Below are 57,671 nucleotides of genomic sequence, written 5' to 3' on the forward strand. Positions count from 1 at the left end.
ATCAATATACCATAACATCTGGTGGAAACAAACTTAATGACCTTTCATAAGAAATAATAGCTTCTTCTTTTGCTATCCTACCACTAACAAGATTTCTGTATAACATATATAACTTCAAATGAAGATCTGGACTAGAATTTTTAACTTCTACCATTTTTTCAAATATTATATCTTCAATAGAAGATTTACTATCTAAATTAAGAAGGTTAGAAACAAATTTCTGTAATTCTTCAATTTTAATTTTTAAATGTGGCTCTGCAGAAAGAATGCTTATTTCGTTTAACTCTTTAATAATTTTTTCTATTGATTCTACTTTAATTGAAACTTGATTATCGATACCCATATAATCTAACCTCTTTTTTAAATAATTTGTCTATACTATTTTGCATAATCAGTAATAAAATTAAAAAATCTTTAGCTTTTCTTTTCTTTTACTTAATACATCGTTTAAAAATTTAATAACTTTATAAAATTTTTATAATTATTCTTTAGCTAAAACAAAACATGCACCAACAGCTAAATAACTAGCCACTGATGCTCATTCTAATTTTCCCATCCTTAATTCTTTTACTGTTACTATCTATTTCACTAACCTATGCTACTAAAGTATCTAGCCTGTCATTTAATTTAATCTATTTTATTCTTTTAGTTTAAGACTATTACTCTTATTATTAGCTTATTTTAATAATGCAAGAACTTGTTGTGGCTGTTGGTTAGCTTGAACCAGCATAGCTTGAGCAGCTTGCGTAAGAATATTATTCTTTGAGAATGTGGACATTGCTTCTGCCATGTCTACATCTTCAATTCTTGATTCAGCATCCGTCAAGTTAGTAGAAGTATTTTGTAAATTACTAACTACATGTTCAAAGGAGTTCTGAAATGCACCAATACTAGTTCTTTCACTAGATACTTTATTAATTGCTTCATCAATAATAGTAATAGCATCAGAGGCTTTTTGTGAAGTAGTAACATCTAGGTATTTAATTCCTAAAGCCCCAGCTCTTACACTTCCAATTTTAATTATAACATTTTGATTACTATTAGCACCTACTTGAATATCCATTTTTCCTGTACCATCTTTACCCACGTGTCTATTATAATCAAATCCTGTAATTGTCAAAAAATTATTAAGCAATTCATCCATACTTGTGTTAATTGGTGATTGATTACCTGGATTACTAGCATTAGCTGGAACTACAAATCTAACAGAACTATTTGATCCGTCCTGCTGTGGCGTAACAATATTTAAAGACCCTGTTTTACTATCAACCGTTACTATAACATCATTACCTAATTGGTCAGTACTAGTATTTATTGCAGCTTGAAGTATCTTTACAAATTCCTCTTTAGTATAATTATCTGTTTGTAAAGTTATTTGTTTTGTCTCACCTGTGCCTTGAACTTTAGTGTATTGAATAAAATCATAAGGGTTTAATGGATCTTGAATAATGTACCCATTAGATGTATATACTGTTTTATTATCTAAGAGTTTTTGTCTATCACCTACACTTAACTCCGAATCATCTACTTCTCTCTCAGTATATTTAGCATTAACTTCAATTGCAAAAGTATCTGTCTTATCTTGTCCCGATGCTATACTGGAATTTAAACTTAATATGCTAAACATATTGCTTCCTTTAGCACCATTAACATCCTGTAATTGTAAACTTGCGTCACCACCCTGATTAATAGTCGTAAATCCTATTTGTCTATTTTCAGTTAAAGGATAATAACTCGGATCATAATTAGATTTTACCTTATCAGCATATCCTGCCCCAGATATTGCAATATTAATTTGATTACAGAAATTACTTGCCGTAGTATAAATTTGATTTGCAATATTTATCTGAAAAGTTTTTTGGGTCCATTGAGGATCTGATACAGTGAACCCATTATCTTTATTAAATTTTGTGGAAGAAGCAACTGTCTTATCGTTAAAAGTAAATTGCAACTGATCATTCCTTGTAATTCCCAATTGTACATTTGCATTAATTGACCCATTTTGTACGCTATTACTGGCAAATATAGTTGTATATACATCTGAAGGATTAGTATCATCTTGAATAATATTAACTCTAGCCAAATATCCCTTATCTGTACTTTCTAATTTAAGCATACCATTACTATCAATACTGACAGACACTTTTGTATCAAGTGGCGCAACTATTTTGCTTTGTATCATATCAACCAAATCTTGAGGATTATCAATAGCTGAATTGTACGCATCTAAGTGTAAAGTCTGCAAATTTTTATTTCCAACTGAGTCTGTATATTCTAATTTCAACGTAGAACTGCTACTAATTGTTATTGGATTATTTAATGTCCCTATCATAATAGAAGTTGTACCTGTCATCTCATTTGCTGCTGGAGAACTATTTATATTTATTTTAACATTTGAATTTGGCTGAGGACTCGCACTTGTAAATATAATATTATTAGTGCTTGTATTATATGCAACGTTTATCTTACCATTTAAATCAATATCACTATTTATTACATTTTGAATTGAAACCGCTAACTCGTCAATCGTACCAGAAGGTATACTAGTGTTAGGTAGGTTCATCGATTTAGTATATGGAGTATTATTTTCATCCACATATGTAAGAATTAGTTTATTATTTTCTGGATCACTAATATTAATAGGTGAATTTAATAACATGCCTGTAACAGCCTGCTTTCCACTATGAATTTCAATTCCACTATCAAAATGTATAGCACTACTACTCATGACATTTGCTGAAGTATCATCATGTATTGAAATAGGTGCTGTTACTGACTTACCTGCCTCTAGAGCCGTAGTCGGAGGTATATTTCTTAAAGATCCATCTATAGTTTTTATAGTATTAAACTCTGTAGTTTTAGAAACTGAATCGACTTGTTTAGATAACTGAATTATTTCCATATGTATTGTTCTTCTATCTTCACTTGTAATTGTTTCACTTGATGCTTGTACACTTAATTCTCTCATTCTTTGTAATGTTGAATGGATTTCACCCATTGCCCCATCAGATGTCTTAATAAGATCAATACCCTGTTCAGTATTTAAAGTCGCCTGTTCTAGGCCCCTAATTTGTCCCTTCATTTTTTCTGAAATAGAGAGTCCTGCTGAATCATCAGATGCTTTATTAATTCGTTTACCTGAAGATAGTTGTTCCATTGAATTTCGACCTTTTGTGTTATTTATATTCATGAGCCTATTAGCATTTATTGCTGCTGAATTTGTATTTATAATCATATGTAATCCCCCCAGAAAATATAGCTAGTAATTAAATTTTAATTTTACCATATTAATTAAAAATTCCCTTTAATTGTACCATATATCTATATATTTTATTAGGGTTTCCCCAAAAGATAATTACTTATAGCTAAATAACTACTTAATTATCTTTATTCAAATTATTTATTTTGATTTTATACTTCTACTTAGTCTTTCCATTGAACTTTCATCTTTTACTACACTTCAATATATTTAATAGGACTCCCAGTGCACTTTTCCACGCCCGCTTTGTCCTATAAAATAGTAACTTCCTTATGACAAGAAAATAAGCACCAGCAGCTAATTATATAGCCACCGATGCTCATTCTAATTTTCTCCCATCTTTAGTTCTACTACTTTCACAATCTATTGCGCTAACTTGTGCTGATAACTTGCCTAACCTATCATTTAATCTATTTAGTTCCTTTTGGTCAAGGCTAGTAAGTTGCTTACCTTGTTCTGCTATCTCTCTCATTTGTAGCAGCTTTACTTCTTTAACGTTAAGCATCTGCTGTTTGTCCTTTGCCCACTTGAGTTCTCGTTGTAGCTGTTTATTTGCTGCATCATTCTTATCCTTTTGCACACTTGCAACTACATCTAAATTCTGTCCGACATTAGGGTCTATTGCAGAATTATGTACTGTTTCTGTCATTTGCTTATCATTTTCTTTTTCTACATTAGTCAATGTTTCCTTAGCTACTATATCATCACCTTTTTGAATATTTGGCTGACCCACTGCAATTGATAATGGCGCAACGTCCATATGATTACCTCCATATTTTTTAGTATAAAAAAGAGCCATTTATTCACCATAACTATTTAATATTACTTTTATCAATATTACTTTTACCAATATTTATACCACTGGGGTAGCAAGGCGGACCATCGGGACGCCTTGCTATTATTGCTATTGCTACATATAGCTTGCTAGTTTATATAATTACAATTAATGCATAATAAAATATTAGATAAATTAGTATATAGATATTTAATGTATTCTAATTTAAAAATGATATCAATATATGAAGCAAAATGTTATCATTTTCTGATAATAAACTATTGTTTAATATTCTATTAGGTGAAAGATGCATAAATTCCAACTGTGTTTTAAATAAATTATTTTTGTTTTCATATTTAATCTGTATTACATTATAAAACTTTTGAGTTATTATGCTTATATAATTTATATTAGCGTCTATATTTAGCACACTAGGAGGATTAATCATTTTTAAATTTAAATCATTAAATTGATATTGAACTGAATTATTCTTTAATATAATGCTCTCATTTATGAATTTTGCTTTATTAAATAAACCACTAAATTCATAGCATAACTTATTTAACAAGTTTTGCATTTCCTTTTGGTCTTTAGCATTTTCCAAACATTCTTCTTCAATATAATTATCCAATGAAGCGTCTATTATATTAATCGATGCATTTGCTTTGGAAAATTTTTCTTGCAATATTTTCTCAATAATTTCTTGAGTTTTCTGATTTTCTTTAAAAACCTCATTTGTATTCATAATACGACCCCTTCTCTGAAATTAAATTATTAAAAGGAGCCAGAGTTTTCACCCTGACTCCTTTTCATTACTATTATAAATTCTTCAATTATCTTAATAATGCAAGAACTTGTTGTGGTTGTTGATTAGCTTGAACAAGCATTGCTTGAGCAGCCTGATTAAGAATATTATTCTTTGAGAATGTAGACATTTCTTTAGCCATATCCACGTCTCTAATTCTTGATTCAGCTGATGTTAAGTTTTCACTTGATGTTCCTAAGTTAGCAATTGTGTGGTCTAATCTGTTTGAGAAAGCACCAAGTTTTGCTCTTTCTCCTGATACTGTTGCTGTAGCATTATCAAGAACCTTAATAGCGGCTGAAGAACTTGCTGAAGTAGATAAATCTAGCGCATGCTCACCAATTGTTGAGACATCTGATAGATCATTAGCTGCTCCAGTAGCTACATATTTAGCTCCATAGACTGCTGTATCTGTGCCTGCGGCTCCTGCTAATCCTAAAGCAGAAGAACGCATATCGGTAAAGCTAGCAGTAAATTGTTGGCCTTTATTTGCACCAATTTGGAATGTAAATGCTGATGATGCAGCTGTTTTGTCCACTCCAGCAGTAGTCGCAGCAACTGCACCTGCACCTGTAGCAGTTGGAAGAGTAGCTGAGAAATGTCCTGCTTTCTGTGTTAGTGTTAATACTGCAACAGCACCTGATGCAGTGTATTTTGAAGCTAATTCAGCAGTGTTACCAATTAAAGTTGCTAATGTAGTCGCATCTGCAAATTTACCATTTGTTCCATCACCGCCAACACCATAAGTTAAAGTCTTTCCATCAATCACAACATCAGCAGTAGTTACTGCTGAGACTGTGAATGTACCAGCGGAACCTGTTGTAGGTCCTGTTACAACTCCTGCAGTACCATCAAGCAAATTCTGAGTATTAAACTGAGTTGTATTTCCAATTCTGCTTGTTTCTGAAGTCAATTGATTCATTTCTTTTTGTATTTGTGTTCTATCTTCAGTTGTATTAGTATCATTAGAACCTTGAACTGCAAGTTCTCTCATTCTTTGTAAAATTGATGTAGTTTCGTTTAATGCACCTTCACCAGTTCCAATCATGGATATACCATCTTGAGCATTAGCTGAAGCTTGGTCTAATCCTCTGATTTGTCCTCTCATTTTCTCGGAGATTGCAAGACCTGCTGCATCATCTCCTGCCTTGTTAATTCTAAGACCTGAAGAAAGTTTTTCCATTGATTTTGAAGCTGTTGCTGCGTTTATACCCATATTTCTAGTAGCGTTCATTGCACCTAAGTTGTGATTAATTATCATAATAAATTCCTCCTTGAAATTTTAGTAGGACATCCTTGTCCTCTATTGGTTATTTACAGTTTATCTCCTTGAGCTTATCGCATATTAGATAAAGTTAACAGATATCTCAGCTTTCAATTAGTTTTTCAATTATCTTAATAATGCAAGAACTTGTTGTGGTTGTTGATTAGCTTGAACAAGCATTGCTTGAGCAGCCTGATTAAGAATATTATTCTTTGAGAATGTAGACATTTCTTTAGCCATATCCACGTCTCTAATTCTTGATTCAGCTGATGTTAAGTTCTCGCTTGAAGTTCCTAAGTTAGCAATTGTGTGGTCTAATCTATTTGAGAAAGCACCAAGTTTTGCTCTTTCTCCTGATACTGTAGCTGTAGCTTCATCAAGAACCTTAATTGCTGCAGTAGACTTTGCTGATGTAGATAAATCAAGAGCATGTTCACCAGTTGTTGAAACATCTGATAAATCATTAGCTGTTCCAGTAGATACAAAAGTAGCTAAGGTAACATCACCATTAGCGCCAGTTGCATTAGTACCTGCTGCTCCTGCTAATCCTAAAGCAGAAGAACGCATATCGCTAAAACTTGCAGTAAATTGTTGGCCTTTATTTGCACCAATTTGGAATGTAAATGCTGAAGATGCTGCTGTAGTTGTAGCAAATCCTGCTACTGCTCCAACTGTACCAGTAGTAACTGCACCCGCACCTGTAATAGTTGGTGCAGTGGCTGATTCATGACCTGCCTTTTGTGTTAATATTAAAGCTCCAGCAGGAGCTGTTGCAGTGTATTTTGCTCCTATTGTAACATCTGCAGCAATTGAAGCTAATAAACCGGCTTTAGTTTTAAACTTGCCATCTGTTCCATCATCAGGTGATGCTGCACTATAAGCGAAAGTCTTTCCATCAATAACAACATCAGTAATACCTATAGCTGCTGCTGTGGTAACCCCAGCTACTGCTGGTGGTGCAGCTACTGCTGCGGCTGCTGTTACTGTTCCTGCTGAACCATCAAGTAAATTCTGAGTATTGAACTGAGTAGTATTACCAATTCTACTTGTTTCTGATGTCAACTGATTCATTTCTTTTTGTATTTGTGTTCTATCTTCTGTTGTATTAGTATCATTAGAACCTTGAACTGCAAGTTCTCTCATTCTTTGTAAGATTGAAGTAGTTTCGTTTAATGCGCCTTCTCCAGTTCCTATCATTGAAATACCATCTTGAGCATTAGCTGAAGCTTGATCTAATCCTCTGATTTGTCCTCTCATTTTTTCAGAGATTGCAAGACCTGCTGCATCGTCTCCAGCCTTGTTAATTCTAAGACCTGATGAAAGTTTTTCCATTGATTTTGAAGCTGTTGAAGCGTTTATCCCCATATTTCTTGTAGCGTTCATTGCACCCATGTTGTGATTGATTATCATAATAAATTCCTCCTTGAATTTTTAGTAGGACATCCTTGTCCTCTATTGGTTATTTATAGTTAAGCTCGTAGCGAGCTATACTAACTAATTTGTTGAATTTTTACCTTTTAGTTTGTCATTTTGTTGCTCCTATGTTGAATTTCATCATCTTGCGATATCAAGGCTTTCAGAGCATTGTAAACATCAAGTTGATTTTCAACAGTTAGGCAACCTTCTAACCTCCATTATTTAATTTCCTATTTGCTTTTGTTGCTTCTAATATATACTTCGTTACTATTAATACTAACTTTACACCTTTTTTAAAATATATTTTAAAAGAATGTTCTCTGTTTCTTCTTGCTATCATTTTGTTACTTTTATCTGTATTTCTAATTCTAATATATACTTCGTTGCTATTATTAATAACTTTATACTTTTTTAAAAATATATTTTAATATATTTTTACTCTATCTTAAATTTTCTTACTTAAAAAAACAGCTTTAGATGGGATTTTGTTATAACCCATCATTCCTGTCTGTCTTTTTTTGTTTTTTTTCATTTTATCTAATAAATCCCCTTTCTTAACTTTCATTCTAGATGCTAAATCCTTCTCTAAATTTTCTATTCCATACTGTAAATATAACTTTTTCAGTTCTTCTTTAGAATAATTAATTTTATTCATATCATCTATAATTAGTTGCCTCTTTTGAAAAATCTCATCTAGTTTCTCAAATTCCTCTACTTTAACCATTTCAACAATAGTCAAAGTGATATTTTTATATTTTATAAGATTTTCTTCTAAGTCCAATTTATCACCTGCTTTATATTAAATAATAATTTACAATTAGCAGTTTGCGTTTTTTTATTGTAAACTACTAATTACATTTATGATGAACTTGTTCCGAGCATAGAGCTAAGTGCACTTTGTTGCGAATTTAAAGCATTCATTGCCTTTTCTAATGCTGTAAATTTAGCATAATACCTTGTTGAAGCAGCATCAAGTTGAGCTTGAAATTTACTAACACTTAAAGTCTTATTATATACTTGATCAGGTAGTGTATTTTTACCAGCAGTACCTGAAGTACTGTAATCATATTGTTTATTTACAAATATATTCATAGATCCTGATAAAGTATAAGTACCATCTTTTCCAAGTCCTGGTGATGCAACATAATCTCTTATTATGCTATCCATTCTAGTAAATATACCATCTTCCTTATACTTCTTTGAACCTATATATGCGTCGGTAGAAGTTAAAGTACTACTTGAACTCCCAATAAATAATTTTTTAAAATCTTCCATGTTATTTTCAATAGCATCCTTTAATTTTGCTTCATCTGAAATTACAAGCTTACCACCATCTGTGGTATCTGTTGAGGTTTGTATACCTACAGCATCAGTACCATAAGCACCAAAGTTTAAAGCAGCCTTTCCAGTACTGGCATCCGTACTATCATAACTACTATATACAGGTGAATAAAGAGTTCCCCTAAGTTGAGTTAATAAACTACTTAAATAATCGTCTTTCTTAAGTATTCCTACCTTTGCTTTAGTTTCCCATGTTGTAATTTGAGTTTCACTCATACTTGTTTTTTGTGCATCAGTTAATGGAGAATAGTTTTTATCTTTTGTTTCTGTTAATTTTTTATTAATTGTTGATATTATGGTATTATAATCTTCAATAAAACTTTTAATATTAGTTACAACTGTATCTGAATTTGATGTTACAGTTACATTTGAAGTGTCAGTACCTGAATTTGCTCCTACTAGATTATAGGTAACACCATTTACTGTGAATTTATTAGAGCTTTGAGTTGTTGTTACGGCTGATTGTCCTGGAGCAGTAATAGATACTAGAGCATCTGTTCCTAATTTTGTTATTGTATTTGTAGTTACACCATCTGCAGTTGTTAAAACTGATCCAGATAAGCCAAGTTTTGTTATTATACTATTAGGTAAATCCGTTGTAGCTTTTGTCTCTGTTATTTTAAAACCTGAGGCAGAGCCGTATTCTTTTGATTGAAATAATATTTTTCCAGTTGTGTCATCTATGCTCATTGTAACTGCTCCACCAGTTGCACTATTAACTTTATCCATTAAATCCTTAATTGTCGATGTACTAGTTGCAGATATAGTTACAGGTTTTGTATTCGTAGCTGTATCATATGATAGCGAGAAGCTAGTATCCGTTGTAATTCCCAAATCAGATAATTTAGAAGTCGATGATATTCCACTATTAATAGTGCAGTCTTTTACATCCGTTATAGCATTGTCAGTATCAACCAATTTAATTGTATCTGTATTTGAAGAAGCTTTTGTAAACTTAATATATTCATTAGTACCTTCTTTATTCACCTCTTTAACATATGATGCAGTGATTTTGCCATTTAAACTTGATCCTGCAATTTTACTATTTATCGCAGTTACTATATCTTGTGGTGTACCTGAACTTAAATCTGGCATAGCCAAGGCAACTGATGTTGTAACTCCTGGTGTTGTAACTCCTAATGTAGTTACACTAGCCGTCGTTACACTAAATGTTAAATTATTAGCAGTCCAGTTTGAAGCTGATACAGCTATCATTGAGTTTTGTGACTTGCCCACTATTTTAGCTTGTTCTGCTAACTTACTTACATTCACCTTATATGTTCCAGCCGTAGCCGCTGACCCTGAGGTTGCTGTAACAACAGATGCCCCATCACTTGCAGCAGTATTAATATTCATAGAGCTTCCAGACATCATATATTTACTTGAAAGCGGATCAAAATAATCTTGCAATCCTTTTATACCTGTAATAATTCCTTTATATGCATCCTGCTGCCACGCCAATGTTTGCTTTGCCTGGTTAGCCTTATCTATCTTTGTTTGATAATTTGATACCATAGATTTAACCACTGCATCTGTGTCAATACCAGATGCCATACCTGATATCCTTAATAAATTAGAACTTGATGTAGTACTGGTAGTTGAACTAGTACTTGGATAAATACTTGACATATACTATCACCCCTTTTAATTTTCATTGGAAGTCCAATTAACAATTCTACTTGCCTGCTTTAGATTTTTTATAAGCTTCATTCCACGTATCACGAACATCCTCAATAAGAGGAATAATTTCATTCATGGTTGCTTCACTTTTTTTAATATTGGCATCCAAAAGTCTGCGTGTTATAAAATCATAAACCTTCATTAAACTTTCTGCCCATTCTCCACCTTTTGCCACGTCCAAGGTTGACATTAACTCATAAAATATATTTTGAGTTTTTACAATGTTTTCATGAGCTTTATTAATATCTTTGTCTATTATTGCTTGTCTTCCTATTTTCGAGAATTTTGCAGCCCCATCTACTAACATCAAAAGTAATTGATCCTTTGATGCGAAATTTACGCTATTGCTTTTATAAGTATTAAATGCATTACCATAAGCGTTTGTTGCCATATTCCTTCACCCCTATTTTTTGGTATCTATAAAATTCCCAATAATCTTTTGCTCTTTTTCTAAAGTTTCTTTAAAAACCTGTACGTCATATTGTGCATTTTTGTATGCCCCTACAGTTATTTTATGCTTTTTCTTATATTTTGAAATCTTGCCCTTAAATTCTTCATATGTCTCAGAATTATTTTTAGGGTTTCTATCCTTATTTACTGATATCTCACCTTTTCTATGCACTATACCTGATTTCGTTGTATCTTTAACTCTTTGTCTTATTTCAACATCTATTTTGTTTAATTTAAACTCCATAATGTTCCTCCCAACTTTATTCGAGTGGGTAATTATTTTCTACATTTAAGTTATGCCTTTTTGTCTACTAAAATACCCGCCATCTCACACATTTTTGCTACCATATCTAATATTTTTCTAGAAGGTATTTCCCTTATCACTGTATTAGTGTTATTATCAACAAGCTTTATAATCATTTGATTAAGAACATCATGTTTTTCATATTGAAGATGGGTACCTTCACCGTCTAAAAATTTATTTATCTTAATAACCGCATTTTTAACTTCTTTTTCACTATTTTCTTTATCACTTAGTTGATTATTGCTTTCAACAGCTTTTGAGACCTTAACACTTTCTGGATTTTTGTGAAAACTATTTAAATCTATGAAGTCATTTTTAATATTACCCCCGATATCCATATTTCCTCCCGATTTATTATTTAATTTTTCTAAAATCGATGCATCAAAAACCATAGCCCTTTGATTTTCATCGGTAACTTCTCTATATAGTTCTTTCCTTAATATACCAATCTCTCTCGGCGCATCTATAGCAATTTTAACAGAACCGTTTTCAATTTTAACTATTGTTATTTCAATGTCTTCGCCTATCAATAAAGATTCACTTTTTTTTCTACCTATTACTAACATTTAGACCTCCCACCTTGCTGCTTTTTGTAGAAAACAACAATAATTAATTGTTATTTTCTTTAAATAGAGGTTCCTTTATTTTGTACTTATCATTATCTAATATCAGTTGCTCACCGAGTTTTTCTTTTATATTAACAATAATAGGAGCTTTTAAATTAGTAGTCATATTCTTTATATTTGAATTTAAAGTTACTGTTGTTAACACTAATACCTCTTCTTCCTTAGCTATTACAAGTTCTTTTATACAGGTATCAGGTATTTTAAATTCATAATCCTTTATAACATTAAAAGGAGATACCATAACTAGACCCATCTCAGTATTTTCAATTGAGTGTAATATACTAAAAACTTCATTTTTCTCTAATGGGAAAATTATAAATTTTTTTAACTCTTTAAATCCTGGAAGACCCTTTTTAAACATTATAACATCTTCAGTTTTATATTCGCGAATGCCATGATGCTTAGTGATTAGCTCCATATTATACTTCACTCCTTTAGTAATAATCATTTTAATCAACTTTCAATTGTCAAATCTACTCATTAGTCGATTCTCTATATTATAGATAATCAAGTAATGAAGGCTGAAGTACCTTAGCACTAGTTTGGAGAGATGCCGTATACACAGTTTGCATGGTAGCATATTCCATAGCCTTTTCCGTAATATCTATATCTTCTATGCTCGTAAGAACTTCTGTCATATTAGTATTTTGGTCTTCATTTCTATCTAAAGCACTATCCATTCTATTTTGTTTAGCACCAACCTCTGATCTTAACTTTAGCACATTTGTCATTACAGCTTGAATTCCAGTTAAATCTGCTCCATTCAGCTCAGCGATTTGAGTTGCATCTGTAGAATCAAGATGACCAGTAATATTATTTAATAAATCACTAAGATTTGTACCCCCTCCATTGCTTATAACCTCTGTTGCCGTCACATTATACTCCATCGTTACCCCTTGAGATACTTCAACAGACAGTTTAGATCCTATCTGATTTAACTCTGCAGGTATCTCCGTTGTTAAAGTCAATGGAGTATTACTTGTAGAAGATTCAATCGCAGCAGTCGGTTTAACATCTCCTCTTGTTCCTCCAAATATATATTTACCATCAAACGTTGTATTTAGGATTTGAGAAAGTTCCCCAACCTTTTGATTTATTTCATCCTTAATTGCCCCTCTTTCATCTACTCCATGACCAGCATCGCCCGCTGATACTAAAAGTTCTTGAATTCTAGTGGCTACATTACCAACTTGCCCAAGTGCTGTATCTGTCATATCAAGCCAAGTTGTTGTATTTTTGATATTACTATTATATTGTTTATTTGCGTCTATATCTGAATATATTCTCATTATTTTAGAAGCTTTTGCTGGATCATCAGATGCCTTTCGTATTTGTTTACCCGTAGCCATTTGAGTTTGAAGCGTACTTAAATTATTTAAATTTGTTTTATTATCTCTCAAAAAATTATTTGAAAGCATCTTATTGGTTATTCTCATATCTTCACCCCTTAATTAAAACACGTATAAATTTTGTTAATTATTTTTTTAAACCATTAACAATTAAATCTAGAAGTTCATCAACTGTTGAGATAATCTTCGCATTGGCTGCATAAGCATGTTGATATTGAATTAAATTAGCCATTTCCTCATCCAATGATACCCCCGATATAGACGTTCTCGATTCCTCTAACTTTGAAAGTTGTAACTCATGGTTCGTTACATTTTGCGATGCATCTTGAACCTGTATAGCTAACCCATTCACTGTATCTGTAAAATAACTACCAATAGTCATTCCATCTGAGGCAGAATTAAAAGTTGGTAATTTTGTTTGATCTCCATCAACAAATCCATTTGCAGCAAGAAAATTCGTTCTTGTTGATGTATCCGTTATACCTTGAATTTCAAACTTAACATCTTTAAGCTTTGAAATAGCTAATGCCCTAGTTCCATCAGTTGGGCCCGGGTTACTACCTGTTCCAACTTTAATAAGCATAGGATCATCAATAATTCCTGAATTAACTGAAATATTCCCTGCTGTAATTTTTGTTTCCCCTTTAATTGAAGTGTCATCACTGTTAACAAAAAAATTATAGGGTACCTTATCTGCATCAACTTGATCACCATGAATCGCATTTACGGAAAATGCAATACTTTTAGCTAAATTATTTAATTGATTCACGTACTTATCTATATCTGCTTGCACAGACATGTATCCTTTTAATTCTCCTGTTGTTGGGTTAAATAGTTGATAAGATGTTCCAGTACCCAACGGAACATTTGTGCCAACAATATCTCCCCCAATAAATTCCTTTCCAGCAATTCTCTTACTATCTTTGTCTACAGCATAACCTTCCTTATCTGCCACAAGCACTCTGCCTTGATCTAAACTTGCATATGCACTATCACTTAACTTCATTGTCATAGTCACTTTATTATTGTCTGACGACATATCGCCATTTTTATAATAAGTTACATCATATGTTCCATCGGTCATAACAGCTCCAGTTGCATCCTTTGACGGTGTTATACTACTAACATAAGAAAATCTCTTAACATCATCCGTTGCCTCAGATTTTACAAGGGTTAAATCACCGACAGCACCATCAGTAGCCTTTAGGTCTTCTCCTCCATAAGTTTTTTTATCAATAGTAATACCAAATTTTGCACTTAACTTATCTTCTAGTAAGTCCCTTTTGTCCAATAAATCATTAGGCTCATTTTCACCAATATTTACTGCTTTAATTTGTTGATTTAACTTATCTATTTCATCAAGCATACTGTTTACATCTACTACATCCTGCTTTATTACAGCTTTACAATCATCCTTTACTGTTATTAACTGTTTATACGTACTATTTAGTTGATCAGTTAATGCTTTAGATTGCTGTGCAACTACAGTTCTTGTATTTGAAAGCTCTGGACTTAAATTAAGTGCACTCCAAGCTGAAAATACCTTTCCAATAAGAGTTGACACACCAGTATCACTGACTCCATTAAAAACTGTTTCAACTTGTGATAAAACATTCTCTCTACCCTCATTTAATCCCATAGTACCATTTTCTGCTCTTACTTGGTAATCTAAATAAGTATCTCTAATTCTTGATATAGAAGAAATCTGTACACCAGTACCTAATTGCCCTGGGTTTGCATCACTTGGTCTTGTGGTCTCCATAAGTGCCCTTTGCCTTGAATATCCCTCTGTATTAGCATTAGCTATATTATGACTTGTTACATCTATTGCTCCTTGTTGAGCAGTCAACCCTCTTACTCCTACGTTCATCGTTGAAAACAATCCTGACATTGTCTCACCTCCTACTATCTTTTTACTTTACCATATCCATTGTAAGTTTTTGCTTCTCGTACTGGATTTAGTACACTTAACATTCTATTTGTAAAACTAAGTCCTTGTCTTATAAGTAACTCGTTTGTATCCTTTTGTAGTACTACAGCTTGTAATAATTTTTTAATTGAATAAAAATTCTTTTCAAGCTCTGGATCTTTCGCTGCATCAATTATTGGTCCCATGGCTTTATTCTCGGTAATTTTTCTTCGTAGCACTTCCATGTGCGCTATGTTTTTATTAGCTTCTTTAATTTTGTTAACGCAAGCTTCCATTCCAAATATATCATTAGTAACTATGTTTTTGTGTTGATTATCAAGTTCTAATAAAAGAACTTGGAGTGCCTTCGTTTCATTTACCATAACATCATTTAGTTTTTGCATCATAACTAAATATCTCTCCCCTTCATGTTATCAATAATTCTTTTAGCTACCAATTTTGAATCCATGTTGTAGGTGCCATTATTTACTTTGTTTTTTATAGCTGCTATCTTCTCACTTGAATTAACTGATTTACCACCTAATGCTAAAGCACTTAGGCTTTTCCCTTCCGCTGACAACGAAATAGTGTCCTTTGGCGCTTTTGTAGCCTTCACCTCTGCTTTAACAGTATTTTTTTTATAAAAATTAACCACATTTGGTTTTACTCCATCTATTTTCATTTTTTTCACTCCTAGCTTTTTATATATTTAAGCCTCGATTTTCTTATCTACTTATATTATCGTATAGAATTCTTTAAAGTTTATATGATAAACAAAAAAGGAATAAATTTTATTTATTCCTTTTTAAATAATATGTTTTTCAACTTCTATTCTGTTAATGTTTTAACTCTTTCTTCTCCACTAATTATACTAGTAATTCTAACTCCAAAATTCTCGTCTACAACTACAACTTCGCCGTATGCTACTTTTTTGCCATTTACTAATATATCTACTGGCTCTTCTGCTAATTTATCAAGCTCAATTAGAGATCCAGTACCAAGATTTAAAATATCCCTTATGTTCTTTTTAGTTTTACCAAGAACTACCGAAATTTCTAATTTAACATCTAATATTAAATCAATGTTTCTAGGATTATTATAAAGTGGTGCTTTTTTTAGAGGCTGAAAAGCTGCTTTACGAACCTCTACTTGTGGCTCTTGTCTTTCAATTGGTTTTGAATAATATTCCGGTTCAGGCGCAGCTTTCGCACTATTTAATTCATATTGTGAAGTCTGAGCACTTTCCTCATGGACCTCTGGTGTTTTTATTTCAATTTGAGGTTCAACTACTTTGGGTTCCTCACTACTCACTTCGGTACCCATCATAATAGAAACTATTTTTTTCGCAGTTTCTATAGGAAGCACTTGCATTATAACACTATCAACCAATGTACCTATGGTCATTTTAAATGCTACCTGAACGACCTGCTCATTTTCACCTATGTCATCATTTAATGGCGAAGTACTCTCATCCCATATTTTAGATTGTGGAGGTGAAATATTAACTTCCCTTGCGAACATTGTTGCCATAGATGTTGCAGCAGATCCAATCATTTGATTCATGGCTTCTGATACTGCGCTAAGTTCAATTTCTGATAGCTCTGGTTTACCTTCTACATTGCCATCTCCACCCATCATTAAACTAGCTATAACCGCTGCATCAGTATTCTTAATTACTAAAAGGTTTCCACCTGAAATACCACTTGTAAATTTAACATCTAAGGCAATATTGGGAACCTCAAATGTACCTCTTAGTTCTCTAAGTGTACTTACTGTAACTACTGGTGTTGCAATATTAACTGGTTGACCTACAATAGTTGAAAGTGCTGTTGATGCTGAGCCCATAGAAATGTTTCCAACCTCACCTAACAAATCTTTCTCACTATCTGTTAATTCAAATGATTCTATAGATTTAGTACTTATGTTCTTAGTATCTACGCCCTCAGCTGAGCTCTCTGCTTTTGCAGTATCTTCTTTTGCAGTGTCTGTAGTTGGAGTCGAGTCCATACCGTCTCCGTTTAAGAGAGCGTCGATTTCTTCTTGTGAAAGAAAGCCGTTACTCATAATTTTCCACATCCTTATCTATTATATCTATTACCTCAATTCCCCTGTTTTTACCTATAGTACCAGGTTTGCCTGTATAGCATAAACGATCTTCAACAAATACACTAACTTGGCTATCACTTGAATTATCAAGAGTTATTACATCACCTTCAGTTAATTTTAGAAACTCATCCACTGTAATATTAGTACTACCTAGTACTGCAGTCATTGGAACACTTACAATATTCAATCTATTTTTCAATCTATTTCTAGATTCATTTACAACTTCTTCATCGTTTTCTCTAAACCAATATTGAACAACTAGTTTATCAAGTACTTTTTCAATACTTAAATAAGGTATACACATATTTATAAATGTTGTATTATTACTCATTTCCACCGAAAAAGTAATTAAAGCAACTGGTTCATTTGGTGCTAGCGTCTGATTAAGTGCTGGATTAGTTTCTAATGCCTCAATCTCTGGTTCTACGTCCAAAACATCTTCCCAAGCAAGTTTCAAGTTAGCTATAAGTCCTGCATTAACATTTCGTAATATGTTCTTATCTATATCAGAAAACTCTTTATTTGCAACTTTCCTATTACCCATTCCTCCTAGTAGTATATCAATTACTTGAAAAGAAAATTGAGGATTAGTTTCAAATAATATAGAGCCACTTAAAGGTGGCATCTTAAATATAGTTAAAATAGTAGGGTTAGGGATTGAATGAATAAATTCATCATAAGTTATTTGCTGAATACTTTCAATTTTAATCTTTACATTATTTCTTAGCTGTGCAGATAAATAACTTGATATTATTCTTCCATAATTATCATGAATTAACTCAAGCGTTCTCAAATGATCTTTTGAGAACTTTTGAGGACTCTTAAAATCATATAATTTAACTTTATGCTTTTCTTCTTCATTTGGGAGCTGATCTGGCTCTATTTCCCCAGAAGATAGGGCAGATAGAAGTGAATCTATTTCACTTTGTGATAATACTTCTGCCATAATTTTACCTCATTCCTCTGTAATATAAATACTATTTTATCTTTCGATAAGTTCTTATCTTTCAATAAGTTTGGTAATATCAATTAATGTGACTATTCTATCCTTAAAGTTTATTATTCCTTTAATATAGGCTTTATCTTTATCGGTTTCAATCTTTTCAATTAAATTTTGTTCAATTTCTAATACTTCATCAACTTGGTCTACAGTTACACCAACAGACTCATCTTTTAGATTTAAGATAATAATATTTTCTTGATCTACTGTTCCCTTTTCAATATCTAAAAGGAGATTAATATCTAGAAGAGATATTATATTACCCCTTAGATTAATTAATCCTTTTATGTAGGGTGCAGACTTAGGTACATTTGTGATTTCCATCATATCATTAATGCTTTGAACACTTGATGCTTCAACTGCAAACTGTTCCTCATTAACCTTAAATATAACTACTTGCATAACTCTCCCCCTCTAACCTAGAACTTTTTTTATTGCCTCAAGTACTCTATCTGATTGGAATGGCTTAACTATGAAATCTCTTGCACCAGCTCTTATTGCATCCATAACCATAGTCTGTTGGCCCATTGCGCTACACATAATTACTTTGGCTGTTGGATCAAACGCCCTAATTGCTTTAACGGCTTCTATTCCATCCATTTCAGGCATAGTAATATCCATAGTAACAATATCTGGTTTCTCCGCCTTGTATAATTCTACACCCTTTAGTCCATTACTTGCTTCTCCTACAACTTCAAATCCGTTTTTTTCCAATATATCTTTTATCATCATTCTCATAAACGCAGCGTCATCAACAATTAATACTCTAGCCATTTTATAATACCTCCAATTAATTTACACCTAGTGAATTTAATATTTTTTCAAGTGATCCGGGCATTGGTATATAATAAAAATGCCCTCTTATTTTTTCGTTCTCCTGTAAAAAGTTTGTTTCTAAATCAAGTACATACTCGTCAAATTGACCCGATTCAATAAATGTTGTTGAGAGTATTGCCGCCATCATATCTAGTGCTACTGCTGGCACCGAAGGCCTAACCTCAAGTTTTGTAAGTTCTGCTATTGCATTCATAAAAGAACTCGAAATAATATTTCCAATCTCGCATAGTGCTGAGTTTCCAAGCTCTGTTATTTGCTCCTGCTCTTCCCCTACAAGTCCTGATATAATTCTTAGAGCAACATCCTTTTCCAAAGTAAATAGTATATTACCCGGTATATCACCAATTACTCTCACAACAACGCCAATTACTACTACTTCCACGTCTATACTTGAAAAAATATCATCAAATGGAATAATATTTACTGCTGGCACGCTCATATCTACTTTCTCATTTAGTAACTCTGATAAAGCAGTAGCTGCATTTCCTGCACCAATATTTCCCACTTCTTGTAGTACATCAAGCTGCATAGTAGTAAGCTCAGAATAATCCATATTATGTCCTCCTTAAACTAAAGCAGCAACATCAAGTATCAATGTAACAAGTCCATCTCCTAAAATTGTTGCTCCTATATATTCTTTTAATCCACGTAATGTTTGCCCTAGTGGCTTTATTACAATTTCTTGTTGTCCTAGTAGTGAATCCACTAAAAGTCCTACTGTTTTCTCTCCAACTTTTACAATAACAATATACTTCTTTGTAGTTTCAATATTCTCTATTTCCATTTTTTCATTTACTCTTACAAGTGGAATTACACTATCATTGTATACAATAACTTCTTTATTATTAGTCTTCTTAATCAGTTCAATTTTATAATCTATTACTCTATCGATATATCCAAGAGAGATAGCCATAGTTTCATTACCTACTTTTACTAGTAATGCCTGGATTATTTGTAGTGTCAATGGTAATCTTATAATAAAAGATGTACCTTTGTCAATCTCACTTATAGCATCTACAGTTCCACCAAGTGCAGCAATTTTAGTTTTAACAACATCCATGCCCACTCCACGTCCAGATATATCTGTTACTTTCTCGTTAGTACTAAATCCTTGTGCAAATATCAAATTTTTTACATCGGCATCTGTCATACCTTCAGTATTAATACCAGATTCATTTGCTTTTACCTTTATTCTCTCTACATCAAGGCCTGCACCATCATCTTCAACCTTTATAATTGCTTTAGTACCCTCAGCATAAGCTATAAGCTTAATTGTACCAACAGGATTTTTTCCCTTAGCAATTCGCACGCTACTAGGCTCAACACCATGATCTGCTGCATTACGAAGCAAGTGAAGTAATGGTTCACCTATTTCATCAATAACTGTCCTATCAAGTTCTGTCTCTTGTCCCTTAATTACAAGTTCCATATCTTTATTAAGTTTTTTTGATATATCACGAATCATCCTTGGAAATCTATTAAATACTACTTCAAGTGGTAACATTCTAATCTTCATTACTAAATCTTGAAGCTCAGACGTAGCTCTAGCTACTTGTTCTAAAGTTTCATTTAAATCAGTTAGTTTATGAACGCTACTTATTTGCTCTAGTCTTGTTCTATGAATTACAAGTTCTGATACCATATTCATAAATTTATCTAATCTATCTAGTTCAACTCTCACAGATTGATGAGCTTTTTTATGAGTTACAACTTCTTTATTGTCTTTGTTTTTACCTTCTAATTTCACCTTGCTTTTCACTGCTTCTACTTTAACCTCGGGAGCTTTTTCAATTTCTTTAACTTCCCCTAATTTATCAGAAAGAATATCTTTAGTACTATTAATATCAACATCTTCAACAATAGCCTTTTCTACTTCAGATATATTCATCAAAATATCAGTAACTTCAGCTTTTTCTTTATTAGTTAGATAAATTAAATTTATTTCAAATTCAAAATTTTCATCTTCTAATTCCTCAGCTCCAGGCACAGATTTTATTATCTCTCCATATTCTTCTAAACTCTTAAAAATAAGAAATGCCCTAGCTGCTTTTAGTAGCGTATTTTCACTTATTAAAATCTTTATATCAAATGCGTTATACATTTTTTCCTTTGCTTGCTTTATAACATCAATGTCATATTCATTGAGAATAACTCTCTCACCCATATCACTGTTACTAGCCTTTTGAGGTATCTTTTCAATTTTCTTTTCCTCAACTTTTGGATTTTCACCGATTTCAGCCATTTCATGTAAATCCTTTAATATTTCATCTATTGATATATCTTCTGAAATGTCTTCAGAAATATTATTCACCATTTTTTCTAAAGTATCTAGGCACCTAAATAGAACAGTTACTACTTTTTCTGTTACTTTAAGTTTACCCTCACGGAATTCAGATAAAATATTTTCCATATTGTGAGTTAATTCAGCCATTTGACTAAAACCCATAGTAGCCGCCATTCCCTTTATAGTATGAGCTACCCTAAATATTTCATTTAACTTATCTATATCTTCTGGGTTTTGTTCGAGCTCAAGAAGCGACTCATTCAATGTTTGCAAATTTTCCATAGACTCTTCTAAGAACATTGACATATATTGTGATGTGTCCATTTTATCCCCCTCTATACTTATCATTACTAAATGCTGTGCCTTAAAAATAAGGCTGTCTTTATTTCCTAATGCTAATCAAACTTATATTTTTTTATATATAAATGTTGATGCTTTTTCAAATCCATAGTCTTTATAATTGTATATACTTTCAGTGGCACCTACAAATAGTAACCCACCTTTTTTTAAAGAATTAGCTATTTTTTCATATATTTTGTCCTTAACATCTTGATTAAAATAAATAACTACATTTCTGCACACTACTAAATCAAAATTATTATCGAAATTATCTAAAATAAGATCATGTTTCTTAAATTCAACCATTTTTTTAATTTGAGGACTAATTATATATTTATCCCCGTTAACTACAAGGTATTTATCCATAAATTGTTTTGGAACATTTTTAACTTCAGAATAAACATACTCTCCATTTTTCGCTTTTTGAAGTATTGTGCTATCAATGTCTGTAGCTATAATTTTATGATTTCCTCTAGAGTTTAAATTATCTACAATCATAGCTAATGAATAAGGCTCAGCTCCAATAGAACATGCTGCACTCCAAATTTTAAGTCCTGAATTATATGGGAGTTCTGACTTGATTTTTTTTGAAAGTTCATCAAATATTTCAGGATTTCTAAAAAATTCTGTTACATTTATTGTTATAAAATCTAAAAACTTCTGTTTTTGAGCAGGATCTTTTTTAAGCAAACTAATATACTCTTCTACAGAACTAACTCCCACTCTTGACATTAAGCTCAAAATTCGTCTGTGGAGCTGATTAGATTTATACGCTGACAAATCTATGCTATATTCTTTTAAGACCCAATGCTGAAAATCTATTAAATCCATTAGCGTTTGCTCATCTCCCCATTAAAACCTTATTTATTTCCTGCGCAATATTTTCAAGTGGTACAACTTCATCTACTTTACCAGTTTCAAAAGCGGCCTTTGGCATTCCATATATGGTACAGGTAGATTCATGTTCTGCCATAGTAATTCCACCATTGTCTTTAATCATTGCGGTGCCTTTTGCACCATCGCGTCCCATTCCAGTAAGTATAACGCTTAAAAGCCGAGGTCCATAAACCTTCGAAGCTGATATAAAGAGCTTATCTACGCAAGGTCTAACCCCCCAAACAGTAGGCTCAGTATTCAAATGTATTCTCTTATCACTGCCTACTTCCATATGATATCCACCAGGCGCAATATAAACTACATTTTTTTCAATTAGATCACCCGCGCAGGCTTCAATAACTTTTAATTTGCTATTTAAATTGAGCCTCTGCGCAAATGCTTTTGTAAAACCAGTTGGCATATGTTGCACTACTAAAACAGGTACTCCTATATTATCGGGCAATACTGTTATTACTTTATATAATGCTTTTGGACCACCCGTAGATGCTCCAATAACTACAGCCTCAATGCTTGGTACTGCTCGTTTTAACACTCTTTCTATTTTTTTTTGAGCTACTACTTTATTTATATTGATTTTTTTTTCAGAGTCTATGGTAGTTCTGCTTTCATTTTGCCTGTAAGCTAACTTTATTTTTGCTATCAATTCATCTTTAACTTTATTTATATCTAATGATATCGCTCCAGAGGGTTTTGCAATAAAATCAAAGGCTCCTAGTTCAAGGCATTGTATAGTTAACTCTGTACTAGCCTTAGAGCTACTACTAAGCATTATTACTGGTACATTCCTATTAACTGTTTTTAATCTCTTTAGCGTCGTTATACCATCCATTTTGGCCATTTCAATGTCCAATGTTATTACATCAGGTACCTGGCGTTCAATTTTTGATAATAGTTCCTCACCATTTCTTGCTGTGCCTATAACTTCCATTCCCATTTCAGCATTAATCATATCAGAAATTATTTTTCTCATTAATGCTGAATCATCTACTACAAAAACTTTTATCTTTTTAAGCATAATATATCTCCCTCTGCCGTTTACTAAATTTCTACTGTTCCCATTCCTACAGTCCTAATAGAGAGTAGACCATTAGTTGTATCGAATATCAAAGTTCTACCCTTATTACCACCAATGTCTTGTGCGATTATTGGGATAGATAGAATTTTCAGAGCACTTTTCACTGCTATACTATTTCGATTGCCAATGTCCATAATTATACTTTTATCAGAAAAATTAAACATTGACGCTCCACCTGCTATTTTAGCCCGCATATTACATAACTTTGCACCTTTACTAATCATATTAGTAACTAAAATAGGTATAGCCAAATCAGCAAACTTTATTTCATTTGTTATTTTATTAAACTGACTACTGTCTGGAAGCATTATATGTGCCAGTCCTGCAATTCCTATATATTTATCAAAAATTGCAATACCCACACAAGATCCAAGCCCAACAGTTATTAATTTATCTGGCGAAAACACTACGTTTAAATCTGCAATTCCTACCTTTATCTCATTATATTCCATAATTACACCCTATTTTATAATATTTGTATTTTTTCTTCATCAGTCAATATAGCTAAAATATTTAAATATATAATTATTTTACCATCGATTTTAATAAGTCCTTTAATGTATCTTTTAGATATTCCCGTAATTATCGATGGTGAATCTTCTATATTATCTTTACCTACATCTTTAACTTCTGACACAGAATCAACTATTATACCTATCTTACTGTCGTTTTGCTTTGTAACTATTATTTTAGAATCTTTACTAATTTCAGATGATTCCAGGTTAAATCTTTTTGTTAACGTTATAACTGGTAATATACTATCTCCATAGTTTATTACACCTTCAACAAATTGTGGTGAATCTGGAACTTTAGTTGCATTTTCATATTCGAGTATTCGCTCCACCTCTAAAATACTCGTAGCATACAGTTCACCATTTACGCTGAAAACAAGTACCTTAACATCTTCCTGCTTCATATTTACCCCCCCTAACCTTGTAATTTTTCAACTACTAACTCTCTATCCTCATCTATAAATGCATGGATGTTTTTACTGAGAACATCAAGGACGTATTCTCTTTCTCCTATAATAAATCTAGTATTAGGGTAAGCAACATCTGCCCATATATGACCATTTTTTTCTACAATAAGTTTCGTTGATACCCCACCTAGTCCTCCAACTACTTTGCATTTAATTTCTTTACCCGCTTTTATAACTCCCCCACGAGCAAGGCTTTTATCAAGCTTAAAGATTATACTATCACTTGCCACTAATTGAGAAACGTATTCACCTTTACCAGTAAAAACAATGTTACCGGAACTTTTAATTGTTGAGTCTTGAGAATAGTCTAAGACTACATCTACGGGAAGAGTTAAATTTATTTCCAATTTTTCAATTTTATTTTCTATAATTGCCACAACATCATTTAATTCCTCGAAATCAACGATATTAAGAGGTCCAAGATTTAGTATTTTATGTTTTAGTATAACCATTAATTCATCTTCCGTGTTTTCCATTCCAATTATTCTTTTAACTACTTTAATGGCAGTTTGAGGAAGTCTTTTAAATTTACTTTCAAGTAATATTTTAATAAGTTCTCCATCACTATTATTTTTTTTAATAAGGTTTATCCCTTTTACTTGCTTTATAGAATCTATTAATTTTAATATGTCTTCTTTCATGCTCTTTATATCATTTAATAATTCTAAATTTAATACATCTTCTTTTCCAGATGAAATATTTGAATGAATTACATTACCCTTAACCATAACATCACCAGACGCTGTAATCTCAGCTTCCGCTACATTATTTTTAATTAAGATAGAATTACCTGATTCTACTTTCATTCCTTCACGTACACTTCCATTTATAACTATATCCCCAACAAATTGAATATTTCCTGTTTTTAATTCTACATCACCATTTACTTCATAAGTTTTATAGACAAAAAAAGTACTTCCCCTAAGTGATGGTCTACCTTCTCTAGTTGCGGCAACTGTGAATTCATCTGTAAGTTCACAGCCTTCTCCTACCCCGAGTACTAGGATTTTAGATCTTTTACATTTTAAAACCTTTCCTTTGATATCCATTCCATCTGTTCCAATTTTACCCTTATTAAGAATAGCTAAAACCTGTCCTTTTTCTACGCCTTCAACAGTTCCTATAGCTTTGTAGTCAATAACCTCATCATTATCATAATCCTTATGACCGCCGCTATATTTTATTTCTAGTCTGTCATCTATTGCATTTATTACTTTCTTCCCCTTTGCAATAATTATCTGGGAAATTTCATCTTCTTTTGAACATTTTATAACAACCATCTTCAAAATACCATATTTAATTTTATTATTTAATAATTCATTATTAATTTCTACTCCTGTAAATTTGGGTGGCATAATTTCTTCTTTTACTTCACGTTCTATTGCTACTGAATTTTTAGGCCCGCAATCTTTTAATTTATAGATTATATTAGGCTTATATTTTATGCTAATATAAGCTTCCATATTGTCTGCGCTTGTACTTAAATTTAAATTTCGAGTAGCTTCATCTTCTGTTAGAAATACTTCTATAATATTTTCTTTTTGCACATTAGCGCGTAAAGTGACTTTTTCTCCATTCACAGTTAGTGTAATATTATTAGTATTAGTATTAGAAATTACAGCCGGTTTACCGTCCTCATAAGGATCTTTTATTATGATTTCTCCATTTTTAATTTCTATAGTTCCATCATTTCCGCTTGGAATATCTGTTTTAATCTCAGCTTTTTTAACACTGTCTAACTTAGGACTACCTTCATTGGTCAGCCCTTCTATAGAATCAATTGAAATTATAACATGCTTTTTAAATAAACCTCTTTTTTCCTCAAGTATTGAATATTTAAGCAGTTCTCTCGAAACACCCAAAGCAATACTTGCATTTTTTAAACACTCCTTAACACTCGCTCCTTCAAATTTTTGAAAGCCTAACTCACCATCCACTTATACCACCTCTTTCTATATAGAAATTATGTTATAACATTCTCTGGTATACCTAGCATCATAATGTTTTATTTATTTATCGTTCTATTCGAAATAAACTTTACAAATTTCTGTTTATTCTCTTTTAATTCTTCATCAAATCCCAACATTATTGCTTTTATTATTGAATTTTTTGATGAATTAAAAGAAAACCCATCCACGCTTTGTATTGGAAGAACCTTAGGTGATGTTCCTGAAATAAACAAACCATTATACGCTTTAAGATCTTTTTCAAAAACATCTTTCTCTATAAATTTTATATTTAATTTTTCACAAGTTTTTATAATAAATTGTCTTGTAATTCCAGGTAAAACATTCATAACTCTAGATGTTACAACTGTATTTCCTTTTACCATAAAAATATTTGATTTGCTACCCTCTGTAATATATCCAGAATTGTCAACTAAGATTGCTTCATGTACATTTTTATTCTTTATTTCCACATTTACATTTTCACGAAATTCATTATTTATAACCTTAGCATTAGGATTACTTCTCTCACCATGATAAGTAATAGTTTTTACGCCCTCTATATATTGCTCTTTTGTTGGATATGAATGCTCCACAAAATACACTATAAATTTCTCATTGAATCCATTATTAAAAAGGTTTTCACCATCTGGATTATAATTTATAACTAATTTTAAATTTCCATCTTTTACTTTATTCTGTTTTATTAATTTAATAACTCCATCTATAATTTCATTCTTTGTAATAGTTAGGCTATATTTCATAATTTGGGCAGAATTTTCAAGACGACTTAAATGTTCCATAAAAAATATTGGTATTCCATCGCTTACTCTTATAACCTCATATAGTGATTTTCCATTATCACTACTATAACTATCAAATTCTTCACTACTTTTAATTTCATCCCCAAATAAAAAATATAATTCTGTACATTTATCCATATAAATTTTCCTCCTTATTTTAAAGATATAACAATTAATATTTGTCATATCTTCCATGTTTATATTTTAATTATACGTTATATCTTATAAATAATCCTATTTCCACCTCAAAATTTCAATTTTATCATGTAATTTTTTATAATTTATTAAATATGGATGGCCTACTAAATTAAATAGTGGTAAATCAGAGAGTGAGTCAGAAAACATACATGAATTTTCAAAATCCACATCTATATTTTCTTTAAGTAAGACTTCTTTTAGTCTTTTCACCTTTTCTTCACCCTTACAATTTTCACCTAACATCTGATTTCTATGTAATCCATTCTCCTTTATAAAACGAGTTCCTATTACTTTATCTACTTCTTTTATATTATAAAATTCACTTAAATAAAATTCAGCCGATGCAGAAATCAAATAAATTTTATACCCCTGTTTTTTCATTTTTTTTATGGTGTCTATAGCATCCTTATATAATATTTTACTTAGACGTTTTTCATAAAAGTCTTTCACAATTTTTTTCATATCATTTTCCTCTATACCGTCTATGAATCTTATAAAAGTCTTTTTTGCTTTTGAAGCATCGTATATTTTAAAAACATAAAAAAGGGATGAAAATATACTTTTGGGTAGATACTTTATATACCTAGGATTCTTTTTGAGCATAAAAAAGTAAAATTCTAATAAAGTCTCTCGTTTTGTTATTGTGTAATCCACATCAAAAATAGCTAATTTTTCTTTCAAATTTATCCTCCTTTAGAAATACATTGTATTATTACCTTAATACTAATTATAATACTGCAGCGACCAAATAGATAATTTAATCTAAAAAGAGCCGCTGCATTTGCAACGGCTCCTCCTAGAATTATTTTTCTTCTTTAATTAAATTTTCATAATATGCCGTTACTTCTGCAAATTCTTCATCTTCAGGAATAACTAATTCGCCTGTTTCTTCATCTCCAACTACCTTGAAAAGGTATATTGAATCATCTTCAGGATTTTGAACTAAAGCATATTCATTTTCTTTATAAGTAAATCCATCTACTATTTCACATGGAACTATATTACCATTTTCATCTTCTAAATCTACTGTTAATGCTTCGCCTTCGCCTTCGCCACATCCGCAACCACAGCCTTCATGTTCATCATGTTCATGACCACCACATCCACAGCCTTCATTTTTTTCTTCATTTTCATGGCCACCGCAACCGCAACCTTTATTTTCATGGTCATGTTCTTGACCACCACATCCGCAAGATGTATTTTTATCTTCATTCATAATGTAGTACCTCCTAGTTTCAGTATACCTTAATTCTACCCTAAAACATAAAATATTAAAAGGGTTTTTTTGAATTATTTTTGTTAAGTTAATGTAAATGGAAAAGGAAGATGGAATTTAATCCATCTTCCTTTTTCTTTTAAATTTTAAATACTATTTTTCACTAGCAAGTTTTTTGTATCCTGCTAATCTTTCTTTAGCATCTTGTTCTGTTTTAACAAATAATTCTTCTGCTACTTCTGGGAAAGTTTTAGCAAGTGAAGAATATCTTACTTCACCCATTAAGTAATCTCTAAATGAAGTAGTAGGTTCTTTAGAATCTAATACGAAAGGATTCTTTCCTGCTTCTTTAAGATCTGGATTATATCTATAATTAGCCCAGTATCCAGATTCAACAGCTCTCTTAGTTTCTAATTGTGTACAACCCATTCCAACTTTAAGACCATGATTAATACATGGTGCATAAGCCATTATAAGTGATGGTCCTTTATATGCTTCTGCTTCTTTGATAGCTTTAAGTGTTTGAGCTTTATCAGCACCCATTGCTATTTGAGCAACATAAACATATCCGTAAGTCATTGCCATCATACCTAAATCTTTCTTCTTAGTTCTCTTACCAGTAGCAGCAAATTTTGCAACTGCAGCTGTTGGTGTAGATTTTGAAGCCTGACCACCAGTATTTGAATATACTTCAGTATCGAATACAAATACATTTACATCTTCTCCAGATGCTAATATATGATCTACTCCACCATATCCAATATCATAAGCCCAGCCATCTCCACCAAATATCCATTGAGATTTCTTAACTAAATGATCTCTCTTTGCAAATATTTCTTTCAATGCTTCATTACTATCTTTTTCAGCAGTTAATAATGGTAACAATTTAGATGTAGCAGTTTTTGATCCTTCTCCATCATTTTTGTTTTCAATCCATTCATTAATAGCTGTTTTTAATGCATCACTTGTATTCATTGTTAGAGCTTGATTAGCAAGTAATTCAACTTTATCTCTTAATTGAGTAGTTCCAAGGAACATACCAAATCCAAATTCAGCATTATCTTCGAATAATGAGTTAGCCCAAGCTGGTCCCTTACCACATTTATTAACTGTATAAGGTGAAGCTGGTGAACTTCCGCCCCAGATTGAAGTACATCCTGTAGCGTTAGCAATTAACATTCTATCTCCGAATAATTGAGTTATAAGTCTAGCATATGGAGTTTCTCCACATCCAGCACAAGCACCACTGAATTCCATTAATGGTTGCTCAAATTGGCTTCCCTTAACAGTAGCTGTTCCCATTGGATTTTCTTTTTTAGGTAAGTTTATGTTAAACTTCCAGTTTGGTAATTTAGCTTCTTGTGTTGCATATGGTTTCATTATTAAAGCTTTTTCTTTAGCTGGGCAAACTTCTGCACAGTTACCACATCCACTACAATCTGCATTACTAATACCTATTGCAAAATGTTGACCTTCAAGTCCTTTTCCAATAGCTTTCTTACTTTCGTAAGATTTTGGAGCGTTTTTAAGATCTTCATCATTAGTTAAGAAAGGTCTTATTACAGCATGAGGACATACAAATGCACATTGATTACATTGTATACAATTATCCATTTGCCATTCTGGTACGTTAACAGCAATTCCTCTCTTCTCGAAAGCTGCTGTTCCTGGCATTAATGATCCATCTTCTATTCCAGCAAATGCACTTACAGGTAAAGAATCTCCTTCTTGTCTGTTCATTACATCAGCAATATTTTTAACGAAGTCTGGTCTAGCTTCTAATTCTACTGTTGCATCTTTAACTGTTTTCCAGCTTGCTGGTACATTAACTTTAACAACTGATTGAACACCTTCATCAATTGCAGCGTTATTCATGTTAATAACCTTATCGCCTTTTTTACCGTAAGATGTAATAACAGCAGCTTTAAGATACTTAACTGCATCTTCTACTGGTATAATATTAGCTAATTTGAAGAAAGCAGCTTGCATAATCATGTTAACTCTTCCACCAAGACCTATTTTACCTGCTATTCCAACTGCATCAATAATATTGAAGTTAATGTTGTGACTAGCAATATAGTTCTTCATTGTTGATGGTAAATGTTGTTCTAATTCTTCAACACTCCATATACAATTCAATAAGAATGTTCCGCCATCTTTAATTCCTTTTAGAACATCATATTTAGTTACATAAGCTTGGTTACCACAAGCAACGTAATCTGCAGAACTTATTAAGTATGGTGATTTTATAGCTTTCTTACCAAATCTTAAGTGAGAAACTGTTATTCCACCTGATTTTTTAGAATCATATGCAAAATATGCTTGAGCATACATTTCTGTATGGTTACCTATGATTTTTATAGCACTCTTGTTAGCTCCAACAGTACCATCTGATCCAAGTCCCCAGAATTTACATTCTTTAGTTCCTTCAGGTGTAGTTGTTATTTCTTCTCCCATTGGAAGTGATAAATTAGTAACATCATCTACTATTCCTATAGTAAATCCGTTTTTAGGAGTAGTTGCTTTTAATGCTTCATATACAGCAACGATTTGAGCTGGAGTAGTATCTTTTGATCCTAGTCCATATCTTCCACCAACAATAGCTGGTCTGTTTTCTACATCAAAATAAGCATTTCTAACATCTTGGTATAATGGTTCTCCGTTAGATCCTGATTCTTTTGTTCTATCAAGTACTGATATTTTTTTAACTGTAGATGGTATGTATTTGAAGAAATGATCTAATGAGAATGGTCTATAAAGATGAACTTTAAGTACTCCAACTTTTTCTCCCTTAGCATTTAAATAATCTATTGTTTCTTCAATTGTATCACAAACTGATCCCATTGCTATTATTACTCTGTCTGCATCAGGTGCACCATAATAATTAAACAAGTGGTAGTCTGTTCCAATTAATGAGTTTATTTTTCCCATATATGTTTCAACTTTTTCAGGAAGCGCATCATAAAATTTGTTTTGAGCTTCTCTTCCTTGGAAATATATGTCTGGATTTTGTGCTGTTCCACGAGTTACTGGGTGTTCTGGGTTCATTGCATGACTTCTAAATGCTTCTACCGCTTCTTGATTTACAAGAGATCCTAGAGTTTCATAATCCCATGCTTCTATTTTTTGTATTTCATGAGAAGTTCTAAATCCGTCAAAGAAATTTACAAAAGGAATTTTTCCCTCAATTGCTGATAAATGAGCAACTGGTGATAAATCCATTACTTCTTGAACACTACCTGATGCAAGTAAAGCAAATCCTGTTTGCCTAGTTGCCATTACATCTTGATGATCTCCAAAAATATTAAGAGCATGAGTAGCAAGTGATCTGGCTGCTACATGAAGTACTCCTGGTAAAAGTTCTCCTGCAATTTTATACATATTTGGAATCATTAATAACAATCCTTGAGAAGATGTAAAAGTTGTAGTTAATGCTCCAGTTTGAAGTGAACCATGTACTGCACCAGCTGCTGCTCCTTCTGATTGCATTTCCATAAGTTTAACTTTTTGACCAAATATATTCTTTGTTCCTTTTGCTGCTAGTTCATCGCAATATTCTGCCATCGTTGATGATGGTGTTATAGGATAAATTGCTGCAACATCAGTAAATGCATAGGCAACATGTGCCGCTGCTGTATTTCCGTCCATTGTTTTCATTTTTCTCATTTAATAAGCCTTCTTTCTTAAATAATATTATAAAAATTGTTTAAACGCTTTTATTTAAATTTAAAGTAAGAGTATTGTATTAAAATATCTCTATACTTAAAAATAATAACTTTTTAATAGATTTTATGCAAAACTAGCTAACACTTCTCAGCGCTAGCTAGCCATGATGAACCCTTGTACTCTTCATATTCTTCAACTGACCTCATCATTTCATAATTCTACATATTTCTATAAGAAAACCTTATTTAACCAAGTTTTTTCCCATTTCTTCTGCTTTTACTAATTGTTCATTAGTAGGAGCTTCGTTAACTATTAAATTTTGAACTACATTAAATTCATATTCTTTCATTAAACTTACCCATTTGTTCATAAATTCTCCATTGTCCCATCCATAAGATCCAAATAAACCTGTAATTTTATTATTAACTGGAATCAACTTAAACTTATCAATAAAAGGTTGCATTTCCTTTTGATCAATATTATTATTATCCATTGATGGACTACCAAATGCTACTGCATCTGCATTAGTTACATCTTCAACTGATGCTTCGCTAACTAATTTAAGTAATACATCTGCCCCTGCATCCTTTGCACCTTTAGCAATATGATTTGCTAAAACTTCAACATTTCCGCCGTTACTCAAGTAAATTATTGTTAATTTTTTCATTACTATCACCCCATGCTTTCATATTAATAGATAGTCTTTGTTACAAGTTAATTATACATCAATATGAATAATATTCAAGTTTTTTCGTTATAAATACTACATTATATTTTAAAATATTCTTTATAAAATAATATATAAGTACAATAATTTAGTGTTATAGTACAGTTTGTCATATAATAGTCTCTAAATATAACAAAACATTGTTAATATTTTATCATATTTTATAACCCATTTATTCTCTCCTATAATATAAAAAGAGTGAAGAAATTTTAACTTTTTCATCTTTTCCTATATTTTTCTATTAATTCTACTATTAAGTCAATACTTTTTTCAGTATTGCTATTATCCATTTTTTCAATATACTTATTTCTATCATTATACAATTCTTTAATTTTAATTTCTAAATTTTCTGGTGTAAGGTCTTCATCTTGAATAACCATACTATACCCACTTTTTTCAAAAGATCTTGCATTAAGTATTTGGTCCCCACGACTAGCCTTCGCGGATAGTGGTATTAATAAATTAGGTTTTCTTAGAGCAAGTAATTCAAAAATAACATTTGCTCCTGCCCTAGATACGACAATGTCTGCACTAGCCAATAAATGAGGTAATTCATATTTTATATAATCAAATTGCTTATATCCCTCTTTGTTTTGAAGTAATTTATCAATATTGCCACTACCACAAATATGAATAACATTATACTCTAATAATAATTTATCAAGTTTTGCCCTTATAGCATCATTTATAACTTTAGATCCTAAACTACCACCTATAATCATAAGTACTGGTTTATTATTTTTAAAGCCACATATTTGGTTACCTTTAATTTTATTTCCTTCAAACAATTCACGCCTAATAGGATTACCAGTTACAACACCTTTTCCCTTTTTTAATTCTTTTAATGCTTCTGGAAAAGTTACACATACTTTTGTACAATAAGGAGATACTAATCTATTCGCAAGTCCTGGTGTAATATCACATTCATGAGCAATTACTGGTACTTTGTTGAAAAATGCAGCAAGCACAACAGGAACAGAAACAAATCCACCTTTAGAAAAAACAATATCAGGTTTTTCCATTTTAATAATCTTTTTAGCCTCAAAAATGCCTTTAATTACTTTTAAAGGATCTGTAAAATTTTTTAAATCAAAATATCTTCTAAGTTTTCCGCTAGATATAGGAAAATACTTAATATTTTCACCCTCTATTATTTCCCTTTCTATACCTTCCTTTGTGCCAATATATTCAATTTCATAACCTAACATTTTAAGTTTAGGTACAAGCGCAAGATTTGGTGTTACATGTCCTGCTGAACCTCCACCAGTCATTATTATTTTATGTTTTTCCACTTTAACACTCCTTTTGAAACATGCTTTATTCAGTTTATACTATCTTATTATATACTAATTAGAATAAGAAGTTCAGTATTTATTAAAACTTTAGTTATCCATAATTTTCTAAACAACTTATGATTTTCAAAATTATCCTTCAATCAACTAATATAAAAAAAGAATATGCGGTTAAACTACTATCATAAAGTAATCACAAAAATAAAAGGAGGCAATTATTATGGCAAACAGAACATTAGTACCAGAAGCAAGAGCAGGTCTTAACAAATTTAAAATGGAAGCAGCTCAAGAAGTTGGAGTTAATTTGACAGATGGTTACAATGGAGATCTTACTTCTAGACAAAATGGATCAGTAGGCGGACAAATGGTTAAAAAAATGGTTGAACAGTACGAGAAAAACTTATAATAAACCTTATAATTCCTTATTTACCTGAAATATTATATTATAAATTTCTAATTTATGCACAAAATATTATCATAACAAAAATATATTAAAAAGGAGTGATTAACAATGGCAAATAAAACATTAGTACCACAAGCAAAAGCAGGTCTTAACAAATTCAAAATGGAAGCTGCAAAAGAAGTTGGAGTTAATTTAACAGATGGTTACAATGGCGATCTTACTTCAAGACAGAATGGATCAGTAGGCGGACAAATGGTTAAAAAAATGGTAGAGCAATACGAGAACAACTTATAATTCAAATTTTAGTTAAGTTGTATATTAAAAAATTATCAATAATAAATTGTTTTAACAAAAATAAATTATAGAAGGAGTGATTGAAAATGTCAAATAAAACATTAGTACCACAAGCAAAAGCAGGACTTAATAAATTTAAAATGGAAGCTGCTAAAGAAGTTGGAGTTGATTTAAAAGAAGGTTACAATGGTGACCTTACTTCTAGACAAAATGGATCAGTAGGCGGACAGATGACTAAAAAAATGGTTGAACAATACGAGAAAAATTTATAATTTAAATTTTTGATATTAGTTAAGAGGTATATGCAAGTCATATACCTCTTAGCTTTTTATTTAGTTTACTTACAAATATTTATTTAAAATGATTTACTTTCCTAATTTCCCGTAAAGATTCTATTATATATTTCTTATTTCTGCACAAGCTACTATCATAACCAAAATAAAATATAGAAGGAGTGATTAAAATGTCAAACAGACAATTAGTACCTGAAGCTAGAGCTGGATTATATTCATTCAAAATGGAAACTGCAAAAGAATTAGGAGTCAACTTTTCGGATTACAATGGTGACTTAACTTCAAGACAATGTGGTTCTGTGGGTGGACAAATGGTTAAAAAAATGGTTGAACAATATGAAAGAAATTTATAATTAGAAAAATTTAATAAAGAATTAATAATAAAGACACATAGAAAATAGTCTATGTGTCTTTATTCTGTTTGTTAACAAGATGATTAACTAAGTTTAAATTCTAAAATCTTAAGTTGAATAGATTTACGCCCATTATACTCATTTATTTGAGGTGAAAAAATTAAGTCTAATTTCATTCCTCTAGGGTTTGATAGATAATTCATATGTTCTTCTCCATATCTATCTTTTAACATTTCTATAAATTCATCTACCCTATTAAAAAATATTCCATCAATCGTTTTATTTTCTCCGGTTACCACACACTTTATTTTTATTGTATTAGCGTTTTTCCCCAAAATATCTATTTTTAATATAGGAATATTTTTTTCTGCAAGTAAAGGTGACGAATTTCCTTTGCCAAATGGTTCTAACTGTTCTAACTCATTTATCATTTCGTAATTTATTTTACCTAATGGCATTCTCTGATCTATTCTTATCTTAGGTTTTATATCCTCATCTGTTAATGTACAAATATTATTTAATTTTTGCCTTAACTTTTCTATATTTTCTTCTTTTATTGAAAGTCCTGCAGCCATTGGATGTCCTCCAAACTTTTCAAGTAACTCTTTACATTTTATTAATTCCTCAAATAAATTATATTCTTTTATAGATCTTGCTGAACCTTTAGGCGTTTCTTTTCCTTTTGTTAATATTATAGTTGGTACATTAAAAGTTTCCCTAACACGCCCTGCTACAATTCCTGCAATACTTTCATGAATAGTGTCTTTATAGATTACTAATACTTTATCATTTTTAAAAGTGGAATTATGTATAAGTTCTATAACCTCTTCTACATTTTCTGTAGTCATTTCTTGCCTTTTTTTATTAAGATCAAATAAAGTTTTAGCAAGCTCTTTTGCTTTATCTTCTTCCTCACATAGGAGCAGTTCAACTGATATAGATGCGGATTCTAACCTGCCGGTGGCATTTATACATGGTCCTATTTGAAAACCAACATGATAACACTTAATCTCTTTATCATTAATACTTAACATTTCCTTTAAACACTTTAACCCAAGATTCTTTGTATTAGTTAACATCTCTAAGGCGTTTTTCGCAATTATCCTATTCTCATCTACTAAATCCACAACATCACAAATAGTTCCTATCCCTGCGATTTCAATAAATTCATTTGCAAATTTCATATCAATTCCAATTTTCATAAATAGTGCTTGTACAAATTTTAATGCAATACCTGCACCACATAAATTTTTAAATGGATAATTACATTCACTTTGTTTTGGGTTAATAACAGCATCTGCTGGTGGTAACTTAAAATTTCTTTCGCCTTCCTCATTTTCCTCAAATTGTAACTCATGATGATCCGTTACTATAACAATCATCCCTAATTCTTTTGCTAGTTTTACCTGCGGGGTAGCTGCAATTCCATTATCGCAGGTTAAAACTACTTTAAATCCTTCATCATTTAGTTTTCTTATCCTATCACTATTTATACCGTAACCCTCATGTTCCCTATCTGGCACATGATATTCTACGTTAGCCTGGCATCGTTTTAATCCCTTATACATTATAACCGTGCTCGTAACACCATCAGCGTCATAGTCCCCATATACCACAATCTTTTCTTTGTTTTCTATTGCGAGTTTTATTATATCTATAGCTTTTTCCATATCTTTCATTAAGAAAGGATCATACAAATCTTTTATACTTGCTCGCATAAATTTTTTTATAGCTATTTCATTATCAAATCCTCTATCAATTAAAATCTTAGCTACAACTGGACTTACACCTGATTTATTTGCCAGTAAACTAATATCTTTAGTAGTATTTCTTAGTAACCACTTTTTCTCCATAATTATCTCCTACTTTCCCCTTTTGCCATTAGAACCTGCACAGTAGCATTAACTAAAACCTTGTTTACTACATCCATTATCTCAAGCTCTGTAATGTTTTTCATTTCATCAAATTCCGAAAATAACTCAAACCCATCATTATACATAATTTCATATGCACATAAGCTTACGCTAGTTTGAATAGATTTCTCAAGGGCTACCATTCTTCGTAATTTATAACTTTTACACAATTTCAGCAAACACTTCTCATCAAAAAAGTTTCTAAGTTTCTTAACTTTTTCTATTTCAAAATTAATAATTTCTATAGTTTTTTCCACATTTTCATTTGAAGTTCCAAGTGATATTGTAAAAAGTTTTATTCCTATTTCATTTTTAATCTTACTACTTATATCATAGACCAGGCCTCTCTTAGTCCTAATCTCATCAAATAAAATACTGCTTGTACCGTCTCCAAAAACTAAGTTAAATAGTTTTAGAGCACTAACTTCTCTCTTATTTAAATTATTTATTGGGAAGCAATACTTAATTTTAGCACCTTGCAAATCCTCTCTATATTCATAATAGGTACCAGGTTTATTATTTTCATATATGTTCTCTAAATTTTTCACATCATTTTTAGTAACTAATTTAGCCTTCATATTACCAATATATTTCTCAACTATTTTCAAAATCTCCTTAAGACTAAAAGAAGATACAACGCTTATTACGCAATTATCAGCAGTGTAATTCTTTTCATAAAAACTCTTAATCTGATTAATGGTAATGCGCCTTACACTTTCCTGCGTACCTATAATTAGATTTTTAATTCTTCTCTTTTCAAACCCATTATAAAACATGGAATCTTCACAAAACTGATACAAATCATCCTTCCATTCCTTTAGTTCGGCGCAAATAACTTCTATTTCCTCGCAGAATCCTTCATTTTTAAAAGAAGGATTTAAAAGAATATCCGAGTAAATCTCAAATCCTTTTTCAAAATCCTCATCTAATGTTGTACCATAATATACCACGTATGGATAGTTAGTCATTGCATTGCAAAATCCAAAAGTTTCATCACATAGTTTATTTATTTCATATTCGCTGCGCGTATTAGTACCCTTAAAAACCATATGCTCCACCGCATGAGCAACTCCTAACTCTTCTTTTTCTTCTCTATTTGCGCCTGCCTCAAACCCTATAGTAAAAGAAGTTAAATTGTTTTCAGTTTTTTTATATAACAAATTTATACCATTTGTTAACTTTACCTTTTCCACATAACCACCTCGTTTCTTTTTTTTGATATGTTTTTGTTTTATTTTATTTTGTTTTGTTGTACACTAATATAAACTAATATTACAAATAGTTTTTTAATATATTTTTTAAAGGTGGTGACTAATTTCTTAAACATATTTTTTTAAGAAAAATATTATATGAACAATAAACATAAAAGAACTCAGTCCCTAGCTCAATTTATTAAGTATTCTATAGTTGGTGCATCCAACACTATAATAGATATTGTCATATTAAACATTCTATCATATACCACCGGCATAACTCATGGAAAAACATTATTTCTTTTTAACCTCATTGCATTTTGTATTTATTCGATTTGCGGTTATAATTTAAATAAAAAATTTACTTTTAAAGAAAATAAGCCCCAAAACGCTTACTTTCAATATGCATCTGTTCTATTTTTTACTATGATTTTAAATAGCTTTATTTTAGTATACTTAACACGTAGAAACCCCTTAATTCACCTTATGCATTACCATAGAAATATCGCTCACTTAAATCATCTTTGGCTTAACATGTCCATGCTAATCGGTTGTATAATCTTAGGCCTACTTGGCTTCTTAATTAATAAATTTTTTATATTTAATAAAAAAAAGGCACTCTAAAATTAAGTTTTATTTAACGACATTTCAGAAGGAAGGTCTCCCTCTTCTATAAGTGGAAGTTACATACCCTAACAAATATTAACGACTTCAGTGGGAGTATAAATCTCCTTCTGAAGTCGTTAATATTTCAGCTCCACAGGAGATGATTTAACCTTTAGTCTGTGCCTTTTTTATATCTCTATTTTAAGGTAACATTGTCTATATAATCGTCTAAAAGAGAACTAGTTAAGTTTTTACCCCTACCTGCTCTATTTTGGACATTTATATCATTAAGTTTTATAATTTTATTTTCACCACCAGATGAACTAACCGTCAAACTTAAATTCTCGTCACCTGTAGCAATAATATTGTTTATGCCTTCTATATTATTTGCTTTTGTATCTATATTTCCCTCTTTTGCATCTATCAAATTTACAAATATAACTTCATCATTGTCTTTTAAACTTATTCCAGTTACTCCTGATGCACCTTTGCCCATAAAATTAATTGTATTTACATTAAATCTTATACACATTGCCTTTTTAGTCACAATTATTACATCTTTTTCTACCCTATCATCATTAATTTCTACAAAAATCAACCTATCCTCTTCTGTTTTAAGTTTATAAACCAAAGTAGAATTAAACTCACCTTCTAATTCACAAAGTTTAGTTCGTTTTGTAAATCCCTTCTTTGAAAATAAGTACAGACTTCTTTCTTCATCAAAATTATCAACAGAAATTATCTGTGCTATTTTATCATCTGAATTAAAATTATCAAGAAGTGTATTTATACATGTACCCTTTATAGTAATATTCTGAACCATATAGCTATGTAATTTATGAACTAACCCATTTTGCGTAAATATTAATAATGTTGAAGATGATTTTGTATAGGTACTTAATAGCGTATTAGTCTTTCTACTTGATATTTTTATAACACCTTTTGCATTTAAACTAATATAAAATTCTTTATAATCATAGTCCTTTGTATATTCAAGTTTTACCACTTCATCACCAAATGTTAAATTAAATAACTGAGTACCAATTACATTTCTCTCTACCGCTTTAAGTTTTGGTTCCTCTATAGAAAATTCTAGACCTTCTTTAGTAATTACCTTTATATACGCTTCTTTCCTTTTCTTATCAATCAAACTAATATTAATAAGCTTTTCATCTTCTTTTAGTTTTAAAGCAGATAATTTAGAATAACTTGTAACAAATTTATCTAAAGATGTTTTTTTAATGTTTCCTTTATTAGTAAAGAACATAAATTGCTTACTTGTTGATAAATCCTTTAATAAAACATTAGCAACAATTTTTTCTTTTGTTAAATCCATTCCACGAATAAGAGTATCAAGTCTTTCGCCTTTTTCCTTCCACTTATATTCTGGAACTAAATCTCCTCTTAATTGATAAACATTCCCAATATCAGTAAAAATCATTAACGTCTCTTTAGTATTTGTTCCAATTAAGTATAAATTAAAATCTCCCTCTCTATACTCGATATCAGAAATATTGACATTAGACCTATTATAATATTTCATAGGAACTCTTTTTATATAACCATCGTTAGATAAAGTTACCATAATATCCTCGTCTAGTATTATATCTTCAACCTCTATTTTAGCTTCGTTATCATCCTCAATGATTTCAGTTCTTCTTGGATCATCATATTTTTCTTTTATCTCTAAAATTTCCATTCTTATTACTTTAAGAAGTTCCTTTTCGCTTCCAAGAATTTTGTTATACCCCCTAATTAATATTTCCAACTTTTTATATTCCTTTAAAAATATCTTAAGTTCCAATCCCGTTAGCCTATATAGCATAAGTTCTAGTATAGCTTCAGCTTGGATTTCTGAAAAATCAAACTTCGCTATAAGATTTTGACCAGCATCTTTTTTAGATTTTGAACCTCTAATCGTTACAATAATTTCATCCATTACATCTATTGCCTTAATAAATCCTTCTATAACATGGAATCTATTTTGTGCAACTTCAAGCTCCCTTTGAGTTCTTTTAGTAACAACATCCTTTTGGTGATTTAAGTAATGCATAAGAATGGTTTTAAGACTCATTGTTTGAGGTTTTCCATTGGCAAGTGCTACCATGTTAAATGGTATATTGCATTGTAGGTCTGTTTTCTTCATTAAGTAATTAAGTACCTTTGTGGCAATATCTCTAGTTGTAGACTTCTTAAATTCAATAACTGATCTAAGTCCGGTTCTATCAGATTCATCTCTAATATCTACAATGGATTCTAATGCTTTAAAATGCTTCTTTTCTGCTGTCATATCAGAAATTGATTGAAGTAATTTCGCCTTATTTTTTCTATAAGGGAACTCCGTAATGACTATGCCTAGTCGTCCACTTTCTAAAACCTCTATTTTCATTTTAGAACGTAACGTTACTCTACCCTCACCGGTTTCATATGCAGATTCTATAGCATTTCTTCCAATGAGAATACCCCCTGTTGGCAAATCTGGTCCTTTAATATGCTCCATAAGTTGTTTTGTTGTAATTTCATTATTATCAGCATAAGCGAGTAGCCCATCAATTATCTCTCCTAAATTATGAGGTGGTATATTCGTAGCTATTCCTACTGCAATACCAAACGTTCCATTAACTAGCAAATTTGGATATCTTGATGGAAGTACCGATGGTTCCTTCTCTGTATCAGAGTAGTTATTTACCATTTCCACAACGCCTTTATCAATATCCCTTATCATTTCAAGAGCAATAGGAGAAAGCCTTGCTTCTGTATAACGCATAGCAGCCGCGTTATCTCCATCTTGACTTCCCCAGTTTCCATGCCCATCTATTAAAGGTTTTCTTGTAGCGAAATCTTGAGCAAGTATTACCATTGCACCATAAACAGAGCTATCTCCATGTGGATGGTATTTACCAAGAATATCTCCAACAATTCTTGCTGATTTATAATAAGGTTTGTCTGGAAATGCCTTTAACATATATGCGCCATAAAGAATTCTTCTATGTACTGGTTTTAAACCATCTCTCACGTCTGGAAGCGCTCTTTCCCTAGCAACCTCAACAGCATATGGGAGGTAATTATCTGGCATTGCTTCTTCTATTGGTGTCATTATTATATTATTATCTTTTGGTATATCAATTTTTTTTGCCATTTAAAATTCCTCCTAAAACTCAGCATATTTATACATGTAACTTTTTCTTGGTGCAACCACATCTCCCATTAGAAGAGAAACCATTTTCTCAGCTTTTGCTGCATCTTCTATAGTAACTTGTTGAAGTGTCCTCGTAATTGGATTTAGCGTAGTTTCCCAAAGTTGATCTGGGTTCATTTCTCCAAGTCCCTTATATCTTTGAATAAGCGCACCTTTCCCAATTTCTTTTTTAGTCATTTCTAGTTGCTCATCACTATATGCATACTTAACCACTTCTCCAGTCTTACTAGCCTTATAAACCTTATAAAGTGGTGGCATTCCCATATAAAGATGACCATTCGCAATGAGTGGCCTCATATATCTATAAATAAAAGTCATCCATAATGTTCTAATGTGGTATCCATCAACATCTGCATCACTTAAAATAATTATCTTACCATATTTTAAATCTTTCTCAATATAATTATCTAAAACTCCAGTTCCAATAGCCGTATTAAATATTTTAAGTTCTTCACTAGCCAATACATTTTCTAGCTTTTGCTTTTCTGTATTCATAATTTTACCCTTAGATGGCATTATAGTTTGAAATCTTCTATCACGAGCTTGCTTAGCACTTCCACCAGCTGAATCTCCTTCAACTACTATAAATTCGGTAAACTCTGAATTTTTTAATGTGCATACCGCAATTTTCCCTGCAAGCGGTGATGCTCCCTTACCTATCTTTTTTCTTTCCGCATCATTAATTTTCTTTATTTTATCTCTTCTAGATGCAGCAGAAATAGCATTGTTTATTATGTTAGTAGCCATTTCTTTGTTGTCTTCTATCCATTCTAAAATTTTAACATAACAAAGCTCATTCATCATGCTATATGCCTCATTATTTCCTAACTTGCTTTTAGTTTGGCCCTCAAATATTGGATTACTTATTTTAATTCTAACTATCGCTGTCATTCCTTCTCTTAAATCGTCACCTTCAAAATCTTTATCCTTATCTTTCTCTTTCAAAAGATTAAGTTTTTTAGCACCATCTTTAAAAGCCCTTGTCATACCAGTTTTAAAACCGGTCTCGTGAGTTCCAGACTCTGTAGTCGGTATATTATTAACGTAGCTCGCAATGTATTCTGTAGTAGAATCAGTAAACTGCATGCATACTTCACCGTATAATTGTATCCCATTTATTTCTTTTTCACCTTGAAAAAATATAGGTTCCTTATGTAGAAGGGTCTTACTCTCATTTAGATAGTCAATAAAATCTAATAACCCTCTATCTGAGTGATATTCCTTTATAGCATTTCCTTCTTTTCTATTATCAATAAACACTAATGTAATTCCTTTATTTTGAAACGCCAATTCTTGTAGTCTCTCATCAATAAAATCCGAGTTAAATTCAAGGGTTGTAAATACCCTTTTATCAGGCATAAATGTAACTTTACTACCCGTTTCTTTTGACTGACCAATTACCTCAAGCTTACTAACTGGTGTACCTGGCATAGGTCTTTTTAACTCTTTATCAAATGAATATTCAAATCTTTGAGAGAAAATTTTTCCCTTTTGTTTTATTTCAACAACCAACCATTCCGATAATGCATTTACAACCGCTGCTCCAACACCATGGAGTCCACCAGAAGTCTTATAATTTTTATTATTAAACTTTCCACCAGTGTGAAGTTCTGTAAAAACCATTTCAACACCAGATTTATTTTTTATAGGATGCATTCCTGTAGGAATCCCCCTACCATTATCAATAATAGTGACACTTTTATCTTCATTTAATATTATTTTAGCTTTATCTCCATAGCCATTAGCTATCTCATCTATAGAGTTATCTAATATCTCCCATATGCAATGATGTAGTCCTTTGCTTCCTGTAGAACCTATGTACATGCCTGGTCTTATCCTTACAGGCTCTAGCTTTTCTAGAGAAGTTAAGTCTGTTACATCATATGTTGGAATTTCTTCATTTTCAAAACTCATAAAAATCCTCCAGTAAAATTTTATCACACATTTGCTATTTTATATGTTTATTCACAAAAGGTAAAGAGAATTTAATAAAAAAATAGAACATTAGTTTCTATTTTAAAGGATAGCTTTATCCTTTTTTATTATTTAAGCTCAACTTTTTACCCTGTTTTCTATAAAATATTGACCAGCAAAGTAAAACTTTTCTGCCGGCCAATACCGTAGTTTACTTTGATTTTTGTCCCCACCTTACTTAATTATTTTATTAGTTGGTGGCAATAGTGCTACTGCCACTCTTATTAAATATTTTAAACTTTCACTATCTATATTATCTTTAAAACTTAATACACTAGTAGAATCTTTCGCTAATTGAATAGCTTTCTCTTCTTTAAGGGCATTATCGCTGTTTTTATAGTTAGTTTCTACAAATTGTACAACTTGCGAAATAATTCTAAGAATTATTTTTGCATTTGCGGGTGTAGATTCGCTGTTAGCTAAAGATCCAAGTATTACAGAGGCAAACCCAAAATAATCATCTTTTAAATTGTTATCCTTATCCTTTAATAAGTAAGCTAAATAACCAAGTCCGATTACTAAAAACACTATTAATACATATTGAATAATTATTTCTGCCATCACGTACCCCTCCTTATTTGTTTTTATATTACTTATATGCTGCTCAAATAAGAAGTGATACGTTTTTAATCAAATTGTAATAAAAAAAAGCCTTTTCAGCTTTGTTTTATGTAAATTGTTTTAGTTTTTACTTAATTAACTTTCTATAACTATATTACTTAAACTGCATATTGTAAAGGTAAGAATACACGCCTCCCTTACCTATAAGCTCCTCATGTGTTCCTCTTTGGTTTATTCCCTCATCAGTAAGTACTACTATCTCATCTGCATTTTTTATTGTGCTTAATCTATGAGCGATAACTAAAGTAGTCCTATTTTTCATAAGTTCTTCCAATGATTTCTGAATAAATTGTTCGTTTTCATTATCAAGAGCAGAAGTTGCTTCATCGAGTATTAGGATTGATGGATTTTTTAAAAATACTCTTGCTATAGATATTCTTTGTTTTTGTCCACCAGAAAGTTTTACTCCTCTCTCACCAGTATAAGTATCATAACCATGCTCAAGACTCATAATAAACTCATGAATGTTTGCCTTCTTGGCTGCCTCAATTATTTCATTTTCCAATGCTCCAGGCCTACCATATAATATGTTTTCTCTAATGCTTCCAGCAAACAAATAAACATCCTGCTGAACTATTCCAATAGATTTCCTAAGTGATTTAAGTTTTATATCTCGTATATCAATACCATCTATTGTTATGCAGCCATCATTTACCTCATAAAACCTTGGTATTAGACTTGAAAATGTTGTTTTACCACCACCTGATGGACCAACAAGTTCAATATTCTTACCAGATTGTATTTTTATATTTATATTGCTTAATATATCACTACTATTATTATAACTAAATGATACATTATTAAAAGATATCTCGCCCTTAGGATTTGCAAGTTCTACTGCATCCTCTTTATCTGTTATATCTGGCTTTGTGTTTATAACGTCAATAAATCTTTGAAATCCTGAAAGCCCTCTTTGAAACTGCTCTGTAAAATTTACAAGCTTATCAATAGGATTTAAAAACGTATTGATATAAAGTATATATACTACAAGATCAGTTATTTTTAATGAACCGTCGCTTATAAATACACCACCAGCAAGAATAACACTAAGATAAAGCAATCCTTGAAAAAAGGTATTACCACTAAAAAATCTGCCCATTATAAAATAGCTATCCTCTTTGGTCTTTAAATATTCATTATTACCTTTAGTAAATTTTGCATTTTCAATTTCCTCATTAGCAAATGATTTCACTACTCTTATACCTTCTAAGCTGTCGTGAATTTGTGCATTTACTCCTGCTATCTTCTCTTTATTTTTAACAAAAACATCTCGCATTTTCTGATTATAGAAGTATGAAAAATATAACATTACTAATGTAAATAAAAGAAGTATAAGTGTTATTTTTGAATTTATACCTGCAAGTATAACAAAAGATCCAACTATTTTTAGTATGGATATGAATACATCCTCAGGTCCATGATGAGCAAGTTCTGAAATATCAAAAAGGTCTGTAACTATTCTTGACATAAGCTTCCCAGTACTTGCTTCATCATAATAAGAAAAAGATTGTCTTTGAAGATTGTCAAAAATATCTTTTCTCATATTTGCTTCCATCTTCGCTCCCATTATATGTCCCCATGAGGTTATGAAATACTGACAAAAGTACCGAACAATATACATAATTAATAGAGCTATACCAACATATATAACATATTTAATTATCTTATTTCCATCTTGTAAAACATAAACATCATTTAACAAATACCTTACTATTAACGGAAAAACTAAATCTATTGCAGATAAAATTAATGCACAAAACATATCTGCAAAAAATAGAGCCTTATATGGCCCATAATAACTTATAAAGTTTTTAAAAATTTTCATTATTCTTGTAACCCCTTATCCTTAAAGTTAGTTTGTTATTTCTAAAATTTCAACTTAATTAAATTATAACATAATTTTTTTATTCTATGGTTGTTTGTTTTATGACTCGTCTTTAGGACCTCTATTTTAATAAAAAAGCTTTGTTCATTTAAGGGTAGCAACACCCATACTTAATCCAAATAAAACAACCGCTATTACTACAATACTTACTATTATCATACTCTTTTTTTTCATTGTTTCACCTACCTCACATCTCAAATTTAGCTTCGATGATACTTTAAATTTCTTTTTTATCTTCTTTATTGTCTAACTTTTTTAAAATAATATCCATTTTTTTATTTATTAAAATAAACTTCTTAATTATATTTATTCAGGTTTGTAAGATGTTTTTCATAAAATACTAATGTCATTTTGCTGTTTATAATTTTAGTTTTACCAGTTTTTTTATAGCCTATTTTTTCATACAAATAACAATTCCGTGGTTCTTGTAATATAGTATCTAATTCCCATGCTTTTGCATCGTGGTATAATTCTTCAATAATTTTAAAAACCTTTTGTGCAATCCCAAACCCTTGGTATTCCGGTAAGATGAAAATAGGGCTAACACGATAGAGTTTATTATCCTTTTTTACTATTCTTATGCAACCAACAGTTGTATTATCTCTTTTAATAATATAGTAATCTGTAAATTCTTGATTTATTCGCATAACGGTTTTTTCTACTAATTCATTTGCAGGACTAGTTTCAAAATCTTTATATTTCGATAGTAATGACATAAATGCTTTGATTTGCATCTCATGAATAGTTTCTGCATCTTTTATTTCTGCTTTAGTTAAATATATATTCACTGCCTTATTCCCTCCTAATATACATAAAACTTAAATACATAAAACTTAAATATATAAGTCCATTAGTATTTCATCGTCAAAATCACCATTTATATTAAAGAAATCCTTATGTTTACCAATTTTTTCAAATCCAAATTTCTCATACATAGCAATTGCATTTTTATTACTTGCTTTAACTCCAAGACTTATATTTTTTATTATGCCACCATCCTTAACTGACTTAATTAATTCCTCCATTATGCAACTTCCAATTCCATTTTTCCAATAATCTTTTTTAACCGAAATAGCAACTTCACTATTATGAGCTATTCTTTTCCTATTAGGGCTACTGATTTGTGCAATACTAACAATATTATTATTTATAATTCCTAATACCATAGACGAGGTTTCAGATTCATTTATATTTTTAATATGCTCTATTTCCATCTCAGCAGTAAAATAGCTTTCATCTTTACCGAATAACAAATTATCACTTTCTCCACCAACAGTATAAAGATATTCAACAATCATTTTAGCATCTTCTACTATTGGTTTTCTTAATACCAACGTCTGACCATTTTTTAGTTTAAATTCTTTTAAAATACAACTTGATATATACCTCGGACATTCTTTTTCTCTTAAATCTTCAGCAAATCTTAATAAATAACCATCTGGATCCATAATTAAAAATTCTTTCTGTCCTATCATTACATTATCTGCTTCATACCAATTCTCTTGCATTTCTATTTTTATTTTATAGTTTTGTTTTTTTATATTTTTGTATAATTTATAAGCATCATCTACTGCTATTTGAAAATTAACTCCTCTACCAAAGGGATATGATAAAGTTCCAGTTTCCCAATTACCATTTGTTTCTTCAATCATAATTTGCGAATCATTTAGTGATATTAAAGCAAATTTATCATCTTTTCTTTGGTACACTATCTTAAATGAAAGAATATTTATGTAAAAATCCAAGCTTATATTTATATCTGAAACAGATAGTTCCGGTATTAATTCATTAAGTTTAACCATAAAATAATACCCCCTTATTTTAATTGTTTTGCGATACCATCATGAAATGCTTTGCCAGCAATTTCGCAACCATATACAATACTACCTCCCAAAAGAATCAACAAATCCACTTGCTCAATTCCATACTGTTTTATTAAAGCAGCTTTTGACAAATCCTCAATATCTCTTTTTGAAAGAAAATCACCAAGTTTATTTAGATTATCTGCAATCGCTTGTAAATTTATTTTTCTCATTGCATCCCCCTACTATATAAATAATCAGTCCCGCAATAGCTATATTTTACAACTATCACTTTTTATCTTACTTTATCAAATACGACATTGGAGTAAATCTAATTCCACTAACAGTAAGCTCCTTATCTGTATCAAAAAAGCCAAGACGATGATACACCTCTACTGCATATGGAGATGAATTTACTGTAATTTGACTAATATTATTCTTGCTTTTAGATTTCTCTACAACTGTTTGAAATAAACTTCTTGCTATACCTAATCTATGAAAGTCTTTGTTTACAAAAAGCATGCATATATGAGTAATCCCTCTTGTTGCAATTACTCCAATTAGGTCATTTTTATTTATACATCCCCAAAAATTTAATTCCCCTTCATCAAATTTTTTGATAATAGAATTGTAGGACACAAATTTTTTAAACTCTTTAATTCCTTGTTTGGAGTAATCAGGTGCTTCGAATTCCTCAAAAATTTCCCACACTAAATTAAGAGCATTTTTTATATCATTTTTCTGCAGTTTTTTAATTTCCACACGAAACCACCTTTCTAATAAAATATATCACCTCATATTTAACTTAAGTTACCATATAATTATTTATGAAAATGCTCTAACTCGTCTGATTTATATACATTTGCTTGGATTCCTATCAAACGTTCCCTCACTACACTTTTCTTCATAGATTAAACCTGAAGGTAAAATATCCTTATTTAAAAAGATACAAAACTCTCTTTTTAATCTTTCTATAATAGCCCCTTCAGTTAATAAAAATGAAGTATTGTTAAATGTATTTAAAAACGAATCTTGCGAGTTTCCTAAACTATTATTTTGATTGCTCAAATCACATTACATCCCAATTTCCAAAAAAGGTTTCATTATGGTAAATATGTCTTATTTATTGTTAATTATAAAATACTTTTCTCTCTAATAACTATTTTTTGTATAATCAATTAATATAATCAGATTTTAAAATATTATAGTATAAAGTGATAACCTCTTTATTATCTAATAATTTTAACCTTTCAGTCCTTTGGAACATATATTTAAATCCACATTTTCCAATTACTCTTTTAGACTTAGAATTAAAATCAAAATGTCCACACCAGATTAAATCTAAATTTAATTCATCAAATCCATATTTTATCAAACATTCTACAGCCTCTGGAATAAAACCATTTCCCCAGTATTTAGGATTAAGAACATATCCTATCTCCTTTTGCTCCAAATCAGAAAGACTATCATCAGGTTTCCTATTATGAAGTCCTATACTACCAATCACTTTGTTTTCTAATTTTAGAACTATAGCATATATTCCTTTATTTTCAATGAACATTCTTATTATCTCTTTACTTTCTTCCTCATTTTTATGTGTTGGCCAGCCAGCACTTGGACCTACTAATTCACTTTTAGCATACTCATATAAATCAGCACTATCATTTTCTTTCCATTGTCTTAGTATCAATCTATTAGTTGTTAATGTTTCCATACTTTTCTATCCCCTTCTTAAAACTTTTAGGTTCATCATCATATGAGTCAATATGAATCATCTGAACAGATAATCCCAGTTTCAAAAGTTACTTTATCTAAAAAAGAATTAAAATTGTATACACTAATTAACCCTTACAAGCCATTCCTTCACTAATGAGTTAAATAATTCTTCCTGTTCTATTTGCAAGCTATGTCCCGCTCTATCCAGCACAGCGAAAGTCGCTCTTGGAAAATTTTCTAATATACTCCATGAATCTTTATATCCAACACAATTATCTTGTTTCCCTAACAATATAAGAGAAGGTTTGTCAAATTTATTATTTAACTTATCTACATCAAATGTGAATACATATCCATCTTTTTTAAGAGTTTGTAAAAATACCTTCTTGGCTATTTTAGCTCCGGATATTATTTCATTTTCACATCTCTCATAAATTTTTTGACTCTGAACCACTGAGCTAGAATTAAAACCCTCAGCCACTTCTGGCGTCAGTTTAGACAACAACTTACTATCCTTAACCAAAACAATATGCTCAGGAACGTTACGTTTATTATAATCTGCTACTATAACTGGGCAAACAAGTAAAACACCATCAACTCTATCTGCCATTCTATAGATTACTCCTCTTGCTAAATATCCCCCATATGACTCACCAGCAAGTAAAAAATTTTCATTTGGAATGATTTTATTAATGAAACTAATTACAATATCAAGCACAATATCAGAGTTAGTAATCCATTCTGCACTCTCTGATTTGCCCATACCTGGCAAGTCAATATATATCCTTTTATAACCTTTTTTATCGCTAAGTACAGGTTCCATACATCCTGTCATTAACCTGTGATCTACATTATAACCATGCAACATAATTATTGGTTTTCCACTTCCTATTATTTCATAGTTTATAAATATGTTTTTCACTTTGCATTTCATCCTTTTTTCCCCTTTACTAAATTACTTTTATTCTATTTCACTTAACACTATGTTTATTGATTTACTCATGTTATTTCTCATTAAATTTTAAAAATATTTTCGATATTAATTTAGTATAAACCTTGTGCATATGAGGTTCATTTGAATATATATTAACTTCATTAATGGGAACCCATTTAACATCGCTATTTTCATCAGCTTTAACAATAAGTAATTCTTCTTCATCAGCTTCTACTAAGTAAGTAACTGATAAATGTAAATGTGGAGAAACATATTCTCCTCTTTTTATATGCCCAAGTACAGTCAATATGTCTAATGAAAATATTTCACAAGATATCGGCCTAACATTTTTTATACCCGTCTCTTCCTTTGCTTCTTTAATTGCAACAGCCAATAAATCTTTTTCTCCATCTGCATGACCACCTACCCATGACCAAGAATTATATATATTATGATGTACCATTAACACCTTATCTTTTGCTTTATTTACTATAAATGCTGAACTTGTTATATGTGCTATCTTATTTTTTCTAGTCAAAACGTCATCAAATATATCTATACAATTTAAAATTAGTTCTTTATCTTTTTCTTCTTGAGCGTTATAAGGAATATATTCTCTTATTAAATCAATCCACTCCATATTTTCTCTCCTTTTATAATAAAATATCCTTTCAAATATATCTAACCTCTTCTTAACACTAAATTAATTAGAATAATATTGTTTTTATTTCTTCTTATTTGAATATGAAGTAGATTTCTTTTCTGCCATAAAAACATAGTAACCATCAATTTCAGTTATTTTTACACCACCAAAAATCGAAACCAGTTTGTTCTTATACCAGTCTTTTCTTTTAGTAACCATATATATTCTCCCACCAACGGCTAACCTATTAAATCCTTTTTCAATAAATTCTTTTGGAACAGAGAAATCCACATGATAAGGTGGATTTGAAATAATTAAAGTAAAGTCCTTTTCACTAATATTTTTAAATCCATCACTTTCACATACCTCAATTCCTTTAACATTGTTTAGCTCAATATTTTGCCTTGTAAGCTCTACTGCTCTACTATCTATATCTGCCATAAATACATTAGCCACTCCTACTATTTTTGCAGAAAGTATTCCAACTATACCGTATCCACATCCTAGGTCTAATACCTTATCATTATTCTTAAATTCAATAGTTGACAACATCGCTAACGTACCTTTATCAACATTTCGAGGTGCAAAAACCTCCTCTGATGTATTAAATTTCATATCAATATCTTTTATATTTACATTTAACATTATTATATGCCTCCAAAGTTTTTCTTACGTAAAAGTTTGTTGCATTATTGATTGTCATTGTTATGCAACACTTATAAATTAATTATACCATTATATACAATGGTTAACTACTTGCCTAAAACTGAAAAAAGAACATAAAAATAAGACTAAAGAGATCTATAATCACTCATAAATTGACATACCACCTTGGGCTATTTTATTTCCTCAGATCTTTTCTCCGCCGCTTTTATAACTTAAACACCTGCTTTACATAACACATTAATACCTTTTACAAGAGTTACAATTACAAATGTTTCTTTTATCTGTTGATTTTAGCTTAGCAATTATAATCATCAACATCAAAAACATTGTTTTTATAGTAATATTTACGGTCTTCTTCTGTAATTACACGAATAACCTTGCATGAATTTCCTACTGCTATCACATTATCTGGAATATCTTTAGTAACAACACTTCCCGAACCTATAACAACATTATTTCCAATCTGAACCCCAGGATTTACGACAACATTTCCACCAAGCCAAACATTATCTCCTATTGTTATACCAATACCATATTCATATCCAGAATTTCGTGAATCAGGATGTATTGGGTGACCTCCTGTATATAGCGAAACATTTGGAGCAAATTGCACATTATTACCTATAATTACTTTTCCCACATCTAAAATGGTACAGTTATAATTCGCAAAAAAACAATTTCCAATTTCAATATTCTTTCCGTAATCACAATGAAAAGGGGCTTCAATATGTATGTCTACACCTGTTTTACCAAGAATATATCTTATTAATTTATTAATTTTTTTCGTATTCATCTGGTAGAAGGTGATTATACTCATATATCTTCTTTTTATTCGCCATTCGTTCTTCTGCTAATCCGTCTAACCACGACTTATATGGCAAACCCACAAGCATTCTATCTTTCTGATTCATTATTATATCCACCTTTCATTCTATATTAAAATGTACTCTCTTATAGAAATTCTTTATATTAATTTTCAAAATCCTTATATAATAAACTTGGTTGAACCCCTTCATTATTTTGATACTTTCCACTGCAATATTCATCATATTCGCCTTCAATACAATGATAATATATTTGACAAATTTCAACCCCTGGATATATTTTTATTGGTTGAACGCAAAATATTTCTAATGTCCAAAACCCTTGAAACCCAACATCACCAAAGCCTGCCGTTACATGAATGAATAATCCTAACCTACCAATAGAAGACCTACCTTCTAGCATTGGTACATATTTATTGGTCCCTGTGAACTCTACTGTTCTACCAAGATATAGCTTTCCTGTTTCCAAGACTAATCCCTCTTCTGGTATAAAAAGTTTTTTAACCTTATTTTCTTTTTTAATATCCAAAATGGTTCATCATAAACAAGCAATTCATTATGTAACCTCAAATTATAACTATTAGGGTTAAGTTGCTTTTCATTAAAAGGTTCTATAACAATATCTTTTCCTAGCTTTCTCTTTATTTCTTTTCCCGAAAGGATCATATATTACACACTCCTAATTTCTATATTTTAATGCTCTTCTATTTTATATACTTATTGATTGAAGTACTCCTTCAGGCAGGACAACTAAATCATCCATTTTTGATTTCCCCAAAATAGTCACTATACTATTTATATTTTCTGTACTATCAAATGAAATTGGAAACTGTCCTACAAGTATTGATACTTCCACGTTTTCCTCCAATAGTTTATTATATTGTGAGATTCTTTTTTCAATCAAATTTACCTTACATACCAATCATAAAATTTCTCATTTACTGTTATTCTTTGTCCAAATTGTTCTTCTAATATAAAAGCCGGAGCAATCTAAAATACAAGGAATTTTTCCATTTAAATCATTATAGCAATGCTCACCACTCGTAGTTGATGGCTTTGATAATAAATTTGCAGATGGAGCTACTAATAAAGTTCCGCTTTCTTTATCAAACAATCTTACGCCTTCGTCATACTAACAATTAACTGAGGCATAATTTCATCAAATTTTTCATAGAATTTTGCAATATGTATTCCGTCTACCAGCGCATGATTTACTAATGTAGTTGTAGGCATTAGTATTCTATCATTTTGTCTAAAATAACGTCCAAACGTAATCCGTGGATTACAGTCAGATGGACTGGGTACAGGCTGTATAATCGAAGTATAAGTAATCCATGGTAAGCATGATACAAAAAAGAATGAATCTACTTTATTTCCATCATCCTTAATACCATTTGTTTTGGATAAACTTTGTCTCTCCTTAGCGTATTCTAAAAATCTCTTAAAATTCATAGAAGAATCTAGTTCACAATAACAATAAGTTTCATCTTCTAAAGCAACTGTATGAGATGTATTACAATGTGAATATTCAATTATACTATCCCCATCAATCCTTCTTCTAAATTCAGGTATTTTATTTGCTGCATTTGCTGCTATATAAAGTATAGTTAAAAAAAAGGGCATTTTTTTTCTCTTAATCACATTAAATAAATTAGTAATGTCAATATTAACAGTTGCTCCAACATAAGGATATGCCATATTTCTAAAATATTCAAAGTGAGCTTTTCGTAGATAAGAATTCATATCAATCTTTTTAATATTCATATTTTCACCCCTAATTATAAATTTAAATTTCATATAAACTTAGCAAAATTATATAGAAATTATAACATACTCTCAAATCAAATATTGTAATTTTTATTTATTATGGAAATAATACCTATTATCTAAAATGCAAACTAGAAAAAAAGTTGACTCCTGTACACAATACAGAAATCAACTTTTAGTTTCATAACTTTTTTTTAATATAGTAACTATTCTTAACATAATCATAATGTATTATTTTAGCACGGTAGTCCTTTTCAAAGTTAAAAAACTAAATGCTGTTGTTTCAGCCTCATCTATAAACCCAGTTTCTTCTTCTTTTATATTCCACTTTGAATAATCTAAAGTTGGAAAGAATACCTCAGCATCATATTCCTTATGCACTTGTGTTAAGTGTATTTTATTACAATAAGGTAATAATAGCTTATATATTTCTCCCCCTCCTATAACAAAATATTCTTTACCATCATCTAAATAAGCAAATAACGCTTCCTTAGAATTTATTACAGTTACCCTTTCATCATTCACTTTAAAATTTTTATTTTGAGTAATAACAACATGATGTCTTCCAGGGAGAATACCAGGAAGAGATTCAAATGTTTTTCTTCCCATAATAATAGTATTTCCAGTTGTTATTTGCTTAAACCTTTTTAAATCTTTTGAAAAATGCCAAAGTAAATCATTATTTTTACCAATAGCAAAGTTATCTCCAATTGCAACAATACATGTTAGCATTATACAGCCACGCTCCCCATATCTATTTTACCAAGATGCTTATAATCTATAAGTTTAACATCTTCCGATGTAAAATCATAGAAGTTTTTAATTTCTGGGTTAATCCAAAGTTTAGGAGCATCTAAAGCTTCTGGTTTCCTTGAAACCTGTAGCTGTAAACCCTCAATATGATTTTCATATATATGTGCATTATTTATAACATGTGTAAATAATCCTGCTTTAAGTCCTGTAACTCGCGCGATCAAATGAACTAATATTGCATATTGACTGGTGTTAAATGGAACACCAAGCGCCATGTCACCACTTCGTTGTACTAACATACAATTAAGTCGTCCATCAGTTACATCCCAAAGAGTTAAAAAGCAACATGGTTGAAGCGCCATTTCTGGAAGGTCTTCTATATTCCAAAGATTCATAAGCATTCTTCTATCTTGAGGATTATTTTTTAAAGCCTCAATAAGAGTATCAATTTGATGATATTTAGCTATTTGAAAACCATATGCTTTACCAATTGTTCCATCGTCGTATGCCCATTCATCCCATATATGAACGTTTTGTTCCTGAAGTTTTTTTACATCATTAGATTGGTCTTTAAATATCCAAAGTAACTCTTTTACCGCTGTTTTAAATGCAACACTTTTAGTTGTTAATATTGGAAATTCTTCTTCTAAGTCAAACTGCATAATTTGGTGAGGGAGCTTATAAGTTGAAACTCCAGTACGGTTTTGGTCATGATATCCTCTTTTTAAAATTTTCTCAACTATTTTTAAGTATTGTCTATCCATCTCATTCAACATAATTTTCCATAGCAAGAGAGTGTACATATGTACTCAAACCCACTAAATACGCACTTCCTTTCTTATTTTGAATTCTTATATGAATACCACTAATTATTTTTGTTTTATGTATTTACTTATATTTTGTCTACAAATTTGATTATACTCCTAATACTAGATTAAAAACATAAAAATAGAACTAAGGAAATTCAAACCATAGTTCTATCATTTTTCTTTCATTATTCTATATTAAGATTAGCATATATAGCTTAGCCAATTATGCCTTAACTATATCAACAATAGTATTATGCAATGCATATAATTTTCATCTTCATCCCCAATACGTCTATCTATTCAGCATCAAAATCAATAAAGTAATTTTTCTCTGGTGTATGTATCGTGAGGGTTGCTAAATTAATATTGTCCTCTAAAATATCCACTTTGTATTCGAACATGATATCATCATTTTGCTTCTTCATGAATAAATAACTTCCTTCTTCTTGATCCTCGGCCTCATCACTTATTTCAGCGTAG

General features: G+C 30.8%; 60 protein-coding genes and 4 pseudogenes (1 of these 64 only partly in view). 5 read left to right on the forward strand and 59 right to left on the reverse strand.

Going from position 1 to position 57,671, the window contains the following annotated elements:
- Position 1: 1 nt before the first annotated feature.
- From KPL37_RS04670 to KPL37_RS04830, 35 genes and pseudogenes are all read right to left on the reverse strand, one after another.
- Entirely contained in the window at positions 2-343 is a 342-nt protein-coding gene (locus KPL37_RS04670; protein WP_216146253.1) for a hypothetical protein, read from the reverse strand.
- A gap of 333 nt (positions 344-676) precedes the next feature.
- Positions 677-3,235, reverse strand: a complete 2,559-nt coding sequence (locus KPL37_RS04675; RefSeq protein WP_216146254.1) for a flagellin N-terminal helical domain-containing protein — start codon at positions 3,233-3,235, stop codon at positions 677-679.
- Between the two features lie 343 nt (positions 3,236-3,578).
- Positions 3,579-4,019, reverse strand: a complete 441-nt coding sequence (locus KPL37_RS04680) for a hypothetical protein (RefSeq protein ID WP_216146255.1) — start codon at positions 4,017-4,019, stop codon at positions 3,579-3,581.
- Positions 4,020-4,254: 235 nt separating this feature from the next.
- Positions 4,255-4,779: a hypothetical protein gene (locus KPL37_RS04685; RefSeq protein WP_216146256.1), complete on the reverse strand. Its 525-nt coding sequence runs from the start codon at positions 4,777-4,779 to the stop codon at positions 4,255-4,257.
- Between the two features lie 88 nt (positions 4,780-4,867).
- The gene (locus KPL37_RS04690) at positions 4,868-6,100 is read right to left on the reverse strand and encodes a flagellin N-terminal helical domain-containing protein (RefSeq protein ID WP_216146257.1); all 1,233 of its coding nucleotides are present in this window, start codon (positions 6,098-6,100) and stop codon (positions 4,868-4,870) included.
- A 129-nt stretch (positions 6,101-6,229) separates the two neighbouring features.
- The gene (locus KPL37_RS04695; protein WP_216146258.1) at positions 6,230-7,513 is read right to left on the reverse strand and encodes a flagellin N-terminal helical domain-containing protein; all 1,284 of its coding nucleotides are present in this window, start codon (positions 7,511-7,513) and stop codon (positions 6,230-6,232) included.
- Between the two features lie 214 nt (positions 7,514-7,727).
- Positions 7,728-7,859 carry a hypothetical protein gene (locus KPL37_RS20045; RefSeq protein ID WP_281418622.1) on the reverse strand — a complete coding sequence of 44 codons (132 nt, stop codon included), beginning with the start codon at positions 7,857-7,859 and terminating at the stop codon, positions 7,728-7,730.
- Between the two features lie 105 nt (positions 7,860-7,964).
- Positions 7,965-8,300, reverse strand: coding sequence for a hypothetical protein (locus tag KPL37_RS04700; RefSeq protein ID WP_216146259.1), 336 nt, complete (start codon positions 8,298-8,300; stop codon positions 7,965-7,967).
- 77 nt (positions 8,301-8,377) lie between these two features.
- On the reverse strand, positions 8,378-10,489 hold the full coding sequence (fliD, locus tag KPL37_RS04705; RefSeq protein ID WP_216146260.1) for a flagellar filament capping protein FliD: 2,112 nt from the start codon (positions 10,487-10,489) through the stop codon (positions 8,378-8,380).
- A 46-nt stretch (positions 10,490-10,535) separates the two neighbouring features.
- A complete protein-coding gene (fliS, locus tag KPL37_RS04710) occupies positions 10,536-10,931 on the reverse strand; it encodes a flagellar export chaperone FliS (RefSeq protein WP_216146261.1) in 396 nt (131 codons plus the stop codon).
- 12 nt (positions 10,932-10,943) lie between these two features.
- Entirely contained in the window at positions 10,944-11,234 is a 291-nt protein-coding gene (locus KPL37_RS04715; RefSeq protein WP_216146262.1) for a hypothetical protein, read from the reverse strand.
- A 50-nt stretch (positions 11,235-11,284) separates the two neighbouring features.
- Positions 11,285-11,632 (reverse strand): flagellar protein FlaG, encoded by a 348-nt coding sequence (locus tag KPL37_RS19660; protein WP_246578129.1) that lies wholly within the window; start codon positions 11,630-11,632, stop codon positions 11,285-11,287.
- 12 nt (positions 11,633-11,644) lie between these two features.
- A pseudogene (gene csrA / locus KPL37_RS19665) lies at positions 11,645-11,860 on the reverse strand (carbon storage regulator CsrA); the annotation flags it as partial.
- 43 nt (positions 11,861-11,903) lie between these two features.
- Positions 11,904-12,338: a flagellar assembly protein FliW gene (fliW, locus tag KPL37_RS04725; RefSeq protein WP_216146264.1), complete on the reverse strand. Its 435-nt coding sequence runs from the start codon at positions 12,336-12,338 to the stop codon at positions 11,904-11,906.
- 79 nt (positions 12,339-12,417) lie between these two features.
- Positions 12,418-13,356 (reverse strand): flagellar hook-associated protein FlgL, encoded by a 939-nt coding sequence (flgL, locus tag KPL37_RS04730; protein ID WP_216146265.1) that lies wholly within the window; start codon positions 13,354-13,356, stop codon positions 12,418-12,420.
- A 40-nt stretch (positions 13,357-13,396) separates the two neighbouring features.
- Entirely contained in the window at positions 13,397-15,160 is a 1,764-nt protein-coding gene (flgK, locus tag KPL37_RS04735; protein ID WP_216146266.1) for a flagellar hook-associated protein FlgK, read from the reverse strand.
- A 14-nt stretch (positions 15,161-15,174) separates the two neighbouring features.
- Positions 15,175-15,585, reverse strand: coding sequence for a flagellar protein FlgN (locus tag KPL37_RS04740; RefSeq protein ID WP_216146267.1), 411 nt, complete (start codon positions 15,583-15,585; stop codon positions 15,175-15,177).
- Positions 15,586-15,587: 2 nt separating this feature from the next.
- Positions 15,588-15,860 carry a flagellar biosynthesis anti-sigma factor FlgM gene (flgM, locus tag KPL37_RS04745; protein WP_216146268.1) on the reverse strand — a complete coding sequence of 91 codons (273 nt, stop codon included), beginning with the start codon at positions 15,858-15,860 and terminating at the stop codon, positions 15,588-15,590.
- Positions 15,861-16,006: 146 nt separating this feature from the next.
- Positions 16,007-17,242: a flagellar motor switch phosphatase FliY gene (fliY, locus tag KPL37_RS04750; RefSeq protein WP_216146269.1), complete on the reverse strand. Its 1,236-nt coding sequence runs from the start codon at positions 17,240-17,242 to the stop codon at positions 16,007-16,009.
- Positions 17,235-18,230 (reverse strand): flagellar motor switch protein FliM, encoded by a 996-nt coding sequence (fliM, locus tag KPL37_RS04755; protein ID WP_216146270.1) that lies wholly within the window; start codon positions 18,228-18,230, stop codon positions 17,235-17,237. The genes fliY and fliM overlap by 8 nt, the downstream gene beginning before the upstream one ends.
- Before the next feature lie 54 nt (positions 18,231-18,284).
- Positions 18,285-18,686 (reverse strand): chemotaxis protein CheW, encoded by a 402-nt coding sequence (locus KPL37_RS04760; protein ID WP_216146271.1) that lies wholly within the window; start codon positions 18,684-18,686, stop codon positions 18,285-18,287.
- A 12-nt stretch (positions 18,687-18,698) separates the two neighbouring features.
- Positions 18,699-19,058, reverse strand: a complete 360-nt coding sequence (locus KPL37_RS04765; protein ID WP_216146272.1) for a response regulator — start codon at positions 19,056-19,058, stop codon at positions 18,699-18,701.
- A 16-nt stretch (positions 19,059-19,074) separates the two neighbouring features.
- Entirely contained in the window at positions 19,075-19,674 is a 600-nt protein-coding gene (locus KPL37_RS04770; RefSeq protein ID WP_216146273.1) for a chemotaxis protein CheC, read from the reverse strand.
- 12 nt (positions 19,675-19,686) lie between these two features.
- Positions 19,687-21,729: a chemotaxis protein CheA gene (locus KPL37_RS04775; RefSeq protein ID WP_216146274.1), complete on the reverse strand. Its 2,043-nt coding sequence runs from the start codon at positions 21,727-21,729 to the stop codon at positions 19,687-19,689.
- Positions 21,730-21,810: 81 nt separating this feature from the next.
- The gene (locus KPL37_RS04780; protein ID WP_216146275.1) at positions 21,811-22,575 is read right to left on the reverse strand and encodes a CheR family methyltransferase; all 765 of its coding nucleotides are present in this window, start codon (positions 22,573-22,575) and stop codon (positions 21,811-21,813) included.
- A 10-nt stretch (positions 22,576-22,585) separates the two neighbouring features.
- Positions 22,586-23,656, reverse strand: a complete 1,071-nt coding sequence (locus KPL37_RS04785) for a protein-glutamate methylesterase/protein-glutamine glutaminase (protein ID WP_216146276.1) — start codon at positions 23,654-23,656, stop codon at positions 22,586-22,588.
- A gap of 23 nt (positions 23,657-23,679) precedes the next feature.
- A complete protein-coding gene (locus tag KPL37_RS04790) occupies positions 23,680-24,168 on the reverse strand; it encodes a chemotaxis protein CheD (RefSeq protein WP_216146277.1) in 489 nt (162 codons plus the stop codon).
- 14 nt (positions 24,169-24,182) lie between these two features.
- Complete coding sequence (locus KPL37_RS04795) at positions 24,183-24,632, reverse strand: chemotaxis protein CheW (protein ID WP_216146278.1); 450 nt, start codon at positions 24,630-24,632, stop codon at positions 24,183-24,185.
- A gap of 11 nt (positions 24,633-24,643) precedes the next feature.
- Positions 24,644-26,632, reverse strand: a complete 1,989-nt coding sequence (locus tag KPL37_RS04800; protein WP_216146279.1) for a flagellar assembly protein A — start codon at positions 26,630-26,632, stop codon at positions 24,644-24,646.
- Between the two features lie 68 nt (positions 26,633-26,700).
- Complete coding sequence (locus tag KPL37_RS04805; RefSeq protein ID WP_216146280.1) at positions 26,701-27,582, reverse strand: aminotransferase class IV; 882 nt, start codon at positions 27,580-27,582, stop codon at positions 26,701-26,703.
- 96 nt (positions 27,583-27,678) lie between these two features.
- Positions 27,679-28,323 (reverse strand): HAD-IB family hydrolase, encoded by a 645-nt coding sequence (locus KPL37_RS04810; protein ID WP_246578119.1) that lies wholly within the window; start codon positions 28,321-28,323, stop codon positions 27,679-27,681.
- 121 nt (positions 28,324-28,444) lie between these two features.
- Positions 28,445-28,858, reverse strand: coding sequence for a DUF1292 domain-containing protein (locus tag KPL37_RS04815; RefSeq protein WP_216146281.1), 414 nt, complete (start codon positions 28,856-28,858; stop codon positions 28,445-28,447).
- 153 nt (positions 28,859-29,011) lie between these two features.
- Positions 29,012-32,524: a pyruvate:ferredoxin (flavodoxin) oxidoreductase gene (nifJ, locus tag KPL37_RS04820; protein WP_216146282.1), complete on the reverse strand. Its 3,513-nt coding sequence runs from the start codon at positions 32,522-32,524 to the stop codon at positions 29,012-29,014.
- Between the two features lie 241 nt (positions 32,525-32,765).
- Positions 32,766-33,191, reverse strand: a complete 426-nt coding sequence (locus tag KPL37_RS04825) for a flavodoxin (protein WP_216146283.1) — start codon at positions 33,189-33,191, stop codon at positions 32,766-32,768.
- Between the two features lie 278 nt (positions 33,192-33,469).
- Positions 33,470-34,543, reverse strand: a complete 1,074-nt coding sequence (locus KPL37_RS04830) for an undecaprenyldiphospho-muramoylpentapeptide beta-N-acetylglucosaminyltransferase (RefSeq protein WP_216146284.1) — start codon at positions 34,541-34,543, stop codon at positions 33,470-33,472.
- A gap of 220 nt (positions 34,544-34,763) precedes the next feature.
- On the opposite strand from KPL37_RS04830, the gene KPL37_RS04835 reads away from it, so the two are divergent.
- From KPL37_RS04835 to KPL37_RS04850, 4 genes are all read left to right on the forward strand, one after another.
- The gene (locus tag KPL37_RS04835; protein WP_216146285.1) at positions 34,764-34,949 is read left to right on the forward strand and encodes an alpha/beta-type small acid-soluble spore protein; all 186 of its coding nucleotides are present in this window, start codon (positions 34,764-34,766) and stop codon (positions 34,947-34,949) included.
- 105 nt (positions 34,950-35,054) lie between these two features.
- On the forward strand, positions 35,055-35,240 hold the full coding sequence (locus KPL37_RS04840) for an alpha/beta-type small acid-soluble spore protein (RefSeq protein WP_216146286.1): 186 nt from the start codon (positions 35,055-35,057) through the stop codon (positions 35,238-35,240).
- A gap of 86 nt (positions 35,241-35,326) precedes the next feature.
- Positions 35,327-35,512 carry an alpha/beta-type small acid-soluble spore protein gene (locus tag KPL37_RS04845; protein WP_216146287.1) on the forward strand — a complete coding sequence of 62 codons (186 nt, stop codon included), beginning with the start codon at positions 35,327-35,329 and terminating at the stop codon, positions 35,510-35,512.
- A 191-nt stretch (positions 35,513-35,703) separates the two neighbouring features.
- Positions 35,704-35,886: an alpha/beta-type small acid-soluble spore protein gene (locus tag KPL37_RS04850; protein WP_216146288.1), complete on the forward strand. Its 183-nt coding sequence runs from the start codon at positions 35,704-35,706 to the stop codon at positions 35,884-35,886.
- Between the two features lie 83 nt (positions 35,887-35,969).
- Here the strand turns inward: KPL37_RS04850 and recJ are convergent, their stop codons facing one another.
- The gene (recJ, locus tag KPL37_RS04855) at positions 35,970-37,739 is read right to left on the reverse strand and encodes a single-stranded-DNA-specific exonuclease RecJ (protein WP_216146289.1); all 1,770 of its coding nucleotides are present in this window, start codon (positions 37,737-37,739) and stop codon (positions 35,970-35,972) included.
- A gap of 2 nt (positions 37,740-37,741) precedes the next feature.
- Positions 37,742-38,992, reverse strand: a complete 1,251-nt coding sequence (locus KPL37_RS04860) for a M16 family metallopeptidase (protein WP_216146290.1) — start codon at positions 38,990-38,992, stop codon at positions 37,742-37,744.
- 156 nt (positions 38,993-39,148) lie between these two features.
- Between KPL37_RS04860 and KPL37_RS04865 the strand changes: the two genes are divergently transcribed.
- Complete coding sequence (locus tag KPL37_RS04865; protein ID WP_216146291.1) at positions 39,149-39,616, forward strand: GtrA family protein; 468 nt, start codon at positions 39,149-39,151, stop codon at positions 39,614-39,616.
- Positions 39,617-39,794: 178 nt separating this feature from the next.
- Here the strand turns inward: KPL37_RS04865 and KPL37_RS04870 are convergent, their stop codons facing one another.
- From KPL37_RS04870 to KPL37_RS04970, 22 genes and pseudogenes are all read right to left on the reverse strand, one after another.
- Positions 39,795-42,737: a DNA topoisomerase IV subunit A gene (locus KPL37_RS04870; RefSeq protein WP_216146292.1), complete on the reverse strand. Its 2,943-nt coding sequence runs from the start codon at positions 42,735-42,737 to the stop codon at positions 39,795-39,797.
- 12 nt (positions 42,738-42,749) lie between these two features.
- A complete protein-coding gene (locus KPL37_RS04875; RefSeq protein WP_216146293.1) occupies positions 42,750-44,711 on the reverse strand; it encodes a DNA gyrase/topoisomerase IV subunit B in 1,962 nt (653 codons plus the stop codon).
- Between the two features lie 234 nt (positions 44,712-44,945).
- On the reverse strand, positions 44,946-45,332 hold the full coding sequence (locus tag KPL37_RS04880; RefSeq protein ID WP_216146294.1) for a hypothetical protein: 387 nt from the start codon (positions 45,330-45,332) through the stop codon (positions 44,946-44,948).
- A gap of 154 nt (positions 45,333-45,486) precedes the next feature.
- Positions 45,487-47,217, reverse strand: a complete 1,731-nt coding sequence (locus KPL37_RS04885; protein ID WP_216146295.1) for an ABC transporter ATP-binding protein — start codon at positions 47,215-47,217, stop codon at positions 45,487-45,489.
- Positions 47,218-47,573: 356 nt separating this feature from the next.
- Positions 47,574-48,065 (reverse strand): GNAT family N-acetyltransferase, encoded by a 492-nt coding sequence (locus KPL37_RS04890; protein WP_216146296.1) that lies wholly within the window; start codon positions 48,063-48,065, stop codon positions 47,574-47,576.
- 45 nt (positions 48,066-48,110) lie between these two features.
- Entirely contained in the window at positions 48,111-49,079 is a 969-nt protein-coding gene (locus tag KPL37_RS19670; RefSeq protein WP_246578120.1) for a GNAT family N-acetyltransferase, read from the reverse strand.
- Between the two features lie 14 nt (positions 49,080-49,093).
- Positions 49,094-49,312, reverse strand: a complete 219-nt coding sequence (locus KPL37_RS04900) for a hypothetical protein (protein ID WP_216146297.1) — start codon at positions 49,310-49,312, stop codon at positions 49,094-49,096.
- Positions 49,313-49,379: 67 nt separating this feature from the next.
- The gene (locus tag KPL37_RS04905) at positions 49,380-49,841 is read right to left on the reverse strand and encodes a GNAT family N-acetyltransferase (protein WP_216146298.1); all 462 of its coding nucleotides are present in this window, start codon (positions 49,839-49,841) and stop codon (positions 49,380-49,382) included.
- Between the two features lie 90 nt (positions 49,842-49,931).
- On the reverse strand, positions 49,932-50,147 hold the full coding sequence (locus tag KPL37_RS04910) for a hypothetical protein (protein ID WP_216146299.1): 216 nt from the start codon (positions 50,145-50,147) through the stop codon (positions 49,932-49,934).
- Between the two features lie 106 nt (positions 50,148-50,253).
- Positions 50,254-50,793, reverse strand: a complete 540-nt coding sequence (locus KPL37_RS04915) for a GNAT family N-acetyltransferase (RefSeq protein WP_216146300.1) — start codon at positions 50,791-50,793, stop codon at positions 50,254-50,256.
- A 123-nt stretch (positions 50,794-50,916) separates the two neighbouring features.
- On the reverse strand, positions 50,917-51,729 hold the full coding sequence (locus KPL37_RS04920; protein WP_216146301.1) for an alpha/beta fold hydrolase: 813 nt from the start codon (positions 51,727-51,729) through the stop codon (positions 50,917-50,919).
- A gap of 70 nt (positions 51,730-51,799) precedes the next feature.
- The gene (locus KPL37_RS04925; RefSeq protein WP_216146302.1) at positions 51,800-52,369 is read right to left on the reverse strand and encodes an NUDIX hydrolase; all 570 of its coding nucleotides are present in this window, start codon (positions 52,367-52,369) and stop codon (positions 51,800-51,802) included.
- An 84-nt stretch (positions 52,370-52,453) separates the two neighbouring features.
- On the reverse strand, positions 52,454-53,017 hold the full coding sequence (locus KPL37_RS04930; protein WP_216146303.1) for a class I SAM-dependent methyltransferase: 564 nt from the start codon (positions 53,015-53,017) through the stop codon (positions 52,454-52,456).
- A gap of 233 nt (positions 53,018-53,250) precedes the next feature.
- Positions 53,251-53,313: pseudogene (locus KPL37_RS20360) on the reverse strand (carboxymuconolactone decarboxylase family protein); the annotation flags it as partial.
- A gap of 20 nt (positions 53,314-53,333) precedes the next feature.
- Positions 53,334-53,949 (reverse strand): annotated as a pseudogene (locus KPL37_RS04935) (sugar O-acetyltransferase).
- 58 nt (positions 53,950-54,007) lie between these two features.
- Positions 54,008-54,528: pseudogene (gene dcd / locus KPL37_RS04940) on the reverse strand (dCTP deaminase).
- Positions 54,529-54,571: 43 nt separating this feature from the next.
- Positions 54,572-54,718: a hypothetical protein gene (locus KPL37_RS04945; RefSeq protein ID WP_216146304.1), complete on the reverse strand. Its 147-nt coding sequence runs from the start codon at positions 54,716-54,718 to the stop codon at positions 54,572-54,574.
- 78 nt (positions 54,719-54,796) lie between these two features.
- Positions 54,797-54,976, reverse strand: a complete 180-nt coding sequence (locus KPL37_RS04950; RefSeq protein WP_216146305.1) for a hypothetical protein — start codon at positions 54,974-54,976, stop codon at positions 54,797-54,799.
- A gap of 2 nt (positions 54,977-54,978) precedes the next feature.
- A complete protein-coding gene (locus KPL37_RS04955; RefSeq protein ID WP_216146306.1) occupies positions 54,979-55,626 on the reverse strand; it encodes a CatA-like O-acetyltransferase in 648 nt (215 codons plus the stop codon).
- 234 nt (positions 55,627-55,860) lie between these two features.
- Positions 55,861-56,361 carry a dihydrofolate reductase gene (locus KPL37_RS04960; RefSeq protein ID WP_216146307.1) on the reverse strand — a complete coding sequence of 167 codons (501 nt, stop codon included), beginning with the start codon at positions 56,359-56,361 and terminating at the stop codon, positions 55,861-55,863.
- A complete protein-coding gene (locus KPL37_RS04965; protein WP_425514024.1) occupies positions 56,361-57,158 on the reverse strand; it encodes a thymidylate synthase in 798 nt (265 codons plus the stop codon). The genes KPL37_RS04960 and KPL37_RS04965 overlap by 1 nt, the downstream gene beginning before the upstream one ends.
- Before the next feature lie 329 nt (positions 57,159-57,487).
- Positions 57,488-57,671, reverse strand: the 3' portion of a protein-coding gene (locus KPL37_RS04970) for a hypothetical protein (RefSeq protein ID WP_216146308.1). It continues 77 nt past the right edge of the window; the window shows 184 of its 261 coding nt (coding positions 78-261); its start codon lies beyond the right edge, outside the window — the gene reads right to left on this strand; its stop codon occupies positions 57,488-57,490.

Origin of the sequence: Clostridium frigoris (assembly GCF_018861865.1) — a bacterium.
GTDB classification, from domain to species: domain Bacteria; phylum Bacillota; class Clostridia; order Clostridiales; family Clostridiaceae; genus Clostridium_AD; species Clostridium_AD frigoris.

Excerpts from the sequence above, each read along its gene's own strand:
- KPL37_RS04795 (WP_216146278.1), bottom strand. The coding sequence starts at position 24,632 with ATGAAGCAGGAAGATGTTAAGGTACTTGTTTTCAGCGTAAATGGTGAA.
- fliM (WP_216146270.1), bottom strand. The coding sequence starts at position 18,230 with ATGGCAGAAGTATTATCACAAAGTGAAATAGATTCACTTCTATCTGCC.
- KPL37_RS04675 (WP_216146254.1), bottom strand. The coding sequence starts at position 3,235 with ATGATTATAAATACAAATTCAGCAGCAATAAATGCTAATAGGCTCATG.
- fliW (WP_216146264.1), bottom strand. The coding sequence starts at position 12,338 with ATGGAGCTAATCACTAAGCATCATGGCATTCGCGAATATAAAACTGAA.
- KPL37_RS04670 (WP_216146253.1), bottom strand. The coding sequence starts at position 343 with ATGGGTATCGATAATCAAGTTTCAATTAAAGTAGAATCAATAGAAAAA.
- recJ (WP_216146289.1), bottom strand. The coding sequence starts at position 37,739 with ATGGAGAAAAAGTGGTTACTAAGAAATACTACTAAAGATATTAGTTTA.
- KPL37_RS04955 (WP_216146306.1), bottom strand. The coding sequence starts at position 55,626 with ATGAATATTAAAAAGATTGATATGAATTCTTATCTACGAAAAGCTCAC.
- KPL37_RS19670 (WP_246578120.1), bottom strand. The coding sequence starts at position 49,079 with ATGGTTAAACTTAATGAATTAATACCGGAACTATCTGTTTCAGATATA.
- KPL37_RS04825 (WP_216146283.1), bottom strand. The coding sequence starts at position 33,191 with ATGAAAAAATTAACAATAATTTACTTGAGTAACGGCGGAAATGTTGAA.
- KPL37_RS04780 (WP_216146275.1), bottom strand. The coding sequence starts at position 22,575 with ATGGATTTAATAGATTTTCAGCATTGGGTCTTAAAAGAATATAGCATA.
- KPL37_RS04850 (WP_216146288.1), top strand. The coding sequence starts at position 35,704 with ATGTCAAACAGACAATTAGTACCTGAAGCTAGAGCTGGATTATATTCA.
- flgM (WP_216146268.1), bottom strand. The coding sequence starts at position 15,860 with ATGAAAATAGATGGAGTAAAACCAAATGTGGTTAATTTTTATAAAAAA.
- flgK (WP_216146266.1), bottom strand. The coding sequence starts at position 15,160 with ATGTCAGGATTGTTTTCAACGATGAACGTAGGAGTAAGAGGGTTGACT.
- KPL37_RS04680 (WP_216146255.1), bottom strand. The coding sequence starts at position 4,019 with ATGGACGTTGCGCCATTATCAATTGCAGTGGGTCAGCCAAATATTCAA.
- KPL37_RS20045 (WP_281418622.1), bottom strand. The coding sequence starts at position 7,859 with ATGATAGCAAGAAGAAACAGAGAACATTCTTTTAAAATATATTTTAAA.
- KPL37_RS04865 (WP_216146291.1), top strand. The coding sequence starts at position 39,149 with ATGAACAATAAACATAAAAGAACTCAGTCCCTAGCTCAATTTATTAAG.
- KPL37_RS04885 (WP_216146295.1), bottom strand. The coding sequence starts at position 47,217 with ATGAAAATTTTTAAAAACTTTATAAGTTATTATGGGCCATATAAGGCT.
- KPL37_RS04695 (WP_216146258.1), bottom strand. The coding sequence starts at position 7,513 with ATGATAATCAATCACAACATGGGTGCAATGAACGCTACAAGAAATATG.
- KPL37_RS04775 (WP_216146274.1), bottom strand. The coding sequence starts at position 21,729 with ATGGACACATCACAATATATGTCAATGTTCTTAGAAGAGTCTATGGAA.
- KPL37_RS04875 (WP_216146293.1), bottom strand. The coding sequence starts at position 44,711 with ATGAGTTTTGAAAATGAAGAAATTCCAACATATGATGTAACAGACTTA.
- KPL37_RS04685 (WP_216146256.1), bottom strand. The coding sequence starts at position 4,779 with ATGAATACAAATGAGGTTTTTAAAGAAAATCAGAAAACTCAAGAAATT.
- KPL37_RS04920 (WP_216146301.1), bottom strand. The coding sequence starts at position 51,729 with ATGAAATGCAAAGTGAAAAACATATTTATAAACTATGAAATAATAGGA.
- KPL37_RS04925 (WP_216146302.1), bottom strand. The coding sequence starts at position 52,369 with ATGGAGTGGATTGATTTAATAAGAGAATATATTCCTTATAACGCTCAA.
- KPL37_RS04840 (WP_216146286.1), top strand. The coding sequence starts at position 35,055 with ATGGCAAATAAAACATTAGTACCACAAGCAAAAGCAGGTCTTAACAAA.
- KPL37_RS04880 (WP_216146294.1), bottom strand. The coding sequence starts at position 45,332 with ATGGCAGAAATAATTATTCAATATGTATTAATAGTGTTTTTAGTAATC.
- KPL37_RS04785 (WP_216146276.1), bottom strand. The coding sequence starts at position 23,656 with ATGCTTAAAAAGATAAAAGTTTTTGTAGTAGATGATTCAGCATTAATG.
- KPL37_RS04765 (WP_216146272.1), bottom strand. The coding sequence starts at position 19,058 with ATGGCTAGAGTATTAATTGTTGATGACGCTGCGTTTATGAGAATGATG.
- KPL37_RS04805 (WP_216146280.1), bottom strand. The coding sequence starts at position 27,582 with ATGGATAAATGTACAGAATTATATTTTTTATTTGGGGATGAAATTAAA.
- fliD (WP_216146260.1), bottom strand. The coding sequence starts at position 10,489 with ATGTCAAGTATTTATCCAAGTACTAGTTCAACTACCAGTACTACATCA.
- nifJ (WP_216146282.1), bottom strand. The coding sequence starts at position 32,524 with ATGAGAAAAATGAAAACAATGGACGGAAATACAGCAGCGGCACATGTT.
- KPL37_RS04690 (WP_216146257.1), bottom strand. The coding sequence starts at position 6,100 with ATGATAATTAATCACAACTTAGGTGCAATGAACGCTACTAGAAATATG.
- KPL37_RS04915 (WP_216146300.1), bottom strand. The coding sequence starts at position 50,793 with ATGGAAACATTAACAACTAATAGATTGATACTAAGACAATGGAAAGAA.
- flgL (WP_216146265.1), bottom strand. The coding sequence starts at position 13,356 with ATGAGAATAACCAATAAGATGCTTTCAAATAATTTTTTGAGAGATAAT.
- KPL37_RS04815 (WP_216146281.1), bottom strand. The coding sequence starts at position 28,858 with ATGAATGAAGATAAAAATACATCTTGCGGATGTGGTGGTCAAGAACAT.
- KPL37_RS04740 (WP_216146267.1), bottom strand. The coding sequence starts at position 15,585 with ATGATGCAAAAACTAAATGATGTTATGGTAAATGAAACGAAGGCACTC.
- KPL37_RS04870 (WP_216146292.1), bottom strand. The coding sequence starts at position 42,737 with ATGGCAAAAAAAATTGATATACCAAAAGATAATAATATAATAATGACA.
- KPL37_RS04900 (WP_216146297.1), bottom strand. The coding sequence starts at position 49,312 with ATGAGAAAAATAAATTTACAAGCGATTGCAGATAATCTAAATAAACTT.
- KPL37_RS04770 (WP_216146273.1), bottom strand. The coding sequence starts at position 19,674 with ATGGATTATTCTGAGCTTACTACTATGCAGCTTGATGTACTACAAGAA.
- KPL37_RS04930 (WP_216146303.1), bottom strand. The coding sequence starts at position 53,017 with ATGTTAAATGTAAATATAAAAGATATTGATATGAAATTTAATACATCA.
- KPL37_RS04835 (WP_216146285.1), top strand. The coding sequence starts at position 34,764 with ATGGCAAACAGAACATTAGTACCAGAAGCAAGAGCAGGTCTTAACAAA.
- KPL37_RS04960 (WP_216146307.1), bottom strand. The coding sequence starts at position 56,361 with ATGCTAACATGTATTGTTGCAATTGGAGATAACTTTGCTATTGGTAAA.
- KPL37_RS04715 (WP_216146262.1), bottom strand. The coding sequence starts at position 11,234 with ATGGAGTTTAAATTAAACAAAATAGATGTTGAAATAAGACAAAGAGTT.
- KPL37_RS04760 (WP_216146271.1), bottom strand. The coding sequence starts at position 18,686 with ATGCAAGTAGTTATATTTAAGGTTAATGAGGAACAGTTTGCAGTTGAA.
- KPL37_RS04790 (WP_216146277.1), bottom strand. The coding sequence starts at position 24,168 with ATGGAATATAATGAGATAAAGGTAGGAATTGCAGATTTAAACGTAGTG.
- fliS (WP_216146261.1), bottom strand. The coding sequence starts at position 10,931 with ATGGCAACAAACGCTTATGGTAATGCATTTAATACTTATAAAAGCAAT.
- KPL37_RS04965 (WP_425514024.1), bottom strand. The coding sequence starts at position 57,158 with ATGTTGAATGAGATGGATAGACAATACTTAAAAATAGTTGAGAAAATT.
- fliY (WP_216146269.1), bottom strand. The coding sequence starts at position 17,242 with ATGAGTAACGGCTTTCTTTCACAAGAAGAAATCGACGCTCTCTTAAAC.
- KPL37_RS04845 (WP_216146287.1), top strand. The coding sequence starts at position 35,327 with ATGTCAAATAAAACATTAGTACCACAAGCAAAAGCAGGACTTAATAAA.
- KPL37_RS19660 (WP_246578129.1), bottom strand. The coding sequence starts at position 11,632 with ATGGATATCGGGGGTAATATTAAAAATGACTTCATAGATTTAAATAGT.